The 56,004-nt window shown below is 70.4% G+C and carries 52 protein-coding genes and 2 pseudogenes (1 of these 54 only partly in view); 32 read left to right on the top strand and 22 right to left on the bottom strand.

All coding sequences use genetic code 11. The features are described 5' to 3' along the window. Positions 1–751, top strand: the 3' portion of a protein-coding gene (gene hemL / locus D7Y04_RS25610) for a glutamate-1-semialdehyde 2,1-aminomutase (RefSeq protein ID WP_121761162.1). The gene continues 545 nt to the left of window position 1, outside the view; only the last 751 of its 1,296 coding nucleotides appear in the window; the start codon falls outside the window, past its left edge; the stop codon is at positions 749–751. Further along, entirely contained in the window at positions 735–3,431 is a 2,697-nt protein-coding gene (locus D7Y04_RS45830; RefSeq protein ID WP_121760979.1) for a serine/threonine-protein kinase, read from the top strand. The genes hemL and D7Y04_RS45830 overlap by 17 nt, the downstream gene beginning before the upstream one ends. A gap of 13 nt (positions 3,432–3,444) precedes the next feature. Here the strand turns inward: D7Y04_RS45830 and D7Y04_RS25600 are convergent, their stop codons facing one another. Then, positions 3,445–6,114, bottom strand: coding sequence for an ATP-binding protein (locus D7Y04_RS25600; RefSeq protein ID WP_171809141.1), 2,670 nt, complete (start codon positions 6,112–6,114; stop codon positions 3,445–3,447). A gap of 318 nt (positions 6,115–6,432) precedes the next feature. Here D7Y04_RS25600 and D7Y04_RS25595 point away from each other — a divergent pair, with 318 nt between their 5' ends. From D7Y04_RS25595 to D7Y04_RS25565, 7 genes are all read left to right on the top strand, one after another. Next, positions 6,433–6,711, top strand: a complete 279-nt coding sequence (locus D7Y04_RS25595) for a PqqD family protein (protein ID WP_158627587.1) — start codon at positions 6,433–6,435, stop codon at positions 6,709–6,711. Positions 6,712–7,273: 562 nt separating this feature from the next. Then, positions 7,274–7,879: a hypothetical protein gene (locus D7Y04_RS25590; RefSeq protein WP_121760977.1), complete on the top strand. Its 606-nt coding sequence runs from the start codon at positions 7,274–7,276 to the stop codon at positions 7,877–7,879. Further along, complete coding sequence (locus D7Y04_RS25585) at positions 7,876–9,192, top strand: MFS transporter (RefSeq protein ID WP_121760976.1); 1,317 nt, start codon at positions 7,876–7,878, stop codon at positions 9,190–9,192. The genes D7Y04_RS25590 and D7Y04_RS25585 overlap by 4 nt, the downstream gene beginning before the upstream one ends. Then, positions 9,189–11,318 carry a carbohydrate binding family 9 domain-containing protein gene (locus D7Y04_RS25580; RefSeq protein ID WP_120599925.1) on the top strand — a complete coding sequence of 710 codons (2,130 nt, stop codon included), beginning with the start codon at positions 9,189–9,191 and terminating at the stop codon, positions 11,316–11,318. The genes D7Y04_RS25585 and D7Y04_RS25580 overlap by 4 nt, the downstream gene beginning before the upstream one ends. A 20-nt stretch (positions 11,319–11,338) precedes the next feature. Beyond that, positions 11,339–12,181: a methyltransferase domain-containing protein gene (locus D7Y04_RS25575; protein WP_120599926.1), complete on the top strand. Its 843-nt coding sequence runs from the start codon at positions 11,339–11,341 to the stop codon at positions 12,179–12,181. Positions 12,182–12,185: 4 nt separating this feature from the next. After that, positions 12,186–13,016, top strand: coding sequence for a DUF692 family multinuclear iron-containing protein (locus D7Y04_RS25570; protein WP_120599927.1), 831 nt, complete (start codon positions 12,186–12,188; stop codon positions 13,014–13,016). A 1-nt stretch (position 13,017) separates the two neighbouring features. After that, positions 13,018–13,632 carry a hypothetical protein gene (locus D7Y04_RS25565; protein ID WP_147454861.1) on the top strand — a complete coding sequence of 205 codons (615 nt, stop codon included), beginning with the start codon at positions 13,018–13,020 and terminating at the stop codon, positions 13,630–13,632. A 15-nt stretch (positions 13,633–13,647) separates the two neighbouring features. On the opposite strand, the gene D7Y04_RS25560 is transcribed toward D7Y04_RS25565, so the two are convergent. After that, on the bottom strand, positions 13,648–14,142 hold the full coding sequence (locus D7Y04_RS25560; RefSeq protein ID WP_120599929.1) for a YbhB/YbcL family Raf kinase inhibitor-like protein: 495 nt from the start codon (positions 14,140–14,142) through the stop codon (positions 13,648–13,650). A gap of 394 nt (positions 14,143–14,536) precedes the next feature. Between D7Y04_RS25560 and D7Y04_RS25555 the strand changes: the two genes are divergently transcribed. The 6 genes from D7Y04_RS25555 to ychF all read left to right on the top strand — a co-directional run bounded on the left by D7Y04_RS25555 (position 14,537) and on the right by ychF (position 18,490). Further along, positions 14,537–14,803, top strand: a complete 267-nt coding sequence (locus D7Y04_RS25555; RefSeq protein ID WP_121754501.1) for an AtpZ/AtpI family protein — start codon at positions 14,537–14,539, stop codon at positions 14,801–14,803. Continuing rightward, a complete protein-coding gene (locus D7Y04_RS25550) occupies positions 14,800–15,213 on the top strand; it encodes a hypothetical protein (protein ID WP_121760975.1) in 414 nt (137 codons plus the stop codon). Before D7Y04_RS25555 ends, D7Y04_RS25550 begins: the two co-directional genes overlap by 4 nt. Next, positions 15,213–16,265, top strand: a complete 1,053-nt coding sequence (gene atpB / locus D7Y04_RS25545) for a F0F1 ATP synthase subunit A (protein ID WP_121760974.1) — start codon at positions 15,213–15,215, stop codon at positions 16,263–16,265. Before D7Y04_RS25550 ends, atpB begins: the two co-directional genes overlap by 1 nt. A 148-nt stretch (positions 16,266–16,413) precedes the next feature. Further along, positions 16,414–16,644: an ATP synthase F0 subunit C gene (locus D7Y04_RS25540; RefSeq protein WP_014400382.1), complete on the top strand. Its 231-nt coding sequence runs from the start codon at positions 16,414–16,416 to the stop codon at positions 16,642–16,644. Positions 16,645–16,786: 142 nt separating this feature from the next. Next, positions 16,787–17,335 (top strand): F0F1 ATP synthase subunit B, encoded by a 549-nt coding sequence (gene atpF / locus D7Y04_RS25535; RefSeq protein WP_120598654.1) that lies wholly within the window; start codon positions 16,787–16,789, stop codon positions 17,333–17,335. Between the two features lie 45 nt (positions 17,336–17,380). After that, on the top strand, positions 17,381–18,490 hold the full coding sequence (gene ychF / locus D7Y04_RS25530) for a redox-regulated ATPase YchF (protein WP_121760973.1): 1,110 nt from the start codon (positions 17,381–17,383) through the stop codon (positions 18,488–18,490). Between the two features lie 96 nt (positions 18,491–18,586). Here ychF and D7Y04_RS25525 read toward each other — a convergent pair whose 3' ends face one another. Beyond that, on the bottom strand, positions 18,587–18,874 hold the full coding sequence (locus D7Y04_RS25525) for a hypothetical protein (protein ID WP_121761161.1): 288 nt from the start codon (positions 18,872–18,874) through the stop codon (positions 18,587–18,589). A 95-nt stretch (positions 18,875–18,969) separates the two neighbouring features. Continuing rightward, the gene (locus tag D7Y04_RS25520; protein WP_121760972.1) at positions 18,970–20,349 is read right to left on the bottom strand and encodes a citrate synthase; all 1,380 of its coding nucleotides are present in this window, start codon (positions 20,347–20,349) and stop codon (positions 18,970–18,972) included. A gap of 101 nt (positions 20,350–20,450) precedes the next feature. Here D7Y04_RS25520 and D7Y04_RS25515 point away from each other — a divergent pair, with 101 nt between their 5' ends. Genes D7Y04_RS25515 through D7Y04_RS46585 form a run of 4 tightly spaced genes read left to right on the top strand, consistent with a single transcriptional unit; the run spans position 20,451 to position 24,706 of the window. Further along, the gene (locus D7Y04_RS25515) at positions 20,451–21,230 is read left to right on the top strand and encodes a class I SAM-dependent methyltransferase (RefSeq protein WP_120598657.1); all 780 of its coding nucleotides are present in this window, start codon (positions 20,451–20,453) and stop codon (positions 21,228–21,230) included. Between the two features lie 14 nt (positions 21,231–21,244). Then, the gene (locus D7Y04_RS25510; RefSeq protein WP_120598658.1) at positions 21,245–21,745 is read left to right on the top strand and encodes a cupin domain-containing protein; all 501 of its coding nucleotides are present in this window, start codon (positions 21,245–21,247) and stop codon (positions 21,743–21,745) included. 15 nt (positions 21,746–21,760) lie between these two features. Then, the gene (locus D7Y04_RS25505) at positions 21,761–22,261 is read left to right on the top strand and encodes a hypothetical protein (protein ID WP_120598659.1); all 501 of its coding nucleotides are present in this window, start codon (positions 21,761–21,763) and stop codon (positions 22,259–22,261) included. Between the two features lie 51 nt (positions 22,262–22,312). Next, positions 22,313–24,706 carry an MYXO-CTERM sorting domain-containing protein gene (locus D7Y04_RS46585; protein WP_121760971.1) on the top strand — a complete coding sequence of 798 codons (2,394 nt, stop codon included), beginning with the start codon at positions 22,313–22,315 and terminating at the stop codon, positions 24,704–24,706. A gap of 45 nt (positions 24,707–24,751) precedes the next feature. Here D7Y04_RS46585 and D7Y04_RS25495 read toward each other — a convergent pair whose 3' ends face one another. Next, positions 24,752–25,126, bottom strand: coding sequence for a DUSAM domain-containing protein (locus D7Y04_RS25495; protein ID WP_121760970.1), 375 nt, complete (start codon positions 25,124–25,126; stop codon positions 24,752–24,754). 531 nt (positions 25,127–25,657) lie between these two features. On the opposite strand from D7Y04_RS25495, the gene D7Y04_RS25485 reads away from it, so the two are divergent. The 5 genes from D7Y04_RS25485 to D7Y04_RS25465 all read left to right on the top strand — a co-directional run bounded on the left by D7Y04_RS25485 (position 25,658) and on the right by D7Y04_RS25465 (position 29,581). Continuing rightward, positions 25,658–26,896, top strand: a complete 1,239-nt coding sequence (locus D7Y04_RS25485) for a metallophosphoesterase (protein WP_370457221.1) — start codon at positions 25,658–25,660, stop codon at positions 26,894–26,896. A 173-nt stretch (positions 26,897–27,069) separates the two neighbouring features. Next, positions 27,070–27,447, top strand: a complete 378-nt coding sequence (locus D7Y04_RS25480; protein ID WP_233601578.1) for a hypothetical protein — start codon at positions 27,070–27,072, stop codon at positions 27,445–27,447. Then, positions 27,407–28,234 (top strand): DUF4157 domain-containing protein, encoded by an 828-nt coding sequence (locus D7Y04_RS25475; RefSeq protein WP_233601577.1) that lies wholly within the window; start codon positions 27,407–27,409, stop codon positions 28,232–28,234. The genes D7Y04_RS25480 and D7Y04_RS25475 overlap by 41 nt, the downstream gene beginning before the upstream one ends. A gap of 13 nt (positions 28,235–28,247) precedes the next feature. Continuing rightward, complete coding sequence (locus tag D7Y04_RS25470) at positions 28,248–28,856, top strand: putative glycolipid-binding domain-containing protein (protein WP_121761159.1); 609 nt, start codon at positions 28,248–28,250, stop codon at positions 28,854–28,856. A 254-nt stretch (positions 28,857–29,110) separates the two neighbouring features. Then, positions 29,111–29,581 (top strand): helix-turn-helix transcriptional regulator, encoded by a 471-nt coding sequence (locus tag D7Y04_RS25465; RefSeq protein WP_366928131.1) that lies wholly within the window; start codon positions 29,111–29,113, stop codon positions 29,579–29,581. A 7-nt stretch (positions 29,582–29,588) separates the two neighbouring features. Here D7Y04_RS25465 and D7Y04_RS25460 read toward each other — a convergent pair whose 3' ends face one another. Continuing rightward, the gene (locus D7Y04_RS25460; protein WP_121760969.1) at positions 29,589–30,008 is read right to left on the bottom strand and encodes a hypothetical protein; all 420 of its coding nucleotides are present in this window, start codon (positions 30,006–30,008) and stop codon (positions 29,589–29,591) included. A gap of 360 nt (positions 30,009–30,368) precedes the next feature. Between D7Y04_RS25460 and D7Y04_RS25455 the strand changes: the two genes are divergently transcribed. The 3 genes from D7Y04_RS25455 (at position 30,369) to D7Y04_RS25445 (ending at position 36,307) form a co-directional block, all read left to right on the top strand. Beyond that, entirely contained in the window at positions 30,369–33,389 is a 3,021-nt protein-coding gene (locus D7Y04_RS25455) for a TonB-dependent receptor domain-containing protein (protein ID WP_233601576.1), read from the top strand. Positions 33,390–33,596: 207 nt separating this feature from the next. After that, positions 33,597–35,165 carry an ATP-binding protein gene (locus D7Y04_RS25450; protein ID WP_158620843.1) on the top strand — a complete coding sequence of 523 codons (1,569 nt, stop codon included), beginning with the start codon at positions 33,597–33,599 and terminating at the stop codon, positions 35,163–35,165. Between the two features lie 194 nt (positions 35,166–35,359). Beyond that, positions 35,360–36,307, top strand: coding sequence for a hypothetical protein (locus D7Y04_RS25445; RefSeq protein ID WP_121760968.1), 948 nt, complete (start codon positions 35,360–35,362; stop codon positions 36,305–36,307). A 14-nt stretch (positions 36,308–36,321) separates the two neighbouring features. Here D7Y04_RS25445 and D7Y04_RS25440 read toward each other — a convergent pair whose 3' ends face one another. From D7Y04_RS25440 to D7Y04_RS25405, 8 genes are all read right to left on the bottom strand, one after another. After that, the gene (locus D7Y04_RS25440; protein ID WP_121760967.1) at positions 36,322–36,807 is read right to left on the bottom strand and encodes an SRPBCC domain-containing protein; all 486 of its coding nucleotides are present in this window, start codon (positions 36,805–36,807) and stop codon (positions 36,322–36,324) included. Next, on the bottom strand, positions 36,804–37,166 hold the full coding sequence (locus D7Y04_RS25435; RefSeq protein WP_120596142.1) for a helix-turn-helix transcriptional regulator: 363 nt from the start codon (positions 37,164–37,166) through the stop codon (positions 36,804–36,806). Before D7Y04_RS25435 ends, D7Y04_RS25440 begins: the two co-directional genes overlap by 4 nt. Positions 37,167–37,177: 11 nt before the next feature. Next, the gene (locus D7Y04_RS25430; protein WP_121760966.1) at positions 37,178–37,609 is read right to left on the bottom strand and encodes a VOC family protein; all 432 of its coding nucleotides are present in this window, start codon (positions 37,607–37,609) and stop codon (positions 37,178–37,180) included. Positions 37,610–37,693: 84 nt separating this feature from the next. Continuing rightward, the gene (locus D7Y04_RS25425) at positions 37,694–39,187 is read right to left on the bottom strand and encodes a hypothetical protein (RefSeq protein ID WP_121760965.1); all 1,494 of its coding nucleotides are present in this window, start codon (positions 39,185–39,187) and stop codon (positions 37,694–37,696) included. Between the two features lie 76 nt (positions 39,188–39,263). Continuing rightward, the gene (locus tag D7Y04_RS25420; protein WP_121760964.1) at positions 39,264–39,821 is read right to left on the bottom strand and encodes a response regulator transcription factor; all 558 of its coding nucleotides are present in this window, start codon (positions 39,819–39,821) and stop codon (positions 39,264–39,266) included. Further along, entirely contained in the window at positions 39,818–41,125 is a 1,308-nt protein-coding gene (locus D7Y04_RS25415) for an ATP-binding protein (RefSeq protein WP_121760963.1), read from the bottom strand. The genes D7Y04_RS25420 and D7Y04_RS25415 overlap by 4 nt, the downstream gene beginning before the upstream one ends. Further along, positions 41,122–41,790 carry a hypothetical protein gene (locus tag D7Y04_RS25410; RefSeq protein ID WP_233601597.1) on the bottom strand — a complete coding sequence of 223 codons (669 nt, stop codon included), beginning with the start codon at positions 41,788–41,790 and terminating at the stop codon, positions 41,122–41,124. Before D7Y04_RS25410 ends, D7Y04_RS25415 begins: the two co-directional genes overlap by 4 nt. Positions 41,791–41,864: 74 nt before the next feature. Beyond that, the gene (locus D7Y04_RS25405) at positions 41,865–42,758 is read right to left on the bottom strand and encodes a transporter (protein ID WP_120596149.1); all 894 of its coding nucleotides are present in this window, start codon (positions 42,756–42,758) and stop codon (positions 41,865–41,867) included. Between the two features lie 218 nt (positions 42,759–42,976). Between D7Y04_RS25405 and D7Y04_RS25400 the strand changes: the two genes are divergently transcribed. Further along, positions 42,977–43,414, top strand: coding sequence for a DoxX family protein (locus D7Y04_RS25400; protein ID WP_120577140.1), 438 nt, complete (start codon positions 42,977–42,979; stop codon positions 43,412–43,414). Between the two features lie 22 nt (positions 43,415–43,436). Here the strand turns inward: D7Y04_RS25400 and D7Y04_RS25395 are convergent, their stop codons facing one another. From D7Y04_RS25395 to D7Y04_RS25375, 5 genes are all read right to left on the bottom strand, one after another. After that, positions 43,437–44,345: a metallophosphoesterase gene (locus tag D7Y04_RS25395; RefSeq protein WP_120596150.1), complete on the bottom strand. Its 909-nt coding sequence runs from the start codon at positions 44,343–44,345 to the stop codon at positions 43,437–43,439. A gap of 224 nt (positions 44,346–44,569) precedes the next feature. Continuing rightward, a complete protein-coding gene (locus D7Y04_RS25390; RefSeq protein WP_120596151.1) occupies positions 44,570–46,117 on the bottom strand; it encodes a hypothetical protein in 1,548 nt (515 codons plus the stop codon). A 209-nt stretch (positions 46,118–46,326) separates the two neighbouring features. Further along, positions 46,327–46,812, bottom strand: a complete 486-nt coding sequence (locus D7Y04_RS25385) for a hypothetical protein (protein WP_120596152.1) — start codon at positions 46,810–46,812, stop codon at positions 46,327–46,329. Positions 46,813–46,859: 47 nt separating this feature from the next. After that, positions 46,860–47,237 carry a response regulator transcription factor gene (locus D7Y04_RS25380; protein WP_120560878.1) on the bottom strand — a complete coding sequence of 126 codons (378 nt, stop codon included), beginning with the start codon at positions 47,235–47,237 and terminating at the stop codon, positions 46,860–46,862. Between the two features lie 198 nt (positions 47,238–47,435). After that, a complete protein-coding gene (locus D7Y04_RS25375) occupies positions 47,436–47,888 on the bottom strand; it encodes a Fur family transcriptional regulator (RefSeq protein ID WP_120527796.1) in 453 nt (150 codons plus the stop codon). A gap of 273 nt (positions 47,889–48,161) precedes the next feature. On the opposite strand from D7Y04_RS25375, the gene D7Y04_RS25370 reads away from it, so the two are divergent. Then, complete coding sequence (locus D7Y04_RS25370; RefSeq protein ID WP_120596153.1) at positions 48,162–50,135, top strand: ATP-binding protein; 1,974 nt, start codon at positions 48,162–48,164, stop codon at positions 50,133–50,135. A gap of 93 nt (positions 50,136–50,228) precedes the next feature. Next, positions 50,229–50,639: a hypothetical protein gene (locus D7Y04_RS25365; RefSeq protein ID WP_121760962.1), complete on the top strand. Its 411-nt coding sequence runs from the start codon at positions 50,229–50,231 to the stop codon at positions 50,637–50,639. On the opposite strand, the gene D7Y04_RS25360 is transcribed toward D7Y04_RS25365, so the two are convergent. The 3 genes and pseudogenes from D7Y04_RS25360 to D7Y04_RS25350 form a co-directional block, all read right to left on the bottom strand. Further along, complete coding sequence (locus D7Y04_RS25360; protein ID WP_121760961.1) at positions 50,581–52,224, bottom strand: ATP-binding protein; 1,644 nt, start codon at positions 52,222–52,224, stop codon at positions 50,581–50,583. The genes D7Y04_RS25365 and D7Y04_RS25360 overlap by 59 nt on opposite strands. Positions 52,225–52,349: 125 nt before the next feature. Continuing rightward, positions 52,350–53,684, bottom strand: a complete 1,335-nt coding sequence (locus D7Y04_RS25355; protein WP_120596156.1) for a hypothetical protein — start codon at positions 53,682–53,684, stop codon at positions 52,350–52,352. Beyond that, positions 53,681–54,154, bottom strand: a pseudogene (locus D7Y04_RS25350) (hypothetical protein); the annotation flags it as partial. The pseudogene D7Y04_RS25350 and the gene D7Y04_RS25355, both read right to left, overlap by 4 nt. Positions 54,155–54,325: 171 nt before the next feature. On the opposite strand from D7Y04_RS25350, the gene D7Y04_RS25345 reads away from it, so the two are divergent. Together D7Y04_RS25345 and D7Y04_RS25340 are read left to right on the top strand one after the other, a co-directional pair. Further along, a complete protein-coding gene (locus D7Y04_RS25345) occupies positions 54,326–55,771 on the top strand; it encodes a hypothetical protein (RefSeq protein ID WP_121760960.1) in 1,446 nt (481 codons plus the stop codon). Further along, positions 55,761–56,004 (top strand): annotated as a pseudogene (locus D7Y04_RS25340) (hypothetical protein); the annotation flags it as partial. The gene D7Y04_RS25345 and the pseudogene D7Y04_RS25340, both read left to right, overlap by 11 nt.

Here is a 56,004-nt window from a genome sequence, read left to right as displayed (position 1 = left end):
CTTCAACGACCTGGATGCCGTGGAGCGCATCTTCAACGAGAAGGGCAAGGACATCGCCTGCGCCATCATCGAGCCGGTGGTGGGCAACATGGGCGTGCTGGTGCCGCGCCCCGGCTTCCTCGAAGGGTTGCAGAAGCTCTGCCAGAAGCACGGCGTGCTCTTCGTGCTGGATGAGGTGATGACGGGCTTCCGGCTCGCTCGCGGCGGCGCGCAGGAGCTGTACGGGCTCAAGCCGGACCTGACCACCCTGGCGAAGGTGGTGGGCGGCGGCATGCCGCTGGGCGCGTACGGCGGCCGGCGCGACATCATGTCGAAGGTGGCGCCGGAGGGGCCCGTGTACCAGTCCGGCACGCTGTCCGGGAACCCGGTGGCGGTGGCGGCGGGCCTGGCGTGCGTGAAGGCGCTGGCGGCGCCGGGGACGTATCAGAGGCTGGAGCAGCTGGGCCTGTTGTTGGAGGAGGGCTTCCGCGCGGAGGCGAAGGCGGCGGGCGTGCCGGTGACGGTGAACCGCGTGGGCAGCATGCTCACGGTGTTCTTCACGGCGGAGCCGGTGTTCGACTACGCGTCCGCGAAGAAGGCGGACACGGCGAAGTTCGGGCGCTTCTTCCACGCGATGCTTCAGGAAGGTGTGTACCTGCCGCCCAGTCAGTTCGAGGCGGCGTTCGTGTCGCTGGCCATCGGCGAGCCGGAGGTGGCGCACGTGCTCGCCGCGGCTCGCAAGGCGTTCCGCGCGCTTGGCGACGCCCGTTGAACCAGAGGCCCTGACCGGGCCCGTGCGCTTCGGTCCCTATACCCTCGTGCGCCGCATTGGCGCCGGGGGGATGGGGGAGGTCTTCCTCGCGCGCGAGGAGGGCGTGGGGCGCGCGGTCGTGGTGAAGAAGGTGCTGCCGGGGCTGGTGGACAGCCGGCAGTTCGTGGGCCGCTTCCGCGACGAGGCCCGCGTGGTGGTGCGGTTGGCGCACCCGAACATCGCGCGCGTGTACGCGATGGGCGAGGTGGACGGGCAGCTGTACCTCGCCATGGAGTACGTGCTGGGCAAGACGCTCAGCCGGCTCGCGTACCGCCTGCGGCAACGTCAGCGGATGATGCCCCTGGGCCCGCTGCTCCAGATGGGCATCCGGCTGTGCGAGGGCCTGGCGTACGCGCACGACGCGACGGATGAGGAGGGGCACCCGCTGCACCTGGTGCACCGCGACCTGTCCCCCGCGAACGTGTGCGTGAGCTACGCGGGCGAGGTGAAGATCATCGACTTCGGCGCGGCGCAGTCCACGCTGAAGGAGCAGCAGACGGCGCCGCGCGTGGTGATTGGCAACCTCACGTACATGGCGCCGGAGCAGGCCCGCAAGCGCACGGTGGACCGGCGCGCGGACCTGTACGCGGTGGGCGTGGTGCTGTGGGAGTTGTTCTCGTGGAAGCCGCTGTCGCAGCGGGGCGACCCGTTGGAGCGCTGGCGGCGCGCGGCCTATCCGCAGTGGGAGCCGGCGGGGCGCTACCGGCCGGACCTGCCGCGTGCGGTGGACGCGTTCCTGGCACGCGCGCTGGCATCCGAGCCGAACGACCGCTTCCCCACGGCGACGGCCATGGCGGAGGCGCTGGGCGCGCTGAAGGAGAAGCTGGCGCCCAACGTGACGGATCAGGACCTGGTGCGGCTGATGTCGGCGGCCTTCCCGCGCGAGAAGGTCATCGAGCAGCAGATGTTGGACGACCTGCTGCGCGAGCAGCCTGAGCGCGCGAACACGCGTCAGGAGTTCCCGTCCGTGCTCGCGCCCCCCGGGGCCATGGACGCGGCGGAGGCGCTCCGCGCGCAGGAGGACATCGCGACGGAGGCGCTGGACGCGGCGAAGTTGCGGCGGGCGGAGGGCACCCGCGCGGGCGAGGAGCCCGAAGCGCCAGGCGCCGCGATGCCGCCGGAGAGCACGCGAGCGGGCCCGGAGACCGGAGCGCGTAACGCCGCGAAGCCGCCACCGTCGGAGTACGCCAGCGTGGGGCAGGAGACCGAGGCCCTGGACGCGGCGAAGGTGGAGCAGGCGCTGCGTGCGGCGGCGGAGGCGAAGAGGCTCCAGGACGAGTCCGGCGACGCGGCGGAGCTGCCGCGCAAGGCGCCTCCGGCGCGGCTGCACAATCTGGAAATCACCATGGATGCCTGGCTGCCAGGCATCGGCGCCGCGGAGCCCACCACGCCAGGACTCCCTCCCCAGACCCCGGAGGTGGGCAAGGCCCCGCCGGCACCGGCGACAGCCTCCGCTCCCGAGGGCACGGGGCCCGCGTCCGGAGCGGCTCGCGCGCAGTGGACGCCCGGGCCGGGCGAGGACGAGGCCACCCCCCAGGAGGTTCCCGGCCCGCTGGAATCCCGTGGGGGCCCGGGCTCCGAGGACACTACCGACCCGGGGGAGCGCACCCCCGCGGGCAGGCAGGCTCCGGCGGAAGAACCGTCCCGGCCGGATTGGAATCCGGGCCCGGACGCGAAAGACTCCGTTACACACCTTCGAGCGTCTCACAGTGAGGGGCCCCCCCCGGCCCCGGAGGACTCACCGATGCAGAACCGCCCCTCGCGCCCGGGCTGGACTCCTGGCGCAGGCAGTGAGGACTCCACCACCAACGAGCGGCCCGCGCGCAAGAGCGCCACGGGGCTGCCCGCCGCCGGCAAGGGTGGCTGGACCCCGGGCTCCGGCGAGGACGACGCCACCGAGGGCGCCGGTTCCTCGCCCATGGCTGCGCGCCCCAGCACGGACGACGCGGAAGAAGAGAGCACCGACGTCGAAAAGCCCGGCCGCCCCAAGGCGAACGCGGCGCCGCGCGCCCCTGCCTCCCAGCCTCGTCCCCAGACCTCCGTGGGCCCCGCGCCGCAGTCGCGTCCCGCCACCTCCGTGGGTGCCGCTCCCCAGGCGCGTCCCGCCGAGGCGTTCCCGGACGCCACCCGCCCCATGTCCCAGGACGAGCTGCCGGTGCCCTGGTCGCCGCAGGGCGCGGGCGAAGCCACCGAGGCCCTGGAGGCCGCGAAGATCTTCGGAGCCCTGTCCCAGACGACGGGCAACATGCCGGCCTACCTGGACGAGAAGGCGACCCCCTACGTCCCGCCCAAGGAAGTCCCTCGCCGGCAGGCCCCCGTCGTGAATGAGCGGCCCCACGAGACGCGCCCCATGCAGGTGCGGACCAAGACGCGCGAAACGCTCGTGGGCTACGACATGGACATCTCCGAGGCGCTCCGGCAAGCGGAGCTGAAGCGCCGCGAAGCCGAGCTCGCCGCCGAGAAGCGCAACAACAAGAAGAAGAAGCCCGTGAAGTCCAAGGGCGGCAACCCGCTCCAGGGCCTGTGGCCCATCCCGCCCCAGTACCGCTTCTGGGCCATGCTCGTGGTGGTGGCCCTGGCGTGCGGCCTGGGCTTCGGCGTGATGTGGCTCTTCCTGGGCGGCGGCGAAGGCGGCACCTGAGCGCGCCTTTTCGTCAGGCGCCCGTCAGGGGCAGGTTCGGCGCCACCGGCGGCTCCAGCGGCAGGAAGAGGCGGAAGATGGTGCCCTTGCCCGTCTCCGGCGCGTCCAGCGACACCTGGCCCACGTGTGAGTCGATGATGCGCTTCACCACGGCGAGCCCCAGCCCGGTGCCCTGGGCCTTGGTGGTGAAGAAGGGCTCGAAGACGCGCGCGCGCAGCTCCGCCGGGATGCCCGGCCCCGTGTCGCTGATCTCCACCTGCACGCCGGCCCGGTCCGTCCACGCCTTGCGCGCCATCACGCGCAGCGTGCCGCCCTGGGGCATCATGGCCTGCACGGCGTTGAGCGCCACGTTGAGGAAGCACTGGCGGATGAGCCGCTCGTCCACCGTCACCGTCGGCACGTCCTCCTCCATCACCCACTCCACCCGCACCTGAGACGGCGAGGTGCCGCCCACATCGGCGAGCGCGCTGCCCACCGCCTCCTCCAGCAGCTGCGTCACCGACACCGGATACAGGTGCGGCGACGGAGGCCGCGCGAACGTGAGCAGGTCCGCGACGATGCGGTTGAGCCGGTCCGCCTCCTCCCCCACGATGTCCACCAGCGGGATGGCCGGATTCTCCGGACCGATGATGCGGCGGATGGTGGCCACCGAATTGAAGATGGCACCCAGGGGGTTGCGCACCTCGTGGGCCACCACCGCGGACAGCTCGCCCAGCGCGACCAGCCGCTCGCGGTTCACCAGCTGCTCCTGCGCGCGCGCCAGCTCCGCGTAGCTCTGCTTCAGGTCCTCCACCAGCCGCGCGCCCTCCAGCGCCAGCGACAGCTGGTTGGCGATGGCGTCCGCGCGCTCCAGCTCCGCGGGCGTGAAGCGGCGGGGCCGGCGCGTCTCCACCATCACCGCCACGCCCACCATCTGGTCGTGCACGGCGAGCGGCAGCACCATGTACGACTGGGCCTCCGCGGCGCGGCGCAGCTCGTCGTCCGCCCGCACCTCCAGCCGCGCGTCCTCCACGCGGAGCGGCTGGCGCGTGCGGAACACCTGGCCCGCGAGCGAATTCACCGACGGGTCCAGCGACACGTGGCGCCCCACCAGCTCCGGGTGGCTGCCCGTCGCCGCGCGGATGGCGAGCTGGTTCCCCTTGGCATCCGGCAGGAGCACGTACGCGTCCGGCACGTCCACGATGCGCGCCAGACTGGTGACGCCCGTGGCCAGCAGCCGGTCCAGCTCCAGCGTGGCCGCCAGCGCCTTGCCCACCTCGTGCATCAGCGCCAGGTCCTCCGCCCGGCCGCGCACCTCGTCCAGCAGCCGGTGGGACTCGATGGCCGCCGCGAAGTGCGTGCCCATGGCCTGGAGTGTCTCCACCTCCAGCGCGGTGAGCCGGCGGCGCGCGTGGAACAGCACGCTCAACGTGCCCACGCCGCGCGAGCGCACCCGCAGCGGCACCGACACCAGCGTCTGGAACGCCAGCGCCCGGAGCGCGTCGCGCGTGGGCGCGGGACACGTCTCCGCGTCCAGCACCTGCACCGCGTCCGGCATCCCACCCGGACGGGGAAGCGACCCCAGCCGCGCACGGCGCACGCGCGCCACCGCGTCCTCGGACAGGCCGCGCGCGTACACGAGCTCCAGGGACTCGCCCGACTCGTGCCGCGTGTCCGCGGGCAGGAGCAGGCACACGGCGTCGGAGCCCAGCAGGCCGGAAATCTCCTCCGTGCCGGAGCCGAAGAAGGCGCGCGGGTGGGGGGCGGACGCGGCCTGCGACGCCAGCCGTCCCAACGCGGTGAGCGCCGTCGCGCGCACGCTCAGCCGCTGGATGGTGCGCGCCGCGTCCAGCGCGGAGGACACCTGCTGGCCGAACAGCCGCACCGCGGCCACGTCCTCCTCGCTCAGCCAGTCGGAGGCGAGCACCAGCATGGCCGTGGGCGCGTTCTCCACGTCGATGCGCACGCCCACCGCCCGGTGCGTCTCCACGCGCCGGAACACCGCCAGCACCGCGTCCATGCGCGCTTCGGACACGAACCGGGACGCCTCCACGCCCAGGTCCTCCATCCACGCATCGCCCTCGCGCCAGGTGCGCACCAGCGCGGGCGCCCAGCCGCCAGGGGCCTCCACCCGCACGCGGCCTCCCAGCGACGGCGCGTGCGGCACCATCCGGGGGGACAGTCCCGCCACGGACAGCTCCACGCCCACGCCCCGGGGCGTCAGCCACGCGAAGCCCAGCTCCAGCGCCTCCAGCCCCCGGAACACCTCCTCGCGCACCGCGTCCTCGGAGTGCAGCGCGCGCACCGCGCTGCCCAGCTCCGCCAGCCGCCGCAGCACCGTGCGGCGCCGGACGCGGGACGTCACATCGCGCACCTGCACCACCCAATCCCTGGCATGCGGATGCACCGTCAGCTCCACGCGCAGCCCTTCGTTGCCCACGGCCAGCCACGCCTCGTAGGTGCCCGCCACGGGCGACGAACCCAGCCGCCGCGCGAGCCGATCCGCTGGGTCCTCCAACGGTCCCGGCTCCCACAGGAGCGCCGTCACGGGCTTGCCCGACAGCTGCTCGCGCTCCACGCCCATCAGGCGGGAAAGGGCCGCGTTTGAATGGATGAGCAGGCCGTCCCGAAGCACGAACATGCCCAGGGGCATGTCGTCGAAGAGGCGGTACTCCGCCCCTGGCTCCTCGGAAACCGTCCCCACCCGACGGTTCGTGCGCTCTGTGCTCCTCACCCCCCTACCTTCGCACCCCTGGCCCCCCGCGGTGAAGCCACCCCCGCCCGTCAATCGCCCACCACCGCACAACAGCCGGTCCCCGCTCTGGACCGACGCGGCGCTTCAGGACCCGGCACGTTCGCAAACCCTCTCATGAACCCCCAACCCGAATCCTTGCATGTATTGACAGGCTTTATTGGAGCATTTAGAAACATGGAATTGTAACAGCGCGGCTTGAACCGGATTCCGACGCCTTCCTGCTTCCGTCAGGAATCCCCGGGGGCCGCGCCTTCGGAGGGGGATGTCTTGAATCTGCCCCGCGCGACTTCCGGCGTCATCGTCCAGCAGCAGGACGAAGCCTTCTTCCTCCTGGACACAGAGGGAGGGGAGGTCTTCCGGGTGAACGAGACCGCCGCCCGCATCTTCGAGCTGTGCCAGGGCGACACGTCCCTGGAGGGGGCGGTGGCGACGCTGGCGCTCCGGCTGGGCGCCGCGGGCCAGGAGGAGGCCATCCGCGCCGACGTCCAGCGCACCGTGACGCAGTTCCAGGAGCTGGGGCTGTGCGAGCCCTCGCGTCCCGTCTGACTTTCGCCGTCCGCTGAATGGCTTTCTTTCCCTCGTGAGAGGGACAGGCCGGGCCATGTCCTGGCCCTTGGGAATCCCGTGTGCCCGGGTCGCCCCGGGTGCGCGTGATGCCAGACGTGAGACGTCTTTTCACGGCTGGAATGAAGCACCGGAGTGTTGGCAGGCAATGTCAGACCCCCTGTCCACACTCCGCCATGTTTCACCGCAGTGAACGCAGCAATCCATCCAGGAGAATCACCATGTACATCCAGTCCGAGATCGTCCGCGTGTCCGCCGCCACCGACAAGTGCACCTGCTCCAACGGCATGGTCATCGCCTCGACCACCGTGAGCGCGGAGTAGTCGCGCCCGTCGGTTCCCAAGTCCCAAACATCAATCCCAGGAGAACCACCATGTACATCCAGTCCGAGATCGTCCGCGTTTCCGCGTCGTCCGACAAGTGCACCTGCTCCAACGGCATGAGCGTGATCGTCGTCGCGGAGTAACGCGTTTCATGGCCGGGGGGAGGGCTTCGGTCCTCCTCCCGGCTGTGTCTTTCCTCTCACGCGCCGACACGCCCGCCCATGCTGCCCGCATCCACGCAGGTATTGCTCTTCACCCAGGCGGACGTCGGCGGACACGCGCTCTTTCGCGTCGTGCCCGTGGAGGTGTCCGTGCGCCCCGGCCAGGGACGGCTGTGGACGGACGTGTCGCGGGGCAATGCCTTCACCGCCGCGTGGCAGGACCATGCGCGCCACCTGTCGGCGGTGGGCCGCGCGCGCTACGCGCTGCCGTGGGATGAGACGGACCTGCACGTCTCGCCGCGCGGCCGGAACGTGACGCTGGATGGCAGGAGCGCGTCGCTGCCGCTGTTCGTCGCGTGGGTGTCACTGCTCGCGGGCCTGCCGCTGCCGTCGCCCTTCCTGGGCACGGGCGTGGCGCTGGAGGCGCATGGGGAAAAGCTCGCGCCCGCGCCGCGCGAGTTCCTCCAGGGAAAGCTGGGCGTGGCGCAGTCCTACGTGAAGCAGGTGTTTCCGGGGGCAGCCCGGGTGGCGGTGTTCGTGCCGGAGGGCAGCGGGTTCGACGCGGCGCCCCTGACGGCGCTGGACGTGCGGCCGGTGCCCACGCTCACGAAGGCGGTGGAGGCGGTGCTGGGGCTGAAGCCTCGTGCGGAAGGGGTGGGGGGATGATCCGCCAGGGCGTGGGTGCCATCCGGGAGATGTATGGGCTGACGCGGGGGCTGGGAAATCTGAGGGTGATGCTGGGCTCGGGGCTCCTGGGCATGGCGGCCTCTGGCCTGCTCAACCCGGTGATGCCGTTGTACCTGCGCTCGCGCGGGCTGGGCTTCCAGGAGATTGGCGCGCTCTACACGGTGGGGGCGCTGCTGCCCATCTTCGTGCAGCCGGTGCTGGGAGCGCTGTCGGACCGCCATGGGCGCAAGCCCTTCGTGGTGGGCCTGTCGCTCGTCACGTCGCTGATGGTGCCGGCGGTGGCGCTGGTGGACGACCCGCAGCCGCTCGCCGCCGTGATGATCCTCAAGATGCTGCTGTCGCGCAGCGCGGCGCCGGTGTCCAACGCGATGGTGGCGGACTTCGCTCCCGCCAGGCAGCGCGCCACCCTGTTCGCGCTGCTGGATGCCACGTCGAACCTGGTGTTCGTCGCGGCGCTGTTCGCGTCCTCCGCCGTCATCCGCGCGCTGTCGGTGGCGGGCACCTTCTTCCTGGCGGGAGGCCTGTTCCTCGCGGGCAGCCTGCTGCTGCTGGGGCTGGACGAACCGGCGCGGCCCCCGCGCGCGGAGGCAGTGCGCGGTGGGGCGGGCGCTGCGTGGGGCCTGGTGTTCCGGGGGCTCCTGTCGCCGTTCACCTACGTGAAGGACCGGCCGGGCGCGGCGGCGCTGTTCCTCTGGCAGTTCTTCTTCACCTTCGCGCTGGCGCTGTTCCCCACGTACCTGCCGCTGTACGCGGTGGAGCTGGGCGCGCCCCGGGAGGCCGTGGGTCCGCTGGTGGCGGCGTCGTGGCTGACGTACGCGTTCGCGCAGCCTTTCGGAGGACGGCTGTCGGACCGGCTGTCCCGGCGCGTGGGCATGATCGTGCCGGGCCTCGCGGGCATGGCGGTGATGGCCGCGGTGCTGGGGGCCGCGGGATGGCTGCCCAACGGCGCCGCGTTGATGACGCTGGTGGGGGCCTGGGTGCTGCTGGCCATCCCAGACGGCCTGCACCGCTCCTCCGCGTCCGCGCTGGTGGTGGAGCAGTCCCCGGCGCCCTCCGAGCGCGGCCGGTTCATGGGCGCGCTGGGCGCCTGCGGCGCGCTGGCCTCCGTGCTCGCGCCCGTCACCTACGGCTTCGTCGCGCAGGCAGCCGGCATTGGCTGCACGTTCCTCATTTCGTCGGTGTCCCTCGTGCTGGCGCTCGGCTGTGTGTCGCGCGTGCGCGAGGCGTCTTCACACGCCACTCCTGAACCGGCCCCCGTGGCCGCCCTCACCCCCACCTCGGAGCCTGGATGAGTCCCCTTCGCCACGTGTGTCGTTGGGGCACCGCGCTGTTGGCCGCGCTGGTGCCCACGCTGGGACACGCTGATTCGCCGTACAAGGTCACCGCGACGCGGACGCAGGCCGTCATCACTATCGACGGCAAGGGGGACGAGCCCGCGTGGCAGGAGGCCCCCGAAATCGCGGGCTGGTACCTCACGCGCGTCAACTACGGCAAGCCCGCGCCGGACGACACCAAGGTCCGCATCCTCTACGACCAGGACAACCTGTACTTCCTCTTCCACTGCATCGACTCCAAGCCGGAGCGCATCACCGGCTACACGGTGCAGAACGAGGGGTTCCTCCACCAGGAGGACAACATCACCATCATCCTGGACACGTTCCTGGACCACCGGAACGCGTACTACTTCTGGACCAACCCGCTGGGCGTGCGCACCGACGGGCGCATCGTGGATGACGGCGAGGCCTTCTCCACCAACTGGCGCGGGGAGTGGGAGACGAAGTCCACCATCGTGAAGGACGGGTGGATTTCGGAGGTGCGCATCCCGTTCGCCAACTTCCAGTTCGAGGCCAAGGACGAGATGTCCTTCGGCATGCTCCTGGACCGCGAACAGTCGCGCAACCAGGAGTGGAGCAACTGGACGCCGGACGGCGTCAACAGCGCGAAGGTGAGCCGCTACCCGCACCTGGAGGGGCTCAAGGGCATCAAGCCGCGCTCCATCTTCAGCATCACCCCTTACGTGGCCACCACGGTGGCGCTCAAGACCACGGACGACCGGGGCACCTTCCGTCCCAACATTGGCGCGGACGCGCGCATCGACCCGACGCCCTGGCTGTCCGTGAAGCTCACCGCCAACCCGGACTTCAGCGACGCTGAAGCCGACCAGAGCTTCCTCCTCCTGGACACGGACATGCCGCTCTTGCCTGAGCGCCGCGCGTTCTTCACGGAGAGCGAGCACCTCTTCATCGCGCCCATCAACGTCTTCACCTCGCGCCGCATCGCGCTGCGGCCGCATGACCGGGTGTGGGGCGGCCTGCAGCTCACCGGCAAGCTGGGGGGCTTGAGCTTCTCCATGATGGACGTGCAGCACCGCGACCTCACCGGCCGGGACGGCAGTGGCCGCGAGGTCTTCGAGAACGTCAACTCCGGCGTGCTGCGGTTGCAGCAGGACATCGGCAAGCGGTCGATGATCTCCCTGGTGGCAATCAACCGCAGCGGGCGGGGCGGGCTGTTCGGGGACTCGGACTTCCAGACGGTGGGTGTGGACGGCAACTTCCACCTCTTCGAGGAGTTCTTCATCCAGGCGCAGGCGCTGAAGAGCTGGAGCCCGCTGGGCAACGAGGACTCGGACGCGTACCACGTGGGCCTGCACCGCTTCGACACGCTGTCGGAGTTCTGGTTGCAGTTCGAGGACATCGGGAAGAACTACGCGAACCCGCTGGGCTGGACGCCGGTGGTGGACAAGCAGGGCTACAACTCGCGCCTGTTCCTGAACCCGTTCCCCGGGTGGCGCTTCCTGCCCCGGCTGGACGTGACGTGGGACTCGCTGTGGCGCCGAAACCACGAGCACGAGCGCACGCGCTGGCGCAACCGCCTCAACGTGCAGCCCTACCTGCACCACGACTTCGCGCTCTACCTGGAGGGCATCTACGACGACAACCTGGGCTTCCGGGACCGGCTGGGCACGTTTGGCTTCACCCTGTTCCCGCACGACTGGCAGAGCTACACGCTGACGGCCGTCGCCGGCCGCTTCCTGGGCGGGGAGATCCGCGGCTTCAACGGCGCGGTGAACATGAAGGTGGGGCCGCACATCGTCGCGCGCTTCAGCGGCTTCTACACGCGCAACTTCAACGTGCCGACGAACAGCGACCTCTACGGCACGTCCGGGGACGGCTACAGCTTCTCCGGCTACGCGCAGCTGCGCTACCACTTCAGCCCGGACCTCTACGCGCGCCTGACGCTGCAGAAGGGCGGCGTGTACGAGCTGGCGGACTACAACTCCGTGAAGGGCACGTTCCTGGACGCGATGGTGGGGTGGCACTACCGCCAGTGGAGCGACATCTTCCTCGTCTACACGGATCAGCCCTTCGGAGGCTCCCAGGAGCGGCGGATCCTCTCGAAAATCTCCTTCAACTACTGACCTGTCCAAGGGCCATTCGCATGACCTCCGCCGACCCGCAGAGCCTCAAGCGCCGCTACGACGAGGTGTCCCCGAAGTACGACCAGGGAGCGCCGGACGCCACGGCCATCAAGCTGTTCTGGCTGACGTACGAGCACCTCACCTGGAAGCCGGTGGAGGCGCTGCTGCCGAAGGACGGCACGACCTGGCGCGTGCTGGACGCGGGCGGCGGTGGCGGCAAGTTCGGCACGCGCTTCGCGGAAGCCGGGCATCACGTCACCGTGCTGGACATCTCTCCGGGCATGCTGGACGGCGCCAGGGCCCAGTTCACCGCGAAGGGCCTGCTGGACCGCGTGTCTTTCGTGGAGGGGAACGTCGCGGCGCTGGAGCTGCCGGACGCGGCCTTCGACCTGGTCTTCTGCGAAGGCGACCCGGTGTCGTACTGCCTGGACGCGTACCCGCGCGCGGTGAAGGAGTTGGTGCGCGTGGCGAAGCCGGGCGCGCCGGTGGTGCTGGGCGTGGACAATCGTTACGAGGCCTTCTCCGGCTACCTGAAGATGGGCAAGCCGCAGGATGCCTTCCGCACGCTCCACGACGGCCGCACGACGTGCCCGTATGGCTTGCCGGTGCACGCCTTCACGGTGCGCGAGCTGGAGCGCACGGTGGCGGACGCGGGCGCGGAGCTGCTGGAGATTTTCGGCAAGCCGGTGATGTTCTTCGACATGCTCAAGGCGATGGCGGCCGCGCAGGGCGGCACCGCGGAGAAGCCGTGGGACGCGTGGGCCGCGCGCGAGGAGATACTGGCGTTGCAGGAGAAGCTGGCGCACGAGGGCTTCGCCGTCCTGGGACAGCACTTCCAGGTGATGGCGCGGCGCAAGGCCTGAAGCCATGGGCCTTCCCTTCCTGGGCGTGGGGCTCAGCTACCGCTGGGACCTCAATCCGCACCTGGCGCGTGGCAACCCCGGCGTGGACTGGCTGGAGGTGACGCCCGAGCACTTCCTGCCGCTCACGCCGGACTCGGAGCGGCGGCTGGAGTTGCTCGCGAAGCGCTATCCCATTGTGGGCCACAGCCTGGAGCTGTCGGTGGGTTCGGACGGCGTGGACGCGCCTGGCTACCGGGACGGATTGAAGCGCATCCGCCAACTCACCCGGAGCGTCTGGCACGGAGACCACCTGTGCTTCACGCGCGTGGGGAACCTGCCGCTGCGCGCGCTGACGCCGGTGCCGCTGACGGAGGAGGCGGTGGCCACGTGCGTGCGCAACGTGAAGGCGGCGCGGGCGGACCTGGACGTGCCCTTCGTGGTGGAGAACATCGCGTATCTCTTCCACACGCCGCTCAACACGTTGGATGAAGCGGAGTTCCTTCGCCGCGTGGTGGAGGGCGCGGACTGCGGACTGCTGTTGGATTTGCACAACCTCTATTGCAACGCGGTCAACCACGGGTTCGACCCGTATGCCTTCCTGGACCGGCTGCCTTTGGAGCGCGTGGTGCAGGTGCACCTGGCGGGCGGCGTCACGATGGAGGGGTTGAGATTGGACAGCCATTCCGCGCCGTCGCCGGAGGAGGTGTGGCGCTTGTTGGAATACGTGGCGCCACGCAGCCCGGTGCGCGGCGTGAACTTCGAGATGGACAGCGGCTTTCCTCCCTTCGCGCAGTTGGTGGAGGAACTGGCCCGCGCGCGCGCCATCCTCCAGCGCTGCGGCGCGAGCGCGGCTTGAGATGAGCTACCCACGAACGTTGGAAGTCCTGGCGCGGCTGCACGTGGATCCCCGCTTCCGCGAAGCGTGGCGCCTCGATGCCCTCAAAGCCCTGGCCCCGCTGGACCTGACGCCGTTGGAAGCGGAGGCGCTCCAGCGGGTGGATCCGGTGGTGGTGGATCGCGCTGGCCGGATGATGGACTTCCACCGCACCGAGCGCGTGCGCGAACAGCTCGCCTGGGTGGACGAAGCGAAGCGGCCGGAGCTGGGCCCGCTGCGAGCGCGCTTCCTCCAGGACGTGCTGCCTGAAGTGCTCAATCGCGAGGAGGCCATCGCGTACTGCCGTTTCCTGGAGGCGGGCGAGCACGCCCCGCACGCGAAGCTCCTCCAGCGGCTGCCCGCCTACGTGCCACAGCTGGCGCGGTGCGAACGGCTGCGCCTGTCGCTCGCGTGGGGTCTTGCTCCCATGCCCGCGTCAGGCCCGTTCGTGGAGTCTTTCGACTACCCGGTGCTCACGCTGCTCGCCGCGCTGGACGCGCCGGGCTGGCCCCTGGTGGAGCCGAAGCCCACGCGCGTGGAGTACCTCAAGGTGCCCCACCTGCCCGCCGTGATGACGCGCGAGCTGCCATCACCTTGAGGTGCTCCGTGCACCTCAGTGCTTGCGGTGGTGCGTCTTCTCGTAGGTGCCCATGAGCTGGGTCTCTCCCACGATGTGGCCCTCCATCGCCTTGAGCAGCTGCGTGCGGTTGGGCTGGTTCAGGTCCGGCAGCACCGTGTCCAGGGCGTACAGCTTGAAGAAGTACCGGTGGCTGCCGATGGGCGGCATGGGGCCGCCGTAGTCCTGCCGGTTGAAGTCGTTGCGCCCCAGCTTCACCCCGTCCGGCAGCACGTCCAGGGTCGCCCCGTCCGGGATGCTCTGGGCGTTGATCGGGAGGTTATAAAGGACCCAGTGGCAGAAGGTGCGCTGGGGGTTCGCCGGGTCCGGTGCGTCCGGGTCCTCCACGATGAGCGCCAAGCTCTTGGCCCCGGCGGGGAGGTTCTCCCAGTGCAGGGGAGGCGCCTTGTCGTCGCCCTCGCCGGTGTAGGCGATGGGGATGGGCGTCCCGTCCTTGAACTTCGGCGAGGTGAGCTCGAGCGGCTTCGGCATGCGTGACTCCTTGGGCATGAACGGCCAACGTGACCCCTGCCAAGCTGGCGATGACGGAGTCCCGGTGCTGAGAGACGGAGGGCGCTCCGCCCGGCCGCCCGTCACCTCCCCCATGCTCCGGCGACCCCTGCCGCCGCTGATCCACCAGGCGCCCCCCGGGCCGCCTGCTCCTTTGAGCCCCTCCTATAGAGGAGAAACCAGCCCCATGGCCCCGGCGCCGTGGTAGCTGCGCTTGCGGGTGCCGCAACCGCTGCTGGCGGTGGGGTGCCCCGCGCCCCCGTACCGGTTGCACGCGCCGCTCATTCGGTGCTAAGCGGCGCCCGCGCGTGTATGGGCGGGGTCGGGGTTGGTGAAGGAAACCCAAGACTTTCCCGGGGTTTGGTGAGGCGTCCGCATGGCAGACCAGGAGCCTCGGAAGCAGGCGGACGCGCCGGGCAGTGAGCTGGGCGAGACGGCCCGGCAGATGCGGGCGGCGGAGCCGTACATCTCCGCGGTCTGGAAGCTGGTGGGCGGGGCGGTGGTGGGGGTCCTGGGAGGGTACTTCCTGGACAAGTGGCTGGGGACGTCGCCCTGGCTGCTCCTGGGCTTGAGCCTGGTGGGGATTGGCGTGGGGTTCTACAGCTTCCTCCATGCGATGACGCGGCTGGGGAAGCGCAAGTGACGGGGACGGGCGGACAGCCGAAGCGGGACCCGTTCTGGACGCACGCGGGGCTGGCGGCGGCGGTGATGGGCGTGGGCACGGTGGTGGCGGCGGTGCTGCCGAAGGTGACGGAGGACCGGGTCGCCGCGCTGCTGGGCGTGGGAATCGCGGCGATGACGGGCGTGCTGGCGCTGGTGCTGAAGCGGCGCGCTTCGTTGCAGGCGGATTTGAAGGCGGCGTTGAAGGTGGTCGGTGTGGTCTTCGCCCTCAGGGGCGTGGGCGTGGGGATTGGGCTGGCGTGGGTGGTGTCCCGGAATTTGAGCGCGATCGCGTTCGTGGGCGGCTTCTTCGGCGTCTACTTCGCGCTGCAGTGGATTGAAGTCAGCTACGTGATGGCCGCGTCGAAAGACACGGCGGGCGGAGACGAGTGATGCGCAAGGCAATGGTGCTGTTCGCCTGTCTGTTCGCGGGCGTCGTATGGGCCTCTGACCAGGCCGGCGAGCACGGCTACGCGAACGAGGACAAGGACGCCGAGGGCGAGGACGTCGCCGCCTACATCCTCCACCACGTGTCCGACTCGAACGAGTACGAGTTCGAGATTCCCCTCAGCCACAACCACATCCCCATCCACCTGCCGCAGATCCTCATCCCGCTGAAGGATGGCGCCTGCACGCCGGTGGCGGATCCGCACGGCGGCGGTCACGGCGAGGTCTACCCGGGCCTGGGCGTCGGCTGCCTGGACCTCTCCATCACCAAGCACACGGTGATGATGTGGCTGGCGGCGCTGCTGCTCATCGGCTCCATCCTCATCTGGAGCAACCGCGACAAGACGAAGCTGGTGCCGCGCGGCGCCGGGGCGAACCTCTTCGAGATGCTGGTCCTCTTCGTGCGCGACGAGCTGGCCATCAAGAACATCGGCAAGGAGGAGGGCCCCCGCTACGTGCCCTACCTGCTCACCGCGTTCTTCTTCATCCTCTTCATGAACCTGCTGGGCCTGTTCCCCTGGATGGCGACCGCCACGGGCAACATCGCCGTCACCTGCGGCCTGGCGCTGTGCACCTTCTTCGTCACGCAGGCGGCGGGCATCCGCGCGGCGGGCATCGGTGGCTACCTCAAGCACCTGACGGGCGGCGTGGCTCCCTGGCTGTGGCCCATCATGATTCCGGTGGAGTTCCTGGGCCTGTTCACCAAGCCCTTCGCGCTCACCATCCGTCTGTTCGCCAACATGCTGGCGGGCCACATCGTCATCTTCTTCCTGCTGGGCCTCATCTTCATGCTCCGCAACCCCGCGGTGGCGCTGGTGAGCGTGCCGTTCGCCTTCGGCATCTACCTGCTGGAGCTGTTCGTGGCCTTCGTGCAGGCGTACGTGTTCACCATGCTGTCGGCGCTGTTCATCGGGATGAGCGTGGCCATGGGCCACCACCACGATGACCACCACGAGGGTGGCAAGAGCCACGACCACGGCAAGGCGCACCACGCCTGAGCCGGACAAGTTGACGGGGCGCACGTCTTGGTGACGGCGCGCTCCGGTTGAAGACCCGGCGGTTCGAAAGGCCGCCGGAGGTAGTCCTAAAGGGAATTCACGACCCCCCCACAAGCGGGTCCCGCTTCACGAAAGAAGACGTGCTCCCATGACCAACATCGCTCTCGCGTTCCTCGCCGCCGGTATCGGCGCGGGTCTCTCCATCATCGGCGCCGCCCTCGGCATCGGCAAGCTGGCCGCCGCCGCCATGGACGCCACGGGCCGTCAGCCGGCCGCCGGCGGCGACATCCGCACCACGATGATCATCGCCGCGGCGCTCATCGAAGGCGCCACGCTGTTCGCGCTGGTCGTCTGCATCCTGCTCGCCATCAAGGTCTGAGTCAGGGCGTTGGTGTCACCGGGAGCCGGCGTCCTCTTCGGGAAGAAGGGGCGCCGGCGTTCCGGCTCGCAGTGCGCAGCACCCGTCGCACCTGAAGTCTCCCGCATCCTCCCTCTGTCTTTTCGCTTCACCGGGACCCGCCATGTTCCTGCCCTCAGTCCTCGCCGCCAGCAGCTTCGTGGAGGTCCGTCCGGGCCTCATCTTCTGGACCATCGTCACCTTCGTCATCGTCCTGCTGGTGCTGCGGGCGAAGGCGTGGGGGCCCATCCTGTCGCTCGTCGAGGAGCGCGAGAAGCAGATCACCAACGCCATCGAGAGCGCGAAGCGTGAGCGCGCCGAGGCGGAGAAGCTGCTCGCCGACCAGAAGACGGCCATCGCCGAGGCCCGCCGTGAGGCCGCGGAGAGCACCCGCCGCGTGCAGGCGGACATGGAGAAGTTCCGCGACGAGCTGATGGCCAAGAGCCGCAAGGAGGCGGAGGAGCTGAAGCAGTCCGCCCGCCGCGAGATTGAGGACCAGAAGGCCAAGGCCATCGCGGAGGTCCGCTCCATGGCCGTGGACCTGGCCCTGGAAGTGGCCGGCAAGCTCATGAGCGAGCGCATGGACGACGCCAAGCACCGCGCGCTGGCCGAGCAGTTCGTGCAGGGCCTGCCCGGCGCCACCAGCGCCTCGGCGACCCGCCGCTCGGCCTAACGGCCGGGAGTCTTCCGCCGCGCCCGCCTGTTCCAGGAATCCATCATGGCTCTCTCCATTGGCATCGTCGGTCTGCCCAACGTGGGCAAGTCCACCCTGTTCAACGCCCTGTCCGCCGCGGGCGCTCAGGCTGCGAACTATCCGTTCTGCACCATCGAGCCGAACGTGGGCGTGGTGCCGGTGCCGGACGACCGCCTGGACCAGCTGTCGGCGCTCATCAAGCCGCTGAAGAAGATCCCCACGTCGCTGGAGTTCGTGGACATCGCCGGCCTGGTGCGCGGCGCGTCCAAGGGCGAGGGCCTGGGCAACCAGTTCCTGGGGAACATCCGGCAGGTGAACGCGGTGCTCCACGTGCTGCGCTGCTTCGAGGACGACAACGTCACTCACGTCGAGGGAGGCGTGAATCCGGTGCGGGACCGGGACGTGGTCGACACGGAGCTGTGCCTCAAGGACATGGAGACCGTGGAGAAGCGCCGCGAGCGCTCGCTGAAGAACACCAAGATGGGTGGCAAGGCGGGCGACGAGGCGAAGGCCGAGGTCGCGCTGCTCGACCGCATCAAGGCGAAGCTGGATGAAGGCCTCACGGTGCGCGCGCAGAAGCTCACCGACGACGAGAAGGCGGCCATCCAGGACCTGTTCCTGCTGACGGACAAGCCCGTGCTGTACGTGGCGAACATCAGCGAAGGGCAGATTGGCAAGGAAGACAGCGACCCGCGCGTGCAGCAGGTGCGCGACATGGCCGCCAAGGAGGGCGCGGGCGTGGTGGTGCTGGCGGCGGCGCTGGAGTCGGAAATCCAGCAGCTCGCCGAGGCCGACCGCCCTGGCTTCCTGGCGGACTCCGGCCTGACGGAGCCGGGCCTGAACAAGGTGGTTCGCGAGGGCTACAAGCTGCTGGGCCTGTGGACGTACTTCACGGTGGGCGAGCAGGAGTGCCGCGCGTGGACCATCCACAAGGGCTTCAAGGCGCCGCAGGCGGCGGGCGTCATCCACTCCGACTTCGAGCGCGGCTTCATCAAGGCGGAAGTCTTCGGGTGGACGGACCTGGTGAAGCTGGGCAGCGAGGCGGCGGTGAAGGAGAAGGGCCTGCTGCGCGTGGAAGGCAAGGAGTACGTCGTGCAGGACGGCGACTGCATGCACTTCCGCTTCAACGTCTGACGCGGGACTGCTTCCGCTGTTGGAAGTGACGACGGGCGCTGCCTTCCACTCACGGAAGGGGCGCCCGTTTCGTTTGCTAGCGGGGGCCGCTCATCCCTAGCGGGGACCGCTCATCCACGTGTAGCCCCAGAGGCCCACGGCGAGCACGGCCAGCACGGTGGAGAGGATGGCGGAGCGCTTCGTGCGTCCGGCGGGGTCCGGGTGGTTCAGGGCGTACTTCCACACGCCGCCCACGCGCAGGGCCAGGAAGAGGGCGAGGAGGACGGGGCCGACGAGCTGCCAGCCCTCGGGGCGCTTGAGGATGACGATCCACGAGGCGATGAAGGCCACGTTGCCGAGCAACATCAGGGCGGGATAGGGCAGGGTCGGACGGGAGGTGCTCACGGGGCTGCCAGTGTGTGCACGGGAGCCCGGAGCGCCAAACGGAAAGCCGCGCGGCGTGCACGCCAGGTGACAGCCGCCCGTCATGTTTCAGGGTGCTACCGGACCGGGGCTTCCACGTAGCGGGCGCGGGGACGGAGCAGGTGGCCCTGTTCACGCTGCTCCAGGACGTGGGCGACCCAGCCCGCGGTGCGGCCCAGGCTGAACAGCACGGTGGCGGCGCCGGAAGGCAGGCCCAGCGCGTCCGCGAGCATCACCAGGCCCCAGTCCAGTGACGGCGGGGGATGACCGGCGTCCCGCATGGTGTCCATGACGGCGCGGGCCACGCGGACCTTGGGGGCTTCGGGCTTCACGCTCAACGCGGCGGCGACGAGCGGTGGCGTGCGCGGGTCTCCCTTCAGGTAGAGGCGGTGGCCGAAGCCCGTCACGGCTTCACCCCGGCGCAGGCGGCCGTGGACGACCTGGGCGGCGCGCTCGGGACGGCCGACCTCCGCGATGAGCGCTTCCACGCGGTCACAGGCGCCGCCGTGACGGTGGCCGGAGATGGCCGCGAGCGCCGCGCTGATGCACGCGTACAGGTCCGCGCCGGAGGAGGCTGTCACGCGGGCCGCGAAGGTGGAGGTGTTCAGCTCGTGGTCCGCGCAGAGCACCAGCGCCAGGTTGATCAGCTCCGCGGTCCGCTTCGGCTTCGCGTCCCAGGCCGTAGCGAGTGAAGCGGCCACCGTGGGTTCCTTCAACGCGCGCGACACGTGGCTGGGAGCCTGGGCCACGCAGACCCAAGCGCCCAGGTGACGGATGAGCCGCCGCGCGCGGAGCATGTCCTGTTCCACGGGTGCGGCGAAGCGGCCCGCGTCGCTCGCGGCGAGGAGCGGCACCAGCGCGGCTAGGGCGGAGAGGGGAGGGGTGTCTCGCGGGAGCATGGCCGCGAGCGCGGTGGGAGACACGAGCAACGCGTCCCTGGGCGTTGAAGCAACGCGCTCCGAAGCTGACTGCCGCTTGCCTCGCACCGGAGGCTCCGTGCTCCCGGCGTTGTCCCACGGTGCTTCCGGGGCGGGCCACGCCGTGGACTCCCGCGGAAGGTGCCCGGTCCACAGCAGCTCCGCCACGTCCTCGAAGCGGTGGCCTCGCGTGGCCAGCTCCACCGCGTCGTGGCCCCGGTAGGAGAGCCCCTCCTCGCTGATGCGCGACACCGACGAGTCGATGACGGGCTCGCCCCAGCGCAGTGCTCCGGAGGCCACCGCCGCGTGGCCCGCGCGGGCATCGTGGCGCGTCTTCAACCGCTCCACGTCCGCGCGCAGATAGCGGTTCTCCTTCGTGCCCTTCTCCGGCACGCACCGCACGAGCCCCCGGCTCACGTACGTGTAGAGCGTCGCTCGCTTTACCCCCAGCAGGGCCGCCGCCTCCTCCGCGCGCAGCAGCTCCTCCTCAACTGGATGGTCGAATCGAGATTGAGAACGTCCCCCTGCACGACGCACCATGTTTCGCGTGCCTCCCTGGAGCGGAGTCTCGACTCGACTGGACCTTCCTGTCGAGCTGAGCCTCCCCATGGCCGAGGCATGACCTGGCGGGGAGAACGACCATGAACGTGGACTTCGGACGCACGTCGTCGGACTACGCGAAACACCGGGCAGGCTTCCCGGATGCCTTCTACACACGGCTCGAACAGGACGGCGTGCTGACGTCTGGCCTGCGGGTGCTCGACCTGGGCACTGGCACCGGCACCGTCGCGCGCAACCTGGCCCGGCGCGGCTGCGACGTCACCGCCCTGGACGTGTCCGCACCGCAGCTGGAGGCCGCGGCACAACTTGCTCGCGACGAAGGCCTCCGCGTGGACTTCCGTGAAGCGTCCGCGGAGAACACCGGCCTGCCTTCGGGTTCCTTCGACCGCGTGTTCGCGGGCCAGTGCTGGCACTGGTTCGACCGCGCCGCCGCCGCGCGCGAGGTCTTCCGCCTGCTCAAGCCCGGCGGGAAGCTCATCGTCTGCCACTTCGACTGGACGGCCCTGCCCGGTAACCTGTTGGAGGCCACCGAGGCCCTGGTGGAGGAGTTCAGCCCTCGCGTCAAACTGGCAGTGGATCACTTCGGCCAGGGCGTGGGCATCTACCCGCAGTGGTTCCGCGACGTGGGCGTGGCCGGTTTCCAGTCCCTCACGTCCTTCACCTTCGACACGCTCACGCCCTACACCCACGAAGCGTGGCGTGGACGGATGCGCGCCAACGCGCGGATTGGCGCCATGCTCCCTCCAGAGCAGGTGGCCCGCTTCGACGCCGCGCTGGCCGCGCTCCTCACCGCGCGCTTCCCCCAGGAGCCGATGTCCGTTCCCCACCGCGTGTTCGCGCTCGTCGCGGAGCGCCCGTGAAACAGGAGTCCGCCATGGCCTCGCCCCACCTCATCCACGCCGAAGACGTTCCCTGGACCGAGCTCGCCCACGGCAGCCGCGTGGCGCTCAAGCGCAAGCAACTGGGCGCCGCCGCGCACGGGCGCAAGCTCGGGTGCAGCCTGGTGGAGCTTCCGCCAGGCCGCCGCTCGTGGCCGCTGCACTACCACCTGGGCAATGAGGAGGCCGTCTACGTCCTGTCCGGCACGGGTTCGCTGCGGCTGGGGACGGAGACGCTGCCCGTGCGCGAAGGGGACTACGTCGCGCTGCCGCCGGGCGCGGAGTGCGCGCACCAGCTCATCAACGACGGCGCGGAGCCGCTGCGCTACCTGTGCTTCTCCACCATGGAGGCGCCGGACGTGCTCGTGTACCCGGACTCGAAGAAGGTGGGCGTCTTCGCGGGCGCCGCGCCCGGGGGCGACAAGGCCGCGCGCACGCTGATGGCGTACCTGCCCCTGGAGGCGCAGGTGGATTACTGGGAGGGGGAGGAGCCCTGATAGGGTGGCCCGGCCATGGCCTCCCTGCTGGATGCGCTCGACCGCGAGCGGCTGCTCAAGGATTCCGCCGCCGCGTCCGGGCTCGTGCCCAAGGGCGAGCCTCCCCACGTGTCGCTGCTGCGGCTGTGCGACGCGGGCGTGCTCGAGGGCGGGCTCACCGTGGGGTACGGCGTCCGGCCGGATGAGCTGGTGGGCCCCCTCACCGCGGCCATGGGTGGCGCGGCCCGGAAGTTCAAAGTCGTGGACGTGCGCGAGCGCCCCGTGCTGGAGCTGCACGTCGCGGCGGGCGACGTCACGGAGCGCTGGGAGGTGGAGGATGTGTCCGCGCTCGTGCACAACCTCAACGACCTGTATCGCGACGCGGCCGACGTGCGCGCGGTGGCCGTGCTGGGGGAGTGGGAGGACTCGCTCCAACTCCTCTGCGTCGAGCGCCGCGCCCTGGGACGGCTCCTGCGGCAGCCCTTCTTCGCGCCCGTCAACACGCGGGGGCTCCAGGACCTGATTCCGTCCCGCTGAAGCGGCTGGGCCACCCTCGACCCCGGACGCCCGGTGGGGCACCATGGGGGCATGCGCATCACGCTGGCTCTCATCGTTGGATTGCTCCTGGCGCAGGTCGCTCGCGCGGAGCCGGATTCCTTTGACCTGGGCACCGGACGCGACGGCGTGCTCAACCTCACCTCGGGACAGGGCGTCGCCCTGGACGTGCACGCACCGCTGGGGAAGAGCGTGGCGGGGGGGGGCAAGGAACTGGTCGTGTCTGGCCTCAAGATCTCCGCCGGTGACCTGGTGATGATCCACGAGAGCACCGGCCTGTCCTCCGCGCCTGACGTGGGCAACACGAAGCCCGTGACGCTGACGGGGACGGTCGCGCTGGGGCGCTGGGAGCTGGCGCGGGTGGAGAAGGTGACGTCCTCCACGCCCACCCTCCTCACGCTGACCGCGCCGCTGCGCTACGCGTACGCCACGGGGCGCGCCCAGGTGGTGCGCGTGTCCGAGTACTCCGACGTCATCATCGCGGAGGGAGCGCGGCTCACCGTGTCGCCGTGGAACGGCAAGTCCGGCGGCATCCTCGCGATGCTGGTGAGTGGGAAGGTCGCCAACGAAGGCCGCATCGACGCGGATGGCCTGGGCTCCCTGGGCGGTGTCTTCCGGGCCGACGTCGCCGACCTGAATGGCTGCACGGCGCTGGAGCTGGACCATGGCAAGGGTGGCTCCGAGCGCGGCGAGGGCGTGGCTGGCAAGATTTCCCGCACTGGCATCACCACCGGGCGCGGCAACCTGACCAACGGCGGTGGCGGCGGCAACTGCGCGGCGGCCGGCGGTGGAGGTGGCGGGCACGGCGGCGTGGGCGGCATTGGCGGGCGCACGGCTTCCGGGGACGGCTCGCGCGACCAGGGCGGGCTGGGCGGCGCGGCGCTGAGCTACTCCGTGTTCGAGCGCTTCACGTTCGGCGGTGGCGGCGGCGCGGGGCAGGGCTCCGACCAGGCCGGCTCCAACGGCGCCGCGGGTGGCGGCGTGGTGTTCATCCGCTCCACCGCGTTCGAGGGCAAGGGCATCTACAGCGCCTCGGGTTCGACCGCGGGGGCCTCGTCGGGCAACGACGGCGCGGGCGGTGGCGGCGCGGGCGGCGCGGTGGTGCTGCGCGCGGTGGACATCGTGAACTGCGGCGGGGTCGAGGCGCGGGGCGGCGCGGGCGGCAACACCCAGTTGGACAAGCAGCCCTTCGGGCCGGGCGGTGGTGGCGCCGGGGGCCGCATCCTGCTCGAGGGCAAGACCCTCGCGTGTGTGCCCAACGCGAGCGCGGGCAGCGCGGGCGTGTCCGCCTACCCGGGCGCGGGTTCGTACGGCGCGGGACCGGCCACCACGACGTCGGATGCCGGCACTCCGGACGGGGGCTCGGGCTCGTCCACGGGGACGGTGCAGGAGGTGTCCCAGTCCTTCCAGGTCCCCGTCACGCCCGTCATCACGGCGCCGGAGGCGGGCGAGGCGTCCACCACCACGCGCCCTCGCTTCGAAGGGACCGCGGGCACGAACGGGCCGGTCGTCCACATCGTCGTGGATGGGCGGGAGATTGGCGCGGCGGTGCCGGGGTCGGACGGCCGCTTCACCTACGACCCCATCGCGCCGCTGAGCGCGGGCGCGCATGACGTCGTCGCGTGGGCGGAGTCGCTGGGCGTGGCGAGCAAGCCCTCCACGTCGGTGCGCTTCACCACGCCCGCGGTGGTGCTCGCGGACGGTGGCGTCGTGCAGATGGCCGTGCTGGTGGTGCCCTCGAACGGGGACACGGTGGGGCCCACGCCGCTGTTCGCCGGCACCGCGGCCAATGGCGTCAGCGTGGGCGTGGTCATCGACGACGGTCCGGACAACATCGTGCCGTTGGACCTGCTGGGCCGCTTCCGCTACCAGGTGCCGGCCACCGCGCCGCTGAGCGTGGGCACGCACAAGGTCACGGTGCACTCGCACAACGAGGCGGGCGATGACGGGCCGTACTCCGACGTCGTGGGCTTCGAGGTGGTGGTGCCTGGCGCGGACGGCGGAACGGATGGCGGCTCCGACGCGGGCCCGGTGGATCCTGCGACGCCCATGGTGCTCGTGCCCGAGGAGGGCTCGACGGTGGATCCGACCTTCATGTTCGTGGGCGTGGCGCTGCCCGGCACGTCCGTGCGGTTGGAGCTGGACGGCACGGCGCTCGCGACCGCCACCGCGGATGACGAAGGCGTCTTCCGCCACGTGCTGACGGCGGACACGGCGCTCGCGACGGGGGCGCACAAGGTCGTCGCCCAGGTCGTGACGCCGCAGGGCGAGGCGGGGCTGCGCTCACCGGAGGTGGGCTTCCAGGTGCGAGGCCCCACCGACCTGGATGTGGGCTGCGGCTGCGGCTCGGCGCCCGCGGGGATGATCAGCCTCTGGGCGCTGGTGGGATTGGGCGCCCTGGTGCGCCGCCGCCGTTCGCGGAGCTGACAGGGGCGGGGCGCGGCTGCTTCTGGGGCGCCGCGCCCCAGCCGGTCACGGCGCGTCGGCCATGTCGTCGAGCTGTCCCTGTGCTGCCTCGCGGTAGTAGGGGACGACTTCGACAGAGAGCACGTCGCGCATCTCCTGGCGCGCGCGCTCGTAATCGCCCGCGTCCTGGTACCGGAACATCCGGTGCAGCGCATCCATGAGTCTGTTGGAGCCGTCCGTGATGCGACGGGCGCACTCGCGCAGGAGCGTGAGCGCACCGGCATCGGTCAGGAGTGCTTCGGCGGCGCTGGCGATTCCGACTTCGTCCGCGGTGCGGAGGAGGAGCGCGTGCACGTCCTGCGTGAGGGCCAGGGGTGCTCCCTCTCGCAGCACACGACGCGACAGGTCCCGTATCGCGTCCCAATCGGGTCGGGCGGTCATCTAACGCTTCCTCGGCTTCGGCCCGCACATATCGGCAGGCCACTCGTGTTGCCCCTCACAGCGGCGGAGACAGGCTGTGCAGGGACCATCGAGTCTACCGTCGGCACAGTCGTTCCATGCGCGGATGCACCGCTGCTTCCATTCGGGAAGGTGGGCGTTGTGTGCGAACTCATCCTCCTTGGCTTGAGATGACGTGATCGCGGCGGCAGTCCCGGCGCCTGCGGTGGCTCCCATGAGGGCTGCTGCTTCGCCCGCCGTGAGTCCACACGCGGCCGGATTGCCCGGGTGGGCCTCCACGCAGCACGTCTCGCTGTCGAGGCACGTCGCGGTCGCGCAGCCCGTCGTCAACACGCTGCACAGCGCCAGCGCGAGCCAGGAATACCCAGGGCGTGATTCCATGTTTATCAAGGAATACCAGCTCATGGCGGCCCCGCCAGGCGTCCGGCGGGGCTGGCGGGCGCGCCGTGGGGGTGGCCGTTATCTTCCCGTGCTCGAAGGCGTCCCGGCTCCCGGGACGACAGGGTGGCGCGCGTGACGACGGACGTGTCCTCGGAAGAAGCTTCATCACGGCGGGCCCGGCGCTCGGCCGGGGCTCCGGGCTGGCGGTGGGTGCTGTCCCTCCTCCTGGGGTTGGGCCTCCCTGTCGCGCTGCACGTCTACATCGGCCTGCGCCTCTTCACCGCGCCCGGCTGGCCCGCCCCCTGGGCCGCCGTGGGCTGGGGACTGCTGGGCTTCTGCTTCCTCATCCTGCTGGCGGGTTTCCGCGCCGCGCGCCGTGAGGCCACCGGCTTCTCCCGCGTCATCCAGTGGGGCGCGTACCTCTGGCTGGGCGCGTTCGGCATCTTCCTCACCGCCGTGCTGGCCTCGGACGTCGTCGGCGCAGCGCTGTCCCTGTCCGGCACCGTCACGGACATGCACGCGCTCGCCCGGGGCCGCGCGGCTGCCGTGCTGGGCACCGTCGTGCCCGCCGTGGCCTTCGCCTTCGTCACCGCGCGTGGCAAAGCCCGCGTGGAGCGCACCACCGTGGCGCTCAAGGACCTGGGCCCGGGCCTGGAGGGCTTGCGCGTCGTGCAGCTGTCCGACGTGCACGTGGGCCCCACCCTGGACGGCGTGTGGCTCCAGCGCGTGGTGGACCAGGTCAACGCCCTGAAGCCGGACATCGTCGCCATCACCGGCGACCTGGTGGACGGCTCCGTGGACGAGCTGCGCGACCAGATGACGCCGCTCGCGTCCCTCAAGGCTCCGCTGGGCGTCTACTACGTCACCGGAAATCACGAATTCTACCACGGCGCCCGCGCCTGGATGGCCGAGGTCGCCCGGCTGGGCATCACCGTCCTCACCAACGAACACCGCGTCGTGGAGCGCGGCGGCGCCCGGCTCGTCGTCGCCGGCGTCACCGACCATGACGCCGGCCATATCGATCCGCCCCTGGAGAGCCGCCCCGACCTCGCGCTCGCCGGCGCCCCGCCGGACGTGCCCCGCCTGCTGCTGGCCCACCAGCCCCGCACCGCCCTGTCCCTGCAGGGCCTGCGCGTGGACCTCCAGCTGTCCGGCCACACCCACGGCGGCCAGATCTTCCCCTTCATGTTCTTCGTGAAGCTCCAGCAGCCCGTCGTCCAGGGCCTGGCCACCGTCGCCGGGACCCGGGTCTATACGCACCGCGGCACGGGCTACTGGGGCCCCCCCTTGCGCCTGGGCCCCGCCCCGGAGATCGCGTCCCTCACCCTGGTAGGAGCTCCCCGTTCTGACGGTGATTCAAGCCAAGCTTGATATTTCCGTTCTTGCTGCTTATTGTTTGGGGCGTGTCCACCGCACCATCTTCCCTCCTTGTCCCGGAATTCGCTTTCAGCCGTCCCACGGCGCCCGCGGTCCCGGGTGCACGGCGCGGGGCCCGGGTCCCGGTCGCTTCGCCCCGGACGGGGAAGGCGGCGCCGGTCCTGCTGGTGGTCTCCGAGGCCCCCGAGGTCCGGCTGGCGGTGGCGCGTGAGGTGGGGCTGGCGTGCCGGATCGTGACGTCGCTGGGGGCGACGTCGGCGGACCGGCGGCTGGACATGGGCGTGGCGGTGGACGGGCTGGTGCTGGACCTCGACGCGGATCGCCGCGTCGTGAGCGATTTCCTCTGCCGTCTGGTGGACCGGGGCTTCCACGGTCCGCGCATCCTCCTGTCCTCCGGTTTCCGTCCTGAAGCGAGCGCCACGTTCCTGACGGCTTGTGACACCCACTTCGCACTCGGTCGGCCCTGGCGGGCTGGTGAGCTGCGCACGCTCCTGGAGAGGGTCCTTGGGGTCTCCCACCTCGCTCAATCCGCAAGCCGTCCGTGACTCCCGCCGTGGTGACGCTCCCCGCCTTGCGCCGTTGACGGCGCGAGTGGCGGACGCGGGCCACGGTTTGTTCACCGGTATCGCCGGAGCGTCCGCGGGCGCCGCGCGCAGCGCGTACCTGGCGCTGATGCTCTTCGCCAGCGGCATGGCCCGCTGCGCGACGGGGCGCTCGCGCGACGGGCTGCCCCAGCTCAAGCGCTGCCTGTTCCGCGTGGCGCAGGTGCCGGTGGACCTGGTGCTGATGCTGGGCGGGCGCGTGCTGTCCGCCGTGCAGGTGGTGTCGGGCCTGGAGCCCGTGGGCCGCCGGCTGACGGACGCGGAGGTGGACCGGCTGCGTCCCATCTTCGGCGACAGCCTGGACTACCACTGCGTGCGCGTGAAGGAAGGCGCCCTGGGCCTGCTGGGTCTGCCGGGCCGCGCGTTCGCTCATGGGGACGTCCTCTTCATCCCGCCCGGCTACGGCGCGGTGGGCTTCCGGCTGCTGGTGCACGAGCTCACGCACGTGTGGCAGCACCAGCACGGCGGTACGGGCTACCTGAGTGGTGCGCTCGCCGCGCAATACCTGGGGGACGGCTACGACTGGCGCAAGGCCGTGGGCCACCGGCGCTGGGCGGAGCTCAACCCAGAGCAGCAGGCGCAGTTCATCGAGGACGCCGCCGACGCGCAGCTCATCCCCCACGTGGGCCGTCCCACGCCCCAACAGCGGTTGCGCGGCTGGAGCGACGCCGCCCTGTGCCTGCTGGACGAGGCCCTGGACTGCCTCTACGCCGGACGTGGCGCGCCGTGAGGCCGCCCGTCCCATGACGGCGCGCACCGCCCGGCCCGGCGGAGCGCCCGAGGGCCGCTGCCTGCAAGCCCTGACCTGGCGGCGCCTGGAGTCTCCCGGCACCGAGCACTTCGAGCTGTGGGAGTCCGCGCAAGGGCCCCTCTTCACCGGCACCGTGGTGCTGGTGGGCGAGGGGCTTCCGCTGCTCGTGCGCTACACCGTGGCGTGCGACCCGGACTGGCACACGCGCGAGGTGCGGCTGGCCGTGCACCAGGGCGGCACGCGGCGCACGCTGGTGCTCCAGGTGGATGACCACCAGCGCTGGTGGCGCGACGGACGCGAGGTGCCGGAGCTGCGCGGGTGCGTGGACGTGGACCTGAGCGTCACCCCCGCCACCAACACCCTGCCCATCCGCCGGCTGGGGTTGGAGCCAGGCCAGTCCCGGGACGTGACGGCCGCGTGGGTGCGGCTGCCGGACCTGTCCCTGGAGCGGCTGGAGCAGCGCTACACCCGGCTGTCCTCCACCCGCTACCGCTACGAGAGCGCGGGAGGCGCCTTCGTCGCCGAGGTGGATACCGACGCCCTGGGGCTCGTCACGCACTACCCGGATGGCTGGGAGCGCGTCGCCGCCGCGGACGGTTGACCCCTCGGCGCAACCCCGGGGCCCCGAACCCGGACAATCTCCCAGACCTTCCAGGATTCGCGTGTCGTTTCATGTGGGCTAATGGAGCCATGAACGACGCGCTCCCCGTGGACGGGGGAATGCGGGACTACCTGCCATATAGGGATGGGCCCGACTGACGTGGCGGGTTATAACGACCTCTGAACCGCTCCGGCGGTGGAGGGGTCGCGAGCCTTGCGGCCACCCCACCGGACGTCACGTGCAAGGTTGATGTGGTGAAAACCCACCCCCGAGGTCCTCTCGCTTCCGGCCGCCTCCGGAAGAAGCCCCGTGCGGCGCCCGCGTCGGCGGCGGCGCTGTCGCGGCGGCAGTTGGAGCGCAAGCTGGCGGTCAGTGTGGGGGCGGCGGCCCGGGCCGCGCGGCTGCGGGCTGGCCTCACGCAGGCGGACGTGGCGGATCGCGTCGGCATCGCGTCGGAGGTCTACGGCCGGCTGGAGCGGGGCAAGATGATGCCCAGCGTCCCCACGCTGTTCCGCCTGTGCCTGGCGCTGCAGCTGTCCGCGGACGCGTCCCTGGGGCTGGCCCTGGCGGCGGCGGCGGGCGCGGGGCTGTGGGAGGAGGACTCCACGGACAAGGACGACCTGCCGGAGATGCGCCGCCTGTTGCGCGCGGTGCGACGGCTGCCGCGCCCCCAGCTCAAGCTGATGAGCCTGGTGGCCAGCGCCATCCTGCCCACGCGCCGCTAAGGGGCCTTCAGGGCGCGGACGCGGGCGGGCGGGCCGTGCCCGCGCGCGGGTCGGCTTTCGTCACCCGCCATACCCAGCCGGACGGGGTGGAGTCGCGCTGCGCGGTGTTCACGTCCACCGCGTACACGTCCAGGGTGTGCTCGCCCACGGGCAGGTCCTTCAGGCGCCATGGGGATTCGCAGGGGATGTAGAGGCTGCCGTCCAGCGAGCACCAGAACACGGGCTTCAGCGTGGTGGCGGTGAAGACGAAGGTGGCCTCCCTGGAGGGCGTGGCCCCGGGGGGCCCTTCGTCGATGAACGTGTCCGGTCCTTCATTGCCCGCGCGCGCCAGCGACGGCGGGAAGAGCAGCGGCATCAACACCAGGCCCAACAGCAGTGACGCGAGCAGTCCGTGAGGAAGGTAGCGCAGGGACGGCGGGGGAATCATAAGCGGGCTCGCGTGACGCCGGGCGCCACGCGAACCCTGCCTTGGTGCATGTCGTTGGAGAGTGCTCTGGGAGGGTTGGGGCGTTCCACCATGGGCATGGCGTCCGGGAATGGGAAAGGGCGACTTCCTGGAAGGTGGGGATGGATCCGAAATGGGGCGCCCTGTCCCGGGGAGCGGTCCCGTCATCCACGGCGAGACGTGACGCGGAGTGCAAATGTCCTCCAGCGGAAAAGGTCCGCTGCCCGCACGGCCCCGGGCGGGCGGTGATGGCACGCGTCACGGAGCAGCGCTTGTCAGGGAGGACATCCCCTGGCCTCATGGATGCTGGCCGGGACCTTCCTTGCACGAACGCCATCGCCCATGACCTTCGCGAAGAGGAGCACCCCCTGGCACGCCGCCGCGCTGGTGCTTTGCCTGTGCCTGTCGTGGCCGGCTCAAGCCCAATCTCCTGAAGCGGACCCTGGCAGTGCCCGGCTGGGCGACACCCTGGACGCGGGCCTGCCCGTCACGGAGGAGAACCTCACCCCCGGCGCCGCCCCACGGAACATGGGCGCGCCGTGGACGGAAGGGGACGGACCCCAGGACGGGGGCACGGTCGCGAAGGAGGCGGACCTCCAGCGCACCACCGATGGCGGCTGGGCTGTGGAGCCCGGTGCGGCTGCTGGCACGGACGGAGGCCCCTCGCTGGCGGCCTTCGTGCCGCCCTCGCTGGCGCAGGACTCGCCCGCGCCGTACCCGCCCCGGCTGGTGGGCGAGGGCGTGGCGGGCACGGTGAAGCTGGAGCTGCTGGTGGACGAGGCGGGCGAGGTGGACTCCGCCACGCTGGTGGACGGCGTGCACCCGCTGCTCAACGAGGCAGCCCTGCACGCGGCGCCTTCCTTACGCTTCTCTCCCGCGATGATGGAGGGCCAGCCCGTCGCGGTGCGCCTGTTCTTCGAGTACCGCTTCGAGGCGCCCGTCCCGATGGCCACCAGCGCGGACGGCGGCGTTCCCATGCCGCAGGGCCCCATTACCCTCAAGGGCCTGGTGCGGGAGAAGGGCAACCGCCGGCCGTTGATTGGGGCGACGCTGGTGTCGGACGCGGCGCCGGACTCGCCGGTGCAGACGGACGAGAACGGCCGCTTCGAGGCGCGCTTCCCCACGGGTGGCCAGGCGGTGCGCGTGTTCGCCCCCGGCCACAAGCCCGGCCTGTTCCGCGAGGCGCTGAAGTCCACCGAGTCGCTGGAGGTCGTCTACGGCCTGGAGCCGCTCGTGGTGAACCCCTACGAGACGGTGGTGCGCGGCGACCGTGAGCGCACCGAGGTGAGCCGCATCACGCTGCACGACGCGGAGCTGCGGGAGGTGCCCGGCACCATGGGCGACCCCTTCCGCGTGGTGATGCTGCTGCCGGGCGTGGGCAGCATGCTGTCCGGCGTGGCGTACCCGGTGGTGCGCGGCAGCCAGCCTGCGTCCACGGGCTACTTCCTGGATGGCATCCGCATCCCCATCCTCTTCCACCTGTTCCTGGGGCCCGCGGTCATCCACCCGGACTTCCTGGACGCCATCGACTTCTATCCGGGCTCGCCGCCGCCGCAGTACGGCCGGCTGATGGGCGGCGCCATCGACGGACGCCTCACCCGGCCTCGCGATGACCGCGTGCACGGCAGCGCCTACGCGGACTTCATCAACGCGGGCTTCTTCATCGAGACGCCCTTCAAGTCCACCGGCACCAGCATCAGCCTCGCGGGCCGCTATTCCTATACTCCGTGGATCATCGCGCTGGCGGCCAATCAGTTGCAGGACCCGCCGCCGCCGGGGCGCACCAACCCGAAGGTGGTGTTGGACTTCTGGGATTATCAGGCCCGCGTGGAGCAGGACGTGGGGCAGGGCAAGCTGCGGTTGTTTGCCTTTGGCTCGTCGGACACCTTCGGCTCGGAGGCGCAGGACGACCAGGGCGACACCGCGCTCCAGTCTGTCGCCTTCCACCGCGTGGACCTGCGCGGCCGCCACCCGCTGGGCAAGGGTGAGCTCGAGATTGGCGGGACGTGGGGCCTGGACCGCTTCGCTGTCGTGTCGCGCGGGCCGGACAACGGGAACGAAATCTACATCGACCAGGACAACTTCTCCGGGCGCGTGGGCTACAGCGTGCCATTGGATGAGCGGCTGCTGCTGCGCGCGGGCGCGGACCTGGAGCACAAGCGCGCCATCGTGGACGTGCTCACGGTGGAGAACGGCCAGGAGGTGGAGGAGGACACGGTGCGCGTGCCCGTGGCGCTGGCCACCTTCACCGGCGCGTACGCGGAAACCGTGTGGACGCCCAATGACAGATGGACGGTGGTGCCCGGCCTGCGCCTGGACAGCTACCACCTGTCCGGCGGGTTCGATCACAAGGTCATCGAGCCGCGCCTCACCGTGCGCCACAAGCTCACCGACACCGTGACGCTCAAGGGCGGCGCCGGCATCTTCCACCAGCCGCCCACCACCCTCATCAGCCTGCCGGTGGTGGACGTGGGCAGTCTGTTGTTGGGTCTCCAGGAAGGCGTGCAGCTCTCCACGGGCGTGGAGTGGAAGGCCTTCGACAAGTGGGAGGTGGGGCTGGACGTCTATGTGAACCCCATGCTGCGCACCATCGAGCTCACGCCCTTCTCCGACGAGGGCCTCACGGACGACATCGGAGACCCGGGGGACCCGGACGTCGTTGAGCCTCCGCCCGGTGGGGGCCCCCCTCGCCAGGACGGCTTCCGCCGGGTGCGCGCGCGGCAGATTGACGTTGATAGACCGCCCGTCAGCCGGGACGACTGGGACATCCCGGACTTCACCAGCCATGGCCTGGCGTATGGGTTGGAGGTGCTCATCCGCTACCCGCTGGGGAACAACTGGTTTGGCTGGCTTTCGTACAGCCTCCAGCGCAGCACGCGGCGCACCACTTTCTATCGATATGACTCGTCAGGTCGGGTCATCTCCGAGGACTCCGCGGACCTGCCCTTCGCGTTCGACCAGACACACATCTTGAACCTGGTGGTCAGCCACAAGTTCTCCAACAACATCACCCTGGGAGGCGTGCTCCACTTCAACAGTGGACGCCCGGAGTACGGCACCCTGGGAAGCCAGACGCACCGCGAGGGCGTGGACTCAGACGGCCGCCCCGCGTGGGTGCAGGTGGATCGCGATCAGGTGGACCGGCTGCCGCCCTTCTTCCGCTTCGACCTGCGCGTCTCCAAGGCCTGGGCCTACGAGACGTTCACCCTGGAGGCCTATCTGGACATGCTCAACGTCACCCTCAACACGGAGACGCTGGGCTTCGACTACCTGGGCGGCGGCTACAGCCGGCAACCCCTGACCAAGAGTGCGGTGGGACTGCCCATTGCCCTGCCCATCATCGGCGTCAAGGGCCGGTACTGACCTGTCCTGAAGGGCAGGTCCAGTGCTCGGGGGTGAACCGATTTTCGCGCCTCCTGCCCTCCAGGGCTGCTCCACTCGTGGCCAGATGTGTCAGTATTCCGTGAGACGCGGGTTTTTCCAGCCTGCCCGGCACCGACGTGAAGGGTGGGGGAACAGACCTGTAGCGTCGGGGGGAGCACGATGATGGGTTTGTCCTGGGGGCCGGGAATGGCTCCGGCATGGGAACTGCCCGCTGACAGCGAGACGCCCTGCGTCCTCCTCGAGCCGCTGCACGGGGAGACAGGCGAAGCGCTCGACTTCCGCTGGACGTCCATGAACGTCCCGGCGGAGGGCTGGGTGCGCTCCCTGGAGCTGGGCCGTCACGTGTCCCTGTGGACGCGAGAGGGCGCCGCGCTGTTCGACGTGGCGACGTTCGTGCGCGTGCTGATGCGCGGTGTTCCGCATGTGGGCCTGCTGTCGGGGGACCCGGCGGGGCGGCGGTACGTGGTGGTGCGCCACGGAGAGGGATTGGCGCTGTGGCTGCTCCCTCGCGACGAGGGCCAGGCGGCGGACGCGCATCAGGCGGAGCGGGAGCGGGCGGCGCGGCAAGAGGTGGAAGCCGCGCTGGCCAGGGCGGAGCAGACGGTGAGCGCGCTGCGCGAGGCGGAGGAGCGCTACCGGCTGGCGACGCGCGCCACGCATGACGTGCTGTGGGACTGGCACTTCGCCACGGACCACGTGCGGTGGGACCCGGGCACGGGGAACGCGTTCGGCCACGCCACGTCCATCCTGGAGCACAAGCTGGGCTGGTGGGGCGAGCGCGTGCACGACGACGACCGGGACCGGGTGGTGGACCGGCTGGTGGAGTTCGTCGCGTCCACGGGCGACGTCTGGAGCGAGGAGTACCGCTTCCAGCGCGCGGACGGCAGCTGGGCGCATGTCCTGGACCGGGGCGTGCTGGCGCGCGACGACGAGGGGCGCCCGGTGCGGATGATTGGCTCGATGATGGACGTCACCGAGCGCACCCGCCAGATGGAGACGATGGTGGAGGAGGCGCGCTTCCGCGAGCGCTTCATCGGCATCCTGGGACATGACCTGCGCAATCCGCTCAACGCCATCGTGCTGTCCGCGCGGGCGCAGAAGCGCCGGGGCCCGCTGGAGTGCACGCCGGAGCAGCACCGGCAGCATGCGCAGCGGATTGAGTCCTCCGCGACGCGCATGGGGAACATGATCGCGGACCTGCTGGATTTGACGCGCGCCCGGCTGGCCGGCGGCATCCCGCTGCGCAAGGGCCCCACGGACCTGGGGGCGGTGTGCCAGCAGGTGGTGGACGAATTGTCCGCGGCGTACCCGGACCGCGCGGTGGCGGTGGACGTGGACGGCAAGGCGGAAGGGGAGTGGGACGCGGAGCGGCTGGCGCAGGTGCTCTCCAACCTGGTGGGCAACGCGCTGGAGCACGGCAGTCCGGACGCGCCGGTGTTCCTGCGCTGCTGGGCAAAGGGCGAGCACCAGGTGCTGGAGGTGCAGAACCCCGGCTCGCCCATCCCGGAGGAGCTGCGCGAGCGGCTGTTTGATCCGTTCCACCAGGGTGAGGGCGAGCGTGAGCAGGGCGGCCGGCGCAACAGCGGGCTGGGGCTGGGGTTGTTCATCGTGAAGGAGATTGTCCTGGCCCACGGGGGGACGGTGGAGGTGACGTCGACGCAGAAGGACGGCACGACGTTCACGGTGCGGCTGCCTCGGCCGCCGCGCCCGAAGGTGAAGGCGAAGGCCGGCCGGAGCAGGACGCGGACTGCCTGACCTTTTTGGAAGGGGTGAGCGTTCGCAGCCATGCGCTGAGGGAGGGAGCGTCCGCCGCCGCACGCCGCGCGTGTTGTGCGAAGGACCGAAGGGGATGGGCCGGGAGGGCAGGGGCGCTGCTCGCGTCGTCGGAGTGCGTTTACCGGTTGATCAGGCCGCACGGCTCGTGAGGCCCTCACGCGGAGGCAGTCCCCATGCAGCGCAATCCCCCTCGCAATGTTTCATTCCGTTCCTCCCCCTGGACGGCGCTCTTCTGTCTGGCCGCGGCGCTGGTGGGCTGCGGTGCTCCCATCAACGAAGCCACCGAGGTGACGGGCCAGTCCTCGGACGGGCTGGTCTCCACCAATGGGCTCACGGTGAATGGCCTGACGGTGAATGGTCTGACAGTGAATGGTCTGACAGTGAATGGCCTCACGGTGAATGGCCTGACAGTGAATGGCCTGTCCACGAACGCGTTCCAGACCTGGTTCCAACAGGATCCCGCTTCGGCGGAGATGGTGATGCGCTACGTGGTGAGGTGCTCGATGGCGGCGGGGATGACGCTGACCTACCAGTCGCCGTCCACGGGGAAGAGCTACCTGTGGGACGGGAGTCTGGGATTGGCGCCGGGGTGGGCCGGGGGGCAGCCGGCGACGGTGGCGGAGCAGCAGGTGGTGAGCGCGTGTCTGGCGGCGCACGCGAACAAGTACGGCGTGCACGTGAACATCTCCGTGCTGGGGCGCGACGCGGTGGGCGGGATGATGCCGTACTCCACGGACGAGCTGAGCACCTACAACGAGAAGGAGGCGTGCTTCTTCGGCAACCTCTTCACGGGTGAGGGCACGTTCGCGGCGAACGACGGCGCGTACCTGGACTACGACGAGAGCACGGTGCGCACCTGCGGCCTGTCGTCCTGGAGCGACACGACGGCGTGCACGCCGATGAAGCACGTGGGCGCGTGCCGGTACTACTGCACGCTGGACGCCACGCGGACGTACTACACGCGCTGCACGTACAACGGCGTGAACTACCGGCCCATCACCACGCGCATGCTGCCCCAGGACATCTACCGCTGCGGTGACGGCGTGTGCCAGCTGACGGAGAAGTGCGGCGGCAGCAACACGGCCGACAGCTGCGCGGCGGACTGCGGCCCCTGCAAGTAGTCAGCGGGGCTTCCTCAAGTGGAGCGGGGCCGCGCGGCGTGGAGCCGGTAGCGCGTGACGAGGTCCCCCCACCAGCGGCCGATGGTCGCGACAGTGGCCGCTCCATCCTGGCCGTGGCGCACGGGGTGGTCCATGCGGATGGCGTCCCAGCCCCGGTGCTCGAGCACCACGCGGGTGCCGCCGAAGGTGGGCTCGAAGCGGACGTCGACCTCGGTGGTCTCTCCGGGGGCGAAGTTGCTCGCACGCCATTGGAAGACGAGCCGTGCGCCGGGTTCCCAGAGGAGCACGCGGCCGATTTCGTAGACGTCGTTTTCGAAGGACTCCAGCAGCCGGCCGCCGGGGCCGGGCGGTTCGAAGTGCAGGACGCCGCGAGGGTTCTGCAAGCCGCGGTAGCGCGGGCCCTTCTTCCACCAGAGGTCGGTCTCCTCGGTGAAGACCTCGAAGGCGTCCAGCGGGGATACGGCGACGAAGGTGGTGACGCGGGCGCGGTCGGCCGTCATGACTTGCGGCCTCTGGAGGGCTTCGTGCCGCGGGTGCGTTCGGCGTGGGCCTTGAAGGCGCCCAGCTGGTCGCCCCAGAAGGACTCCACCTCGTCGAGCCAGCCGCGCAGGGCGGCGAAGGGCTCCGGGCGCAGCGAGTAGACGCGCACGCGGGCATCGTCCGCGTCGATGCGTTCCTCCACGAGCCCCGTCTGGCGCAGCACGCGCAGGTGGCGGGACATGGCCGGGGGGCTCATGTCGAACGCGGCGGCCAGCTCTCCGGCGGGGTGGGGCCGGTGGCGCAGCCGGTCCACGACGCCCCGGCGCGTGGGGTCGGCGAGGGCGGCCAGGGTGCGGTCGAGCGCGGACGGGGTGGCCATGACGGACGAACCTACTTCGGTCCGAAGACGCGCTGGGTGAACCACCAGCGGTGGCCTTCGAGGTCCTCGGCGCCATAGGTGCGGTTGGTGCCCCAGTCGTCGCCGTAGTTCTTGGTCTCGGGCTCCATGAGGATGACGGCGCCGGCCGCGCGAGCCTGGGCGCAGTGGGCGTCCACGTCGTCCACGTAGACCGTGAGGGTCTGCGTGTTGACGCCCCCGTGCAGCCGGGGGCTCTGGTGGAGGCCGTGGCGCCCGGAGGAGTTCACCATGATGACGCCGTCGCCGTAGGCCAGCTCCGCGTGCACGATGCTGTTGTCCGCGCCCTCCACCTTGAGGCGCGTCTGGAAGCCGAACGCGCGCTCCAGCCAGTCGATGGCGGCGGGAGCGTCCACGTAGAAGAGGCTGGAGGAGATGCGCGGCCAGTCCTCGGGGATGGGCTTCATGGCGGTGACTCCGGACGGACGAGGTTCGTTAACGTCAGGGTGAATGATTAACCCTGACGTTAACTGTCGTCAACCCGTGGTCCGCTAGAAGACGCCTGGGAGAGGCCGGTCGCGGCCGGGCATCCGGGGGGCCTGGGCGGGATCGGTGGGCGGCGCGGCTTGCGGTCCGCGGATGGCCGGCATGGAGGCCGTGAGCCGCCCCACGTACAGCAGGCCCTGGAGGGGCTCGTTGGGAGCGGTCTCGCGCAGCTGGATGTACGGGCTCAGGCCGGGGCGGGCGGCCACCGTCGGCGTGGGCGTGGCGCCCACGATGCCGCAGACCAGCTTGCTGTCGCGGTTCAGGTCGCAGCCCCATCGCGTGCCCTGCGCGTAGCTCATGTCCAGTACGACGAGTGAGCGGTCCTTCATCAGGTGGGCCATGGGCGTGAAGGCCGGGTCCCACTGCGTGCCCTTCTCCGTCTGGGTATGCGTATTGCCCGCGAGCACCACCTGGACCTCGTCCGGCTTCGCGGCGCGGCGCTTCGTCCAGACCTGCGCCAGGGCCGCGTCGCGCTCGCTGCCGTTCATCAAGTCCGTGTCGTAGGCCACCACCGTCACGCGCAGGCCCGCCGCACGCAGCGCGCGAACTCGGTCAATGAGGTCGAGGACGGCGCGGCTGCTGCGTCCATCCTGGTACGTGCGAGTCCAGAAGCGGCCTTCCAGCAGCGCGTCCTGGTCGGCGGGGGCGCCGGGGCTGGACAGGTACGTGTCCACGCGCGCCTGCTCCGTGTCGGGAATCGAAAGGCCCAGGGCCACGGCGAGTCCCGTCTGGGCCGCCTGGCACGCCACGTGGCCCACGACGTCTGGGACTTCGTTGGAACCCAGTTGCTCGCCGATGAGCAGCGTGAGGCCCGGGTGCAGGAGTTCCGGCAGGCCGCGCACGGACGTGGTGCACGGGCCTTCCGCGACGGCCTCTTTCTTCCAGCGCTCCAGGTAGAACTCCGGCGCGCGGACGGGGGCGGGGCGTTTGTCTTCCGCCGCGTTGCCGGCGAGGACTTCGACAGAGGGAGCGGACTCCAGCCGCAGCGTGAGGGCCTGCTCCAGGTCCAGGTCGCGGGTGCCGTGCTGGGCGCCGCGCAGCATGGACAGCCGCTTGGTCTCCGCGTCGTCCTGGTCGAAGTCCACCTCCTTCACGAAGGGCTGGGCCCGCTGTTCGGCGCGCTCCAGGTACATCTTCCACCACAGCTTCTTCCACTCGACGTCATTGCCGGTCGTCTGGTGCGTCATGCGGAAGATGCGCACGACGGACTGACGCGGGCTCAGCGCGATGCCTGTCACCAGGTAGCGCGAGTACGTGGAGTTGCGCGAGCCGGCCCGGTCGGGTTCGGACCAGGTGGTGACGAGCTGGTTGGGGTCCTCCGTTTCCTCGAACGTGTAGCCCTGTTCCTCCAGCAGCTGGCGCGTGGCGGCGAGCGCCTCCGTCAGGGGCTTCTGGAAGACGTGCTCGTATTTGGGCAGCTCCGCTTCGGGTGCACGCTTCGAATGGGCACAGCCGACGGACAGCAGGGTCAATGCGACGACGAGCCAACGACAATGCATTCTGTCCCCCGGTGCGAGGAATGTGAATTCCTCCCAGGAGAACCCAATCACGACTCAGAAAGCGAGGCGGCTTGCGTCAACGCGACGGCGGATACTTCTGTAGCTTCCGCTGGAGTGACCTTCGGTGGATGCCCAGCTTGCGCGCGGCTTCGGAGATGTTTCCGGCGCTGTCCGCGAGCACGCGGTGGATGTGCTCCCACTCTGCTCGCGCCAGGGACGGCGCTTGGAGCGTCTCCGGGGCGGCGACGTTGGGTGCTTCCTCCGCCCTCGCGAACGCCGCCAGGATGTCGTCCGCGTCCGCGGGCTTCGGCAGGTAGTTCACCGCTCCCAGCCGGATGGCATCCACCGTCGTGGAGATGCTGCCGTAGCCTGTCAGCACGATGACTCGCGTGGATGCGTCCACCGCCAGCAGGTCTCGCACCAGCTCCAATCCGCTTTGCCCCGGCATGCGCAGGTCCACCACCGCGTACTCTGGTGACTCGCGCCTTGCCGCGACCATTGCCTCGTCGTGGTTGCCCGCTGTCGTCACGTCCCAGCCGCGCTCGCGGAAGGCCCTCGCCAATCGCTCGCGCAGCGTGGTGTCGTCGTCCACCATTAAAAGGCTGGGGCGTTGATCCACTGGGGCCGTGCTCATGCCGCTGCCTCCTTCGCGTCCGCGCCCGGCAGGCTCAGGCTCGCCGTCGTGCCTTCTCCTGCCTTCGAGCGCAGTTCCAGCGACCCGCCCAACTGCTCCGCCAGCGAGCGAGCCAGGAACAACCCCAGCCCCATGCCCTCGCCCGGCGCCTTCGTGGTGAAGAACGGCTCTCCCGCGCGTGTCAGCACCGCCTCCGGCATGCCCTGGCCCTCGTCGCGCACCTCCAGCCGCGCTCCCGTGCCCTCCGGCAGCACCCGCAGCTCCACGCCCCGACCCACGGGCGTCGCCTGGAGCGCGTTCTTCACCAGGCCCCGCAGCACCCGCGCCAACGCCCTCGGCGGTCCGTGGACTGGATGCGCCTTCAGCGCTTCCGGCACGTCTACCTTCACGCGCTCACGGCCGGACAGCTCCGACAGCGTCTCCTCCACCAACCGCTCCAGCGGGATGGCCTGGAAGGGTTCTCCCGTCGTCTGGCCCGCGTCCGCGGACATCTGCACCAGTACGTCTCGGCAGCGGTCCACCTGCTGGCGGATCAGCCTCAAATCCTCTCTCACGGACTCGGACGTCTGTGACGCCGCGAGCGCACGCTCCAGCTCCTTCGCCACCACCGCGATGGTGGACAGCGGCGTGGACAGCTCATGCGCCGCTCCCGCCGCCAGCGTCGCCAGCGAGGCCACCTTCTCCTGCCTCTCGTGCCTTGCCCGCGTCTGCTCCAATTCCTGCTCACGCAGTGTCAGCGCCCGCGTCACGCGCTGGATGAAATACACGATGAAGCCCGCCGCCACCGCGAACGCCACCCACATGCCGCTCAGGTGCAGTCGCATCAGCTCCGCGTGGTCTGGCCTCTCCAATCCAGGCAGCGTCACGTCCTGCAACACGAACAGCGAACCGAACGCCAACAGCGTGAAGCCCAGCATCGCCCACGTGCGGCGCGGCGGCAGCAGCACCGTGCCCAGCGCCACGTTCACCAGGTACAGCGTTGTGAAGGGATTGTGCGTTCCGCCGCTCAACGCCAGCAGCCCTGTCAGCACCAGCGTGTCCCAGAGCATCAGCCCGAAGATGGCCGCTTCCGCCACTGGCCTTGCCCTCGCGAGCCCCGCGCGCACCGCCGCGTTCGTCACCGCCTCCACGCCCAGCAGCGCCACCAGCGCGGGCACCGGCAGCACCAGCTTCAGACCCCACGCCGCCACCGCCACCAGCACTGCCTGCCCCATCAGCACGCCCCAGCGCAGCCTCAGCAGCCACACCAGGTTGATGCGGGCTCGGAGCGAGGGTTCGGAGGAGGGTGGCGGAGAAGACGTCATGGCGCGACGGAGGACATCGCCACGGAGCGGGCCACCGTGTCCAGCGCCGAGGCCGCCGCCCCGGGCGACTCCAGGTCCACCGTCGCCAACCACCTGTCCCAGGCGAGCGCGAAGGTGCGCTCGGCCGCCGGCTCGTCCTCGGACAGCGTCAGCCCGTCCAACACCACGTCCACCGTGGCGATGTTGGACGTCACCAGCCGGAAGGGCTGGGGCTCACCGCCTCCCGCGGGCACCCGCGTCCCCTCCAGCCACAGCGTGTGCTCCAGCATGTCCACGCCGCTGTCCGCCCCAGGCAGGCCGTCCGCGTCCGCGTCCGCGGGCTCGAAGGTGAGCCTCGCCCGGCAGTAGCGCCCTGGCGGCGGTCGCACCGTGCCCAGCGCCAGCACGCTCCCGTCCGGCCGCTCCAGGCCACTGACGTGCGGCGTGCCCAGCCTCAACGGCGAACCCACCGAGTGCGCGTGCGCGGTGCCAATGGGAGACAGCGCCTTCAAGAGCCGCCACCCCAGCGCCTCCTCGCACGGCTTCAGCTCCACGCTGCCCAGCGTCACGTAGCCTCGCGTCAGCGTGAGCACCTGGCCGTCCGCTCGTGTGAAGGAGCGCTCGCCTCCCGCCGCCTGCACGCCTTGCGCGGTGGCCCGGTGCTCCAGGCCCAGCGTGACGGTCATGCCGTCCACGCGCTCTCCACACGCGCTCAATGCGCACAGCAATCCCAACCATCCCAGACACGAGGAACGGATCATCACAGGTCGTATGCGAGCGAGAGCACAGCGATGGGCGTGGACGACACCCGGCGCAGTTGGTTGACGACAGGAATGCGCACCCCAGCCTGCACCACCACGTCCATCCCCGGGCTGAAGAGGACGTCCGGCGACGCGTACGCGATGAAGCCTCCTCCGGCCTCCTCTGGCGTGCCGTTCGTGTCCGGCGCCTTCTCCGCCCGGGTGTCCACGCCCAGCCGCACCGCCCACGTGGGGGACGGCTGGTATTGCGCCGCCACCTGCGTGCGCACCGACGCGCCCAGCCGGAAGTCGTCGCGCCCTCGCGAGGGCAGGAAGCCCAGGGCGCTCGCGAGGAACGACCAGTTGCCCCGGAAGCCCTGCCACGCCAGCCCCGCCATTGGATCCACGGAGCCGCTTCCGGGCTGCGCGTCGATGCCCAGCGTCGTGCCGTCCCTCGCGTGCAGCCGGGGGCCCGTGGGCAGCTTCACCCCTCCCACCACGCTGATCAGCTGATCCGGCGAGAACTCCTTGTCCTTCCACACGAACGCCTTCGCCGTCACATCGATGTCGCCCAGCCCCCAGCCGCGCTCCAGTCCCAGGCTCACGTCCTGGACCTCGCGGGCCTGGAGCGGCAGGTTCACCGCCAGCACCAGCCAGGGCCTGGGCGCGTACGCGACCGCCACGTCCATGCGCAGCTCGCGCAGCCGCTGCGCGTCCACGCCCGTCACGCCTTCCGTGTGCCCCCACGCGCGCAGCATCGTGGACAGACGCAGGCGCCCTTCGAAGGGCTGCTCGCCTCCCATGGACGTCAGGGTGGGGTCGCCGCATGCACAGCTCGCGCAGGCCCAGGCCGGGGCCGTGGGCACGAGGAGGAGCGCGGCGCTCAGGAGGAGGGCCAGGGTGGGGGTTCTCAAGGCGTGGGCACCCTAGCGTCCCCCTGTCCTGGCGCACTGTGGCGTGTTGTCGCAGCCCGGCGGTGCGTCACCCTGGGAACGGACCGACTGTCCACCCGTCAGGAGAGCGGGCAGGGGAGCAGGGGACAGCTGTCCGCCCGCCCATCCGTGCCTATCTGGAGAATGACACCGACCCGTCCGCGTTGAGGGAGGACACGCCGGAGGCATGGAGGTCATTCATGGGGCTGCTCGCACCGCTGGGACGGCTGCTGTTCTCGGTCATCTTCATCACCAGCGGGCTCAATCACTTCATCCAGCTCCAGGCCCTCACGGCCTACGCCCAGGCGTCAGGGGTACCCGACCCTCGCACGGCGGTGCTGGTGTCCGGCGGAGTGCTGGTGGTGGGGGGCCTGTGCGTCCTGCTGGGCGCCTTCGCCCGCCTGGGCGCGGCCATGCTCGCGGTGTTCCTGGTGGCGTCCGCCTTCATGGTCCATCACTTCTGGAAGATGGATGACCCCGTCCAGGCGCAGAACAACCTCATCCACTTCATGAAGAACCTCTCCATGGCGGGAGGCGCCCTGCTCATCGTCTACTTCGGGCCCGGCCCCTTCAGCCTGTCCCGCAAGAAGCGCGAGAACGCCCTGGGCGGCATGAAGCTGGGCACGCCCCTTCGCTGAAGGGGCGCGCTGTCACCGTGGATCAGGTCGCCCCGACGTGGGCGGCCTGCTGCGTGCGCAGGGTGAAGAAGGCGACCTCCGGCGTGCTGCCCCGGCGCAGGTACGGCCCGCCGAAGCCGAAGCCCAGCCCCTGGTTCACGTACAGGTGGTTGCCATTCACGCGGTAGTGGCCGCGGATGTACGGCTGGCCCGCGCGGCGGAAGAGCGCCTCCGTGAGGCCCCGGACGATGAACTGCCCGCCGTGGGTGTGCCCGGAGAACTGCACCAGCCCCGCGTGCGCGGGCAGCTTCTCCGCGGTGGGCGGCGTGTGGGCCAGCACCAGCCGCGTGCCGGACGTGGGCGCGCCACGGAAGGTGGCCTCCACGTCCTCCTTGCCGGTGAGCCCGTCGTCGATGCCCAGCACCGTCAGGGGCGCGCCCTTCACGTTCACCACGCGGTGCTCGTTCTGGAGCACCGTGTAGCCCAGCGCCTCGAAGGACATGCGCAGGTAGGGCGCGTCCACCCAGTGGTCGTGGTTGCCCATCACCACGAAGACGGGGCCGTTGAGCCCCTGCAGCAGCTGGCGCACGCGCGGCAGCGGCTTGGGGCTGTGCGTGACGTAGTCGCCGGTGAGGAACACCAGGTCCGGCGCGGCCTCGTTCACCGCGGCCACCGCGCGGCGGATGCGCACGTCGCTGGTTGCCTGGCCCACGTGCACGTCCGACAGCTGCGCGATGCGCAGGCCGTCATGCTCCGGGTGGATGCTGTCCAACTGGAGCAGGTGCTCGGTGAGGACGAAGTGATCCCTCCAGCGCAGGCGCCGGTCCGGCCGGAAGGGGTCGGGGCCTCGCGCCTGGAGCTCGTTGCGACCGTGGGGTTCCACCGCCTCGGAGATGGCGAGGGAGGAGGCGGCACCAGCGGCGTGACGGCGGCGGGCGAGTCTCAGGCGCATGCGTTCGGATTCCTCCGGCGGGGCGAGGCGATTGTAGAGAGCAGTCCGGGGGGCCGTGAAGCCCGGGGGCCCGGCCCGCCTGCCCCCTTGCACGAAGGCACGGGGGCGGAAGCAGAACCGGGCCTCCTTCCAGAACATTTCCCGCGCCTTCCAGGCAACCCTCCCCCCCCCGTGGCGCCGGGTGCGACATGCGCACCGCCCCGGCGTCAGGGTGGGAGTCCTGCTCAGTGGCCGCGCAGGACGGTCAGGCCCTCCGACGTCAGCACCAGCAGCATGCCGGAGGTGCCGGAGCCGTCGTACACGAGCTGGAGGACCTTGTTGCCGCGCACGTCCGCCACCTTCTCCACCGTCTTGGACGGGGTCAGCCGGTAGAGGCCTCCCGTGTTGGTGCCGATGAAGAGCGAGCCGTCATTGGTGGAGGCCAGCGCGTTGATGCTGCCGAGCGCCGGCACGTCCGCGCCGACGCGGGTGCCCTTCTGGAAGGGGTTGGTGGCGGAGAGGATGGTCATCTCCCACAGCCCCAGGTCCTTGCTGCCCAGGTAGTACTTCTGGTCCGTGGTCTGCTGGAAGGCGCGCCAGGAATCGAAGGTCTCCTGCGAGTTGACCTCCGGGAGGTAGGAGGACTTCACCTTCTGCTGGTTGATGCCCGGCGTGGTGGTGTCGTCCCAGTTCTCCATCTTCGTGTCGGGCGTGACGGTGCCGAAGTTCCACTCGTTCGCGATGAGCACGTCCCCGCCCGGCGAGATGCCCAGGCCGTAGGTGTAGCCGGCGTACTGGGAGCCCCGCGCGTCGAACCACACCGGGTGCCGGTGGGCGTTGTACGTCAGGCCCCGGATGCGGGTGACGCCGTGGTTGGAGCCGAAGAAGACGTCGCCCTTGTTCGGGCCGCGCAGCACGGACGTGCAGCTGTACATGGCGCGGTCTTCGTCGAAGTGGTGGTCGTTGCTGTTGCGGATGCCCAGGCTGACGCCGTCCACCACGGTGGGGCCCGTCTGGATGATGGGGTTGCCACTCGCGTCCTTGTTGGCGCGGCGGGACTGGTTGATGTGGCTTTCGAGGACGACCTGGCCGCTGGCGTCCAGCTTCACCGCGTCCACGTCACCCTGCCTGTAGAACTGGAGCCGGCGCGGGCTGAACGGGAAGCAGGTGGTCTCGTTCACCGGGACTTCACACGGCTTCGCGGTGACGATGAAGTTGGTGTGGATGTCCGGCCACTCCGGATCCACGCCCAGGTCGTCCGCGTAGTAACCCACGTAGGCGCGGCCCGCCTCGCCGCCGCAGATGACGCTGGAGGGCTGGCCATCCGCCGCCTGGCCCACGGGCCCTCCCACCCAGACCAGCTTCTGCGTGTCCGCGCGCACCACGCCAATGCGTTCGCCGTCCAGCACCCAGATGTTCTTGCCCAGGTCCACGCTGACCGACTTCACCCTGCCGATGCCGTAGCGGTCCGAATAGTTCGTCACCGGATCCGCGGGCCACGGGTCCACCGTGCCCGCGTCCGTGCCGCCGTCGGTGCCGGCATCCGTGCCCGCGTCCGTCCCGGCGTCGGTGCCCGCGTCCGTCCCTGCATCCGTGCCGGCGTCGATGTCCGTCCCTGCATCCGTGCCCGCGTCGGTGTCGCCCCCGGTCCCCGCATCCACCCCTGGCCTCGGGTCGACATTGTCCGTGTCATCAATGGGAGTCGTGGGCCCGTCGGACCCTCCGCAACCCCACGCCGACAGCACCATCGCCCCCACACACACGCCCAGCCCCAGCAGTCGTCGATTCACCATGGTCTCCCTACGCGTACGCGCTACCTAAGCAAGCGGCGTACCCACCCTGGAGATCAGGCTGTCCGTGCGGCATTCCCTGGGGAGAGGGCAATTTCCTTCCCAGCCAGGGCACCGGCCGACCCTGAAGGAGCAGTAAAAAAGCCGGGCCCGCTCCCTTGGTGGGAAGCGGGCCCGGTGAGAGGCATTGAAGAACCTGTCCGACTGTCGGACTACTTCTTGGGCTTGGGCGAGGTCGCCTTCAGCTCCAGCGCGACGGAGTCATCTCCGTCCAGCTGGAACTTCGCGCGCACCTTGGCGCCCTCCGGCAGGTCGCTCACCTTCGCCGGCTGGTCGTCCAGGGTCACCTTCGTCTTGTCGCGCACCTCCAGCTTCACCTCCGGCAGCGTGTCCTTGCGCGCCAGGGTGATGTCGTCGTCGTCCTTGGCCTTCACGGTGCCTTCCAGGTCGAAGGCGTGATTCTCCTTCCACACGCCCGTCTGCGCCGCGGCCTCCTTGGAGGTCGGCGCGCCCACGACGCTCTTCGCGGCGTCACCGATGGCGGGGCCCACCTGCTGGGCCTCGATGCCCGTGGACCGGCGGCCGTGCTGACGCGAGCTGGGCGCGCTCGGCGCCGGGTTCTCTGGCGTGCCGGTGGGTTCCTGCGCGAAGGCAGTCGTTCCCAGACACATCACTGCCGCGATGATGAGCTTCTTCATGGTCCGCTCCCTTTCGTGGATGGGTTTCGTGTCCCCGTGCTCAAAGTTCAGACGGGCAGGCAGAGCTGCTTCACGGTGGTGAGCAGCGCGGACAGGTCCAGCGGCTTGCGCAGGTAGCCCGCCACGCCCATGCCATCCACCGTGTCGCGCACGTCCAGGTCCGCGCTGGCCACCACCACCGGGATGTCCGAGCACGCGCGCTCGTGGCGCAGCGCCTCGCGGAACGCGACGCCGTCCATGCGCGGCATCATCAGGTCCAGGAGGATGAGCTGTGGCCGGGGCTCGGACGAGCGCAGCCGCTCCAGCGCCTCCAGCCCGTCCGCCGCCAACTGCACGGCGTAGCCCTCCAGCTCCAGCGCGTCCTGGAGTGCATCCCGGATGTCCATGTCGTCGTCGACGACCAGCAACGTGTGATGGGCTTCCATCCCAATCCCCCTGCGAACCCTGGAGCGCCCACGCCATCCCCCGAGCCGGGACGGCGGGCCTCCGCTTCGCCAGGACGAATCTGTGTCCGGGGGCGGGAGAGCGGAAGCTCACCATGTAGGCGTCTGCCTACCAGTGAGCACATCTCCGGCGAGGGCTCGCCAGTCCGGTTGCCCGGCGGGTGGGGAGGGGAGGGGGTGCTACTCGCAGCGGTCGCAGAGGCCGCGCAGCTGCACTTCCACGGCGCGCTGCGACACGGCGCGGGGGACGCCCCGGGCGGTGGTGAGGCGCACGGACTCTTCAGGGAGGCAGGCGACGGTGCCGCAGTCGGTGCAGGTGAAGTGGGGGTGGTTGTTGGCGTGCTCGGTGGCGCCGGCGCGCTTGAGCTCGAAGCGCCAGACGTGGTCGCCCAGGTCGGCGCGCACGACGAGGCCGGCCTCGGTGAGGTCGGTGAGGTTGCGGTAGATGGTGACGCGGTCGTAGCCCTCGCCGCCCAGCTCCTCCACCAGGTCCGCGTGGCTCATGGGGGCGGTGGCGGTCTCCAGCTTGCGCAGCACGGCCACCCGGGGGGCGGTGCTGCGCAGCCCCGCGGCGCGAATCCGGTCCTGGAACCCGGTCAGCTTCTCCTGCGCCGTGACTTTCTTGGCACCCATGGGCGGTCGAATAACACACCGCCGCGCCCACGTCCCCCACGCCTGTGCAAACGAAGTGTACCTGTAGCCGGGTTGTACTTGTGACGCGGCAGGCCAGCGCCAGGCCTCCCTGGTCCGTGGCCTTCCAACTTCCAACACTTCCAAAGGGTTGCCTTGACTCGGAGGCCCCCGTCACCAGACTGCGCCCTTTCCACACCCTGGTGGCGGGCCGTTGGGGTCCCACCTTCCAGAACGACCTGTCGCCCGCGCCCGTCCTCCTCCTCCAGCCCCCCGATGAAGCCCACCTTGCTGCTCGTCGAAGCCCCGGGCTCCCACCGGGAGCTCCTGTCCCTGGCGTTCCAGGGGCAGGGTTGGCGGGTGCTGCTGGCGGCGGGGGTGGAGCCGCTGGTGCAGGCGCTGCGCGAGTCCCCTCCGGTGCACCTGGTGCTGGCGGCGGGGGCGCTGCTGGCCTCTGAGACAGGGCGGTTGGACGCGCTGCGTGAGGCGCTGGCCGCGTCCGGTGCCTCCCTCTGGTTGGAGGCGCCGCTGGCCGAGCAGGAGGCCCTGCGGCGGTCGGGCCTGCCGGTGGCGGGGTTCCTCGCGACCGGGATGTCGCTGGGAGCCCGGGTGGAGGCGGTGCGTCAGGCCCTGCCCAGGGAGGCGCGGGAGGCGCAAGGCCGCCAGGCCGCGCTGCGGGTGCTGGTGGTGGAGGACGACCCCGTCTACCGCAAGCTCCTGCAACTGGCGCTGGCGCCCTTCCGCTTCGAGCTCATGGAAGCGGAGGACGGGCTGTTCGCGCTGGAGCTGGCGCGGCGGCATCCGCCGGACGTCGTGCTGGCGGACGTGCTGATGCCCCGGCTGGACGGCTTCCGGCTGTGCCTGGCCCTGCGCCAGGACCCCAAGCTCGCGCGCGTGCCGGTCATCCTCACGCACGCCACCGCGCCGGACGAGCTGGACCTGCGCATGGCCGCCAACGTGGGGGCCAACGCCTTCGTGCGGCGCGCACAGGGGGATGACGAGTTGGTGGCCACGCTCCTGCGCGAGTCGCGCGCGGAGGGGCCCCTGCCCGCGCCCGTGCACGGCGAGCTGTCCACGGAGACGCACCTGTACGCGATGGTGCGCCAGCTGGAGCGGCGCGTGGGGTTGCTGGAGCAGGCCGAGCGCACCGCGCGCGAGAGCGAGGAGCGCTACCGGCTGGTGGTGTCCGGCTCCTATGACGGTGTGTGGGATTGGGACGTGCGCAACCAGCGCATGTACTGGAGCCCGCGCCTCCTGGAGATGCTGGGGCTGAAGCCGGAGGACTTCCCGGGGACGTCGGAGGCCTTCCTCGCGCGGGTGCACCCAGAGGACCGGGACTCGGTGGCGTCCGCGCTGGCGCTGCACCTGGAGCAGGGCGCACCCTACGACGTGTCCTTCCGGCTGAAGCACGAGGCCGGGGGCTACCGCTCATGCGTGAGCCGGGGCCGGGCCATCCGCGACACGCAGGGCCGGCCGGTGCGCATGGCGGGCATCATTGGCGACGTGACGGAGCAGCTGCGGCTGTACCGCGAGGCGCGCGAGGCGGTGCGCGTGCGGGACGAGTTCCTGGCGGTGGCCGCGCACGAATTGCGCACGCCCCTGGCCGCGCTGCGGCTGCGCGTGCAGGGTACGGCGGCGGCGCTGAAGCTCGAGCGCCAGGTGGCGCCGGAGCGGCTGGAGCGCGCGCTGGTGGCGGCGGACCGGCAGGTGCAGCGGCTGGCGGACCTGGTGGAGGGGCTGCTGGACGTGTCGCAGATGCAGAGCCACGCGCCCCGGCTGAACCTGGAGGCCGTGGACCTGGGGCAGGTGGTGCGGGACGTGGTGCTGCGCTCGGAGGAGTTGGCGTCGCGCGCGGGGTGCCTGCTGGTGGTGCGCGACGTGGCGTCCGCGGTGGGCCACTGGGACGCGCTGCGGCTGGGGCAGGTGGTGACGCACCTGCTGGTGAACGCGGTGAAGTTCGGCCCGGGCAAGCCCGTGGAGCTGGAGGTCCAGGCGGACGAGACCACGGCCTGGCTGATGGTGCGCGACCACGGCATCGGCATCGCGCCGGACCGGGTGGACGGCCTCTTCCGCCGCTTCGAGCGCGCCGTGCCCGCGCGCAACTACGGTGGGTTGGGGCTGGGGTTGTACCGCCTGTCTCGCATCGTGGAGGCGCACGGCGGCGAGGTGGCGGTGACGAGCACCCTGGGGCAGGGGGCGACGTTCCGGGTGCGACTGCCACGCGCGGGGCCCCCGGTGGGCCACGCCTGACGGGTGTCTGGCCCCTTGGCGCTCTGTCGGCTGAGCTACAGACGCTGACCCTGGGACGCTGTTCATCCGGGAGGAAGGACGCAACTTCCCCGCATGAAAAAGCGACCCACCGTGCTGGTGCTCAACGGAAGCGAGGATCTCATCGAGGCACTGGAGGAGGTGCTCGACGGGGTGGGCTTCCAGACGAAGGGCGTGCGCGTGCAGGACGTCATCCGCGGCCCCCTGGACTTCGCCACGCTGGTGCGGGAGGCGGCGCCGGCGGTCATCGTCTACGACATCAGCGTGCCGTTCCGCCTGAGCTGGCACGCGTTCCAGAAGCTGGCCGCGACCCCCGCCGCCGCGGGCATCCCCTTCGTGCTCACCACCACCAACCGCGAGGGCGCGAAGGAATACACGGGGCCAGATGTCATCGAGTTGCTGTTGAAACCCTACGACATCGACCAGTTCACCCAGGCGGTGGCGCTGGCGGCGAAGCGGGGGGCTGTCGAGGCAGGCGCACGGTGAAGGTGGTGCCCGCCTCCGCCGTGCTCGTCACGCTCACGGTTCCGCCGTGGGCGTGCACCACCTGACGCACGATGAAGAGGCCCAGGCCGATGCTGCGGTCCGAGCGGTCTGCCTGGTGGGGGGTGCCGCGCTCCAGGGGGGCGAAGAGGCGCGGCAGCAGCTCCGGGGAGATGGGAGCGCCCGCGTTGTGGACCTCCAGCACCACCGTGTCCACCGTCCCCAGGCTGCGCACCTGGATGGGGGCATCCGGGTCGCCGTAGGTCAGCGCGTTGCCCAGCAGGTTGCCCACCACCTGGGAGAGCCGGTCCGCATCCCATGTTCCCGCGCCGTCGCCCGCGGAGGTGACCTGGAAGACGCGTCCGGGGGCGCGCGTCTGGGCCTCCTCGACGGCGGTCTCCACCAGGGCATGGAGGTCCGCGCCCTGGAGCTTGAGGGGGAAGTCGCCGTGGCGCACCTGGGTGAAGTCGAGCAGGTCGCGGATCATCCGCACGGCCCGTTCGGTGGCGGTGCGGATGCGGTGAACGCGCTGCTGCTGTGAGTCGTTGAGACCCGCGCGCTCCAAGAGCAGCGTGGAGGACAGCAGGACGGAGGACAGCGGGCTGCGCAGGTCGTGGCTCACGATGCCGATGAGCTGCCGCTCGAAGTCGCCGCGCTGGCGTGCCTCCTGCTCCAGCTGCTTCCGGGCGGTCACGTCCCGCAGGGCGCCCACCACCTGGACGACGCGCGCGGCTTCGTCACGGACGATGAGGGCGTGCTCTTCCACTTCCCGCCAGGCGCCGTGCGCGTCGCGGAACCGGTGGCTGCCGCGCCACACGTCGCCGCCGCCTTCGATGGCTTCGCTGAAGCCGCGCTGGACGGCGGTGAGGTCCTCCGGATGGATGTGTCTCCGCCACCAGTCCAGGCGTGGCACCCGCGGGTCATCCAGCGGGCCCAGCAGGTCCTGTCCGCCGCTGCTCCACTCCAGGATGTCTGTCTGGGGGTTCCATTCCCAGATGGCGTCCTGGGTGGCGCGAGCGGCCAGCCGGAAGCGCTGTTCACTGTTCCATGCGCGCAGCTCCGCGGCGCGGACCTCCTCGAGCGCGCTCTCCGCGAGGGTCCGGCGGGCCTGCTCGTCGGACAGGCTCTGGCGGCTGGTGTCGAGCTCCTTCGTCACCCGGGTATCGCGCTGGCGCTGCTGCCGGCTCCAGTGGGCCAGACCCAGGACGCGGGCGACCAGCTCCTGGGCGCGGAAGGGCTTGAAGACGTAGTCATTGGCGCCGGCGCCCAGTCCTTCGACGACGTCCTCGGGGCTCTGATGAGAAGTGAGCAGTAGGACGGGGATGCGGGCCGTGGCGGGGATGCTCCGGACGAAGGCGCAGACCTCCAGGCCGGTGAGGCCAGGAGTCTCCCGGTCCAACACGAGCACGTCCGGCGGCGTCTGGATGCCAAACGCTTCCACCAGCACGGCCCCGTCGGAGAACAGCGTGACGTCGCACGCGGATGCGAGCGCCGCCTGCGTGGCCCGGGCTTCGGTGGGCGAGTCCTCCAACAGCCACACGCTGGGGCGTTGCGCCGCATCAGGGCGTGTCGTGGAGTCGGAGGGCATCGGGGGATGGACGGGGTCCTAGTGCGTCCGTCGGACACAAGTCCAGTGGCGGCGGGTCGCGGCCTCATGCGGGGTGGTTGCCCGGTGGACAGCCGGTCGCGCCGCGCGCACGCGCGTGGCTCCTGTCACGACCTGTGTCGCTCCGCTTCCCGGAAGAACTGCGTGAGCGAGTGCGTCAGCAGCGACTGGCGGGATTCCATGTAGCGGCGGGCGCGGAGGAAGGGCAGCCAGACGCGCTGGCCGACACGCACCTGAGACTCTTCGGGGTTCTGGCGCGAAATCCAGGTCCCCCCCAGGCGCTTCACCAGGATGCCACCCAGATAGGCCCCCAGGGCCGTGGCGGTGTGCGAGTCGATGAGGTCTCGCTTGTAGCGCTCCGGGAAGTTCTCCCGCCAGAAGTAGAAGTCGAGGTCCGTGAGGGACTCCGGTGTCGCGTCGAAGATGCTGGGCACCTGGGGATGGAGGGCGGCCACGAGGCCTTCGGTCAGGTCGACGTAGCCGCTGTGGACCTGCGCTGGACTCGCTACGTCCGAGGGCAGGGCGGCCGGGAGCCACTCTTCCGGTTCGGGTGGCTGGAAGGCATTGAGTTCAGCGATCTTCCGCTGACGTTCACTGATGGCGACCCTGTCCACCATCCGCGAAAGCAGAGCTGCCAGGTCCGGGTGGAAGCGGGGCTCCACGGGAGCGAGTGCGGCGCTGCGCTCATGCAGGGTCCGCAGCACCGTGTCGAAGTCGAGGTCGGGCCGCAGGTGGACATGCGCGCGGGCCTGGGCCATGCGCGCTTCGTCGCTGGCGAAGTCCGCGGCGGTGGGGCGCAGCACCAGGAGGACGGAGCCGTTGGGGAGCTCCTCCACGCGGTGGGCGGGTGTGGACAGCACTCGCTCGCGGCCGACGGTTTCCACCAGCTTCGGGCCGAAGATGTTCAGCCAGGACACTTCGTAGAACTGGTCGAACCCGTCTCTCAGCGTGGTTTCATCATCACGACCATACTGGGGAGCCCCGGACAATTGATCGTCCGCCATGCTGTGGGCCATCGCGTATGAAGCAGGGTAACGCAAGGCCCACGCACGCATCATTTCCACAAGCCGAACGCACCGGGCACTCTCCCCAAACGACGACAGCGAGTCGATGCAAATCGAGACACTCAGCTCTGGGGGTGATGTTGAAAAGCGGAGCCTGATGGTCATGTCCAACGCAGGCCGCTGCACACGATAGAAGCCAATCGTCGCGGTCCTCGCCCCGCGCGCCTCTTTGAGTGATTGCCAGACAGCGGCCCGGGAATACCTACGGCCATGTTTTCCCTCGACAACCTCTGGCATCCATTCGCCCGCATGCGTCTCCAGGATTTCGAAAAACCCCTCCAGCTCATCTTCAATTGCGGCCGTACTCGTGAAGGAGGCATCGAAAGAGAGAACGAGGACATCTCCTGCTCTCGACTCCCATAGGTTCAGATGCTTCATTGAAACAGCACCTCCACTCCCTGAACGGCGTCACGAGTTCCCCTCAAGGCAGGGCTCAACACCCTGGCTTCCGGGGGCTTGAGTTCTCCACCTTCATAGATCAAGCGGACCCTCTGAACCTGCACCGCCAGCTCCATCCCAGGACGCCGGATGTTCAGCGTCTCGCCGTAATACCTCAGGGCGTTGCTTGCGTCTGTGGTCATCTGCGCCTCAAGAACTCGTGACTCCGTGTGTGAGAGGTCCCTGCTCTTGAAGCTGAATGTCTCCACGCGGGGACTCGGGCCCGCAGCGGGCCCTTCTTCGATGACGAGCACGTCCGCGAAGCGCAGGTCCGCCTTCGCCACGCCGACGTGTGTTTCGATGCGAGGCTGGTCGAAGTCCTTGAGCCACCGCCGCTGCGCCCGTGGCAGGGCCGCATCCGCCTCCAGGAGGGACACCATGGTCTGCTCGAAGGCCAGGCCCCGGGCATACCGGTGACCCGCGAGCGATCCAACAGGGCGGCCCATGACAGGCGCCATGGCGTGACACGTCTGTCCATGACCTGTCTGGCGCCCTCGGCGCAAAGCATTGGCCCGCGGCCCTGTCGGACCGAAAGGGAAGACTCTGTCCTTTTCCCTGCCGGGGCCTTCCAAGGAGACGCCATGTTCATGCGCTGGAGTTGGACCGTCGTCTTGCTGCTGCTGTTACCCGGGGCGGGAGGGGCGCAGGAGGTGGTTGCCCCGGAAGACTTTGACTCCATCGTGAGCAGGCTGGAGGAGGCCATTTCGGCCGGGTCTTCCGGAGAGGAAGGAGAGGGAGAGGCGCAGCCCGGGGAGGAGACTTCTTCGCCCGCCACGTCAGACTCGGCACCCGCATGGACGAACCTGCTGCGCGTGGACGCGGCGACGTTGACGTTGCTGCCTGGGAGGGGCGCGGGCACCGACGAAGGCTTCGTGCAGGTGGAGCCCATGATGGCCTTGGGAAAGGGCGAGTCATTGCGCCTCATTCTCGGTGCGCCGGTGCGGCTGCGGCTGTGGGGCGGAGGCGAGGGCGCGGGCCTCGTGAGGAAGGAGGACTGGGACACGCTGTCCGACTGGGGGCAGGTGGTTCGCCTCTTCATGGTGGGAGGGGATACGCCCAACTCGGTGTGGCTGGGGATGATGGAGGGCTACTCCCTCTTGTCCGGACACCTGGTGCGGCGCTACGGCAACCGCGTCAACCCCGACTCCCACCCGGCCGGCGTCATCGCGACGGGGACATTGGGGCCGGTGTACGCGGAGGCCTTCGCTTCGGACGTGCTGAGCGCTCGTCTGACGGGGGCGGAGGTGGCTCTGGACGTGCAACACGTCCTCTTCGGCCGGCCCCCTGTCCCGGGCCGCTACACGCTGGCGCTGTCGGCGGTGCATGACTGGGGGCAGGTTGGAGGCACATCGAGGCCCATGACGCTGGCGCACCTGGACGCCACCGCCGTGGTGCTGCGGCGCGGGCGCAAGGGCAAGAGGGTGGAGGCGCACCTGCTGGGCGGCTGGGGCGGACGCCCGGGCGAGGGTGGAGCCTGGGGCGCGGTGGCGGGCGTGGGCGTGGATGCGTTGACGTCGACGGTGGACTTACGGGCCCGCCTGGAGGGGCGCCTGCAGCGAGGAGGCTTCCGGCAGGGCGCCTTCGGCCCGGACTACGAACTGGCGCGCTTCCAGGTGGCGGGCCCGGCCTCCGTGCCGCTGGCGGAGGCGTCCTTCCCGGAGGGGACTTCCGCCTACGGGGAGGTGATTCTCAGCTGGGACGCGGTGCGCCTGAGTGGCATGCGCCAGCGACACCTCTTCCTCTCCCTGGGAGTGGAGGCCTTCTCCTGGGGCCGGGTGGACGTGGACGGGCGGGTGGAGGCGCAACTCCTCCACCGGGACTTCAGCCTGGGCGTCGGCGGGCTGGCGACGGCCATGGGCCAACCTGGAGCGCGCTACGTCGTCTCGGGGGCGGCCCGGTGGCGCTTCCTGGGGGGCAACCTCTACGCGCTGGGGCAGGGCGGCACGCTGTTGTTTCCCACGCCGGAAGGGACGCTGCTGCCGGGGGCCTTCGCGGCCGTGGGGCTGGGGGTGGACAATGCGCACTGAGCGACGGTCGCGCGGCGGAGTGGGCCTGGTGCTGGCCCTGGCGCTCCTCACCGCGGGGTGCGCCTCGCTGCCCTCAAGGGCGGGCCCTGGGGGCACCCTGGCTGCCGCCTCGGGCCCAACGCCCATGGTGGCCTTGGGGCGGAGTGCCGTCGCGGCTCTCTCCGCGGACGACGCGCTCGAGGACTTCGACGACGAGCAGTTCGCGGCCGGACCGCTCCTGCACCGCCGCCGGA

Origin of the sequence: Corallococcus sp. AB038B (assembly GCF_003668955.1) — a bacterium.
Lineage (GTDB): Bacteria > Myxococcota > Myxococcia > Myxococcales > Myxococcaceae > Corallococcus > Corallococcus exiguus.
This window is presented reverse-complemented; position numbering and strand designations above follow the sequence as displayed.

Coding starts and splice junctions, on each gene's coding strand:
- D7Y04_RS25440 (WP_121760967.1), bottom strand. CDS start 36,807: ATGACGGCCGACCGCGCCCGCGTCACCACCTTCGTCGCCGTATCCCCG.
- atpF (WP_120598654.1), top strand. CDS start 16,787: ATGTTCCTGCCCTCAGTCCTCGCCGCCAGCAGCTTCGTGGAGGTCCGT.
- D7Y04_RS25460 (WP_121760969.1), bottom strand. CDS start 30,008: ATGATTCCCCCGCCGTCCCTGCGCTACCTTCCTCACGGACTGCTCGCG.
- D7Y04_RS25590 (WP_121760977.1), top strand. CDS start 7,274: ATGCTGCCCGCATCCACGCAGGTATTGCTCTTCACCCAGGCGGACGTC.
- D7Y04_RS25580 (WP_120599925.1), top strand. CDS start 9,189: ATGAGTCCCCTTCGCCACGTGTGTCGTTGGGGCACCGCGCTGTTGGCC.
- D7Y04_RS25345 (WP_121760960.1), top strand. CDS start 54,326: ATGTTCATGCGCTGGAGTTGGACCGTCGTCTTGCTGCTGCTGTTACCC.
- D7Y04_RS25540 (WP_014400382.1), top strand. CDS start 16,414: ATGACCAACATCGCTCTCGCGTTCCTCGCCGCCGGTATCGGCGCGGGT.
- D7Y04_RS25390 (WP_120596151.1), bottom strand. CDS start 46,117: ATGGTGAATCGACGACTGCTGGGGCTGGGCGTGTGTGTGGGGGCGATG.
- D7Y04_RS25565 (WP_147454861.1), top strand. CDS start 13,018: ATGAGCTACCCACGAACGTTGGAAGTCCTGGCGCGGCTGCACGTGGAT.
- D7Y04_RS25375 (WP_120527796.1), bottom strand. CDS start 47,888: ATGGGTGCCAAGAAAGTCACGGCGCAGGAGAAGCTGACCGGGTTCCAG.
- D7Y04_RS25510 (WP_120598658.1), top strand. CDS start 21,245: ATGGCCTCGCCCCACCTCATCCACGCCGAAGACGTTCCCTGGACCGAG.
- D7Y04_RS25355 (WP_120596156.1), bottom strand. CDS start 53,684: ATGAAGCATCTGAACCTATGGGAGTCGAGAGCAGGAGATGTCCTCGTT.
- D7Y04_RS25365 (WP_121760962.1), top strand. CDS start 50,229: ATGAAAAAGCGACCCACCGTGCTGGTGCTCAACGGAAGCGAGGATCTC.
- D7Y04_RS25450 (WP_158620843.1), top strand. CDS start 33,597: ATGGCTCCGGCATGGGAACTGCCCGCTGACAGCGAGACGCCCTGCGTC.
- D7Y04_RS25410 (WP_233601597.1), bottom strand. CDS start 41,790: ATGACCGTCACGCTGGGCCTGGAGCACCGGGCCACCGCGCAAGGCGTG.
- D7Y04_RS25360 (WP_121760961.1), bottom strand. CDS start 52,224: ATGCCCTCCGACTCCACGACACGCCCTGATGCGGCGCAACGCCCCAGC.
- D7Y04_RS25515 (WP_120598657.1), top strand. CDS start 20,451: ATGAACGTGGACTTCGGACGCACGTCGTCGGACTACGCGAAACACCGG.
- D7Y04_RS25555 (WP_121754501.1), top strand. CDS start 14,537: ATGGCAGACCAGGAGCCTCGGAAGCAGGCGGACGCGCCGGGCAGTGAG.
- D7Y04_RS25395 (WP_120596150.1), bottom strand. CDS start 44,345: ATGCGCCTGAGACTCGCCCGCCGCCGTCACGCCGCTGGTGCCGCCTCC.
- D7Y04_RS25575 (WP_120599926.1), top strand. CDS start 11,339: ATGACCTCCGCCGACCCGCAGAGCCTCAAGCGCCGCTACGACGAGGTG.
- D7Y04_RS25415 (WP_121760963.1), bottom strand. CDS start 41,125: ATGACGTCTTCTCCGCCACCCTCCTCCGAACCCTCGCTCCGAGCCCGC.
- D7Y04_RS25570 (WP_120599927.1), top strand. CDS start 12,186: ATGGGCCTTCCCTTCCTGGGCGTGGGGCTCAGCTACCGCTGGGACCTC.
- D7Y04_RS25430 (WP_121760966.1), bottom strand. CDS start 37,609: ATGAAGCCCATCCCCGAGGACTGGCCGCGCATCTCCTCCAGCCTCTTC.
- D7Y04_RS25560 (WP_120599929.1), bottom strand. CDS start 14,142: ATGCCGAAGCCGCTCGAGCTCACCTCGCCGAAGTTCAAGGACGGGACG.
- D7Y04_RS25470 (WP_121761159.1), top strand. CDS start 28,248: ATGACGGCGCGCACCGCCCGGCCCGGCGGAGCGCCCGAGGGCCGCTGC.
- D7Y04_RS25425 (WP_121760965.1), bottom strand. CDS start 39,187: ATGCATTGTCGTTGGCTCGTCGTCGCATTGACCCTGCTGTCCGTCGGC.
- D7Y04_RS25385 (WP_120596152.1), bottom strand. CDS start 46,812: ATGAAGAAGCTCATCATCGCGGCAGTGATGTGTCTGGGAACGACTGCC.
- D7Y04_RS25370 (WP_120596153.1), top strand. CDS start 48,162: ATGAAGCCCACCTTGCTGCTCGTCGAAGCCCCGGGCTCCCACCGGGAG.
- D7Y04_RS25585 (WP_121760976.1), top strand. CDS start 7,876: ATGATCCGCCAGGGCGTGGGTGCCATCCGGGAGATGTATGGGCTGACG.
- D7Y04_RS46585 (WP_121760971.1), top strand. CDS start 22,313: ATGCGCATCACGCTGGCTCTCATCGTTGGATTGCTCCTGGCGCAGGTC.
- D7Y04_RS25435 (WP_120596142.1), bottom strand. CDS start 37,166: ATGGCCACCCCGTCCGCGCTCGACCGCACCCTGGCCGCCCTCGCCGAC.
- D7Y04_RS25400 (WP_120577140.1), top strand. CDS start 42,977: ATGGGGCTGCTCGCACCGCTGGGACGGCTGCTGTTCTCGGTCATCTTC.
- atpB (WP_121760974.1), top strand. CDS start 15,213: ATGCGCAAGGCAATGGTGCTGTTCGCCTGTCTGTTCGCGGGCGTCGTA.
- D7Y04_RS25495 (WP_121760970.1), bottom strand. CDS start 25,126: ATGACCGCCCGACCCGATTGGGACGCGATACGGGACCTGTCGCGTCGT.
- D7Y04_RS25445 (WP_121760968.1), top strand. CDS start 35,360: ATGCAGCGCAATCCCCCTCGCAATGTTTCATTCCGTTCCTCCCCCTGG.
- D7Y04_RS25420 (WP_121760964.1), bottom strand. CDS start 39,821: ATGAGCACGGCCCCAGTGGATCAACGCCCCAGCCTTTTAATGGTGGAC.
- D7Y04_RS25455 (WP_233601576.1), top strand. CDS start 30,369: ATGACCTTCGCGAAGAGGAGCACCCCCTGGCACGCCGCCGCGCTGGTG.
- D7Y04_RS25520 (WP_121760972.1), bottom strand. CDS start 20,349: ATGGTGCGTCGTGCAGGGGGACGTTCTCAATCTCGATTCGACCATCCA.
- D7Y04_RS25505 (WP_120598659.1), top strand. CDS start 21,761: ATGGCCTCCCTGCTGGATGCGCTCGACCGCGAGCGGCTGCTCAAGGAT.
- D7Y04_RS25380 (WP_120560878.1), bottom strand. CDS start 47,237: ATGGAAGCCCATCACACGTTGCTGGTCGTCGACGACGACATGGACATC.
- ychF (WP_121760973.1), top strand. CDS start 17,381: ATGGCTCTCTCCATTGGCATCGTCGGTCTGCCCAACGTGGGCAAGTCC.